We start from the raw sequence: 45251 nt of genomic DNA, 5'->3' as shown, positions 1-45251 counted from the left end.
GACCGGCTGCCGCGCCGGCGGCGCGACCGTGGGCCGGGCAGCGACCGGGCGGCGCCGGGCGGCGCGCTCGCGCTTGACCATGAGCCGGCAAGCCACCAGCCAGGCGATCAGGACGGCTACCGGAGCGGCGACCCACCACCAGCCGATGCGGTGGGTGGCGGCGACGGCGACGACGGCCAGACCCGCGACCAGGATGGCGAGCAGCACGATCCGGCGACGCCGGGCGGCAACGGCGGCGGCCGAGCGTCGTACCGGCCGAGGCTGCTGCGGGCGCGGAGCCTGCTCCGCCGAGACCGGCTCCGGCGTGGGCTTCACGACCGTCTTCTTGGCCGCCTGCCTCGTCTCACCGGGCTTGACCAGCCGGGTCTTGCGACCGCTGACGGGCTCGCGGCGCGCGAGGACGCGCAGGGTGTGGGAGAACCGGTCGACGGTACGGCTGACCGAGCCCGCCTCGTGGTGCTCGAGCGCCTTCTGGATGCCGTAGATCGCCCACGCAAGGAAGACGGCGACGAAGATCAGCGAGCTCGGGTCCACGCCTCAGAACCTTAGGAGGGCTAGGAGCCCCTCCGGCGAATGTCAATAGGTGTGTCGCGATTTACTCATGTGACTGGCGTGATTGCGACCTAGGTGACCTGGCCGATCAGGCCGCCGGCCGGCTGCTCCTCGGCCGTGACGGCGTAGAGCCGGTGGTCGCGCCAGGCGCCGTCGATGTGGAGGTAGTAGGGGGCGTAGCCGACCTCACGGAGACCCAGCTTCTCGACCACCCGCAGCGAGTTGGAGTTCTCCGGACGGATGGCGACCTCGATGCGGTGCAGCCCGACCGCGAAGCAGTAGTCGATGACCAGCGCGACCGCGCGGGGCATGATGTTCCGGCCGGCGTAGGCGACGTCGATCCAGTAGCCGACCGAGGCGAACAGCGCCGAGCCACGCACCACATTGGAGACCGTCACCTGGCCGACGAAGTGGCCGTCGACCTCGATGGCGAAGGGGTACGACGTCCCCTGCCGGGCGGCCCGGCGCAGCTTGCGGACCAGCGCGGCGAAGGTGGTCGGCCGGGCGTCGCCGCCCGGCGGCACCGTAGCGTCCCAGGGCCGCAGCCAGGCGGCGCTGCGACGGCGTGCCTCGCGCCACTCGCCGGCGTCACGACGAGACAGCGGCCGGACGATGATCTCGTCCGAGATGAGCGTCACCGGCCAGATGGGGCTAATGGTCGCCTCCCGGAGTCGGCCACCGGCGCATCAGTGGTCACTCCCCAGGGCCTGCTCCACGGCGTGCTCGAGCACCGGCCGGAGCACCTCGACCGCGTCCCTGACGCCACCGCTGGATCCGGGCAGGTTGATCACCAGGCAGCTGCCGGCCAGGCCGGCCAGGCCGCGGGAGAGCATCGCGGTCGCCACGCCCTTGGCGAGGCCGGCGGCCCGGATCGCCTCGGCGATGCCCGGCACCTCGCGGTCGAGCAGCGGCCGGGTGACCTCGGGGGTCCGGTCGGTCGGGGTGAGGCCGGTGCCCCCAGTGGTGAGCACCACGCGGGCGCCGGCGGCGACCAGGGAGCCGATCGCGGCACCGACCGGCTCGCCGTCGGGAACCACCACCGGCTCGTCGGTCTCGAAGCCGAGCTCGCGCAGGAAGTCGACCAGGATCGGCCCGGTCCGGTCCTCGTAGACGCCCGCCGCGGCCCGGTTGGAGGCCACCACGACACCGGCTCTCATGGCGGTGCTCACCTCTGCCAGTCGCCGGACTTGCCGCCGGACTTGGCCTCGACGCGGACATCGGTGATGACGGCGCCCTTGTCGACGGCCTTGACCATGTCGACCACCGTCAGCGCGGCGACCGAGACCGCGGTGAGCGCCTCCATCTCGACGCCGGTCCGGTCGGTGGTCCGGACGGTGGCGGAGATCAGTACGGCGTCGTCGGCCACGCTCAGCTCGACGGTGACGCCGGAGATGGCCAGCGGGTGGCACAGCGGGATCAGGTCGGGGGTCCGCTTGGCTCCCATGATCCCGGCGATCCGGGCCACGGCCAGGGCGTCTCCCTTGGGCACGCCCTCGCCGCGCAGCAGCGCGACCACCTCGGCGGAGACCAGCACCCGACCGGACGCGGTGGCCGTCCGCGCGGTCACGTCCTTGGCGGTCACGTCGACCATCCGGGCGGCGCCGGACTCGTCGAGGTGGGTGAGGTCCATCAATCCCCCAGCAGGAGCACGTCGACGCTCGACCCGGCCGCGACGGCGTCGGCCTCGGCCGGGATGTCGACCAGGCAGTTGGCGCCGGCCAGGTCGCCGATCAGGTGAGAGGCGGCGCCGCCGACGGGAGAGACCGAGCCGTCGTCGTACCACCCTCGCAGGAACTGCCGCCGGCCCGGGAACGAGCGCACGTCGTGGGTGAGACGCGCGGTGAGGCTCGGGCGCACCTCCGGACGGATCCCCATCATCCGGCGCAGCGCGGGCAGCACGAAGACGTGGAAGGAGACATAGCAGGAGACCGGGTTGCCGGGCAGGGTGAAGATCGGGATCCGGTCCTCGCCGACCCGGCCGAACCCCTGTGGCCTGCCGGGCTGCATGGCGACCGGCCCGAACCACACCCCGGCCGGCCGCAGCGCCTCCTTCACCACGTCGTAGTCGCCCTGCGAGACGCCGCCGGAGGTGATCACGAGATCGGCGCGGACGAGCTGGTCGTGGAGGGCCTCGAGGAACTTGGGCGGCTCGTCGGGCACGATGCCGACGCGGTAGGCGATCGCGCCGGCGGCCCGCGCGGCGGCGGCGAGCAGATAGGAGTTGCCGTCGTAGATCGAGTCGTGGCCGAGCTGCTGGCCGGGGTCGCGCAGCTCCGACCCCGTGGAGAGTACGACGACCCGCGGCCGTGGCCGCGCCGCGACCGTGGCCCGGCCGATCGCCGCCAGCAGCCCCAGCTGCCGCGCCCCGAGCACGGTGCCCTCGGCCACCACCAGGTCGCCCTCGCGGACGTCGTCGCCGCGTGGCCTGACGTGCTCGCCCACCTCGCTGGGGGCCTGGGTGATGACCACCTGGGCGATGCCCCGGTCGGTCCACTCGTAGGGCACCACGGTGTCGGCGCCGGCGGGCATCGGCGCGCCGGTCATGATCTTGGCGCTGGTGCCGGGGGCGAGCGCCAGCAGGTTGGCCTGGCCGGCGCCGATCTCGCCCACCACCGGCAGGTGCACGGGGGCGTCGGCCGAGGCGGTGGCAACCTCGGCGAAGCGCACGGCGTAGCCGTCGTGGGAGGAGTTGTCGAAGCCGGGCAGCGACACCGCCGCGTGGACGTCCTCCGCGGCGGCGAGGCCGAGGGTGTCCATCAGCGGCTGCTGATAGGCGACCAGCGGCTCGATGTCCGCGAGGATCCGCTCGCGGTAGTCGTCAACGCTCAGCGATGAGTCAGGCACCGGACGACAGTACCGACCCGGGGGCGACCCGGTCCGCACCCTGAGTGCTCAACTCGACGTCGCCGATGATCTGGACGCTGTTGCCGAAGGTCCAGTCCCCGTCCACCTTGAGCGCGGCGGCCTTCTTCAGCGACGGGGAGCCGTCGGGAAAGCGCTTCTCGAACTCGCCGACGACGCGGTAGTAGCCGGCGTCGAGGTCGACGAACGGGACCTCCTCGACGGTCTGGTCGAGCACGAAGCCCGCCGACATGTCGTAGACGTCGGAGCGCAGCACCAGCAGGTCGTTGGTGGTCTTCACCGGGATGAACCGGTCGCGGCCGACCTCGACCAGCGTGGAGTCGGGGAAGACCTCGATCGCCGCCCCCATCGCGGTCTCGATCTGGACGACCTCCGGCGAGCTCGGGTCGGCCGGGTCGACGGTCTTGACATTGCGGATCAGCGGCAGGCCGAGGATGCCGCCGCGGGCGTCGAGCGCGTCGCGCATGGCACGCAGGTCGAACCAGAGGTTGTTGGTCGACATATAGCGGTGCCGGTCGAGGTCCTGCAGCGCGTCCTGGTCCTCGGGCAGGGTCTGCGCGGTCTCGCGCAGGATCAGCCGGCCGTCGCTCTTGCGGCGGGCGAAGTGGCCGCCCTTGCGGTCGGAGGGGGTACGGCGGACCGCCTCGATCGCGAACGGCGCGCCACCGGCGGCGAACCAGCCCGCCACGGTCGGGGTCGGCACCGCGCCGAGGTTGTCGGAGTTGGAGACGAAGGCGCGGTCGTAGCCCTGCTCGATCAGCTGGTCGAGCAGCCCCGAGCCGCGCAGCGCGGTGTAGATGTCGCCGTGGCCGGGCGGACACCACTCCTGATCGGGGTCCCTCTCCCAGCTCACCGGGGTGAGGCCGGCCAGCAACAGCTTCGGCTCACGGTTCTGGAGGAACTCCAGCGGCAGACCGGCGACCGGCAGCTCCTGGTAGCGGGCCAGCGCGGCGAGGCTGTCGCCGGAGGTGCGGAAAGAGTTCATGAGCAGCAGCGGCAGCGGGGCGTCGTACTCCTTGCGGAGGTGGATGATCTGCCGCGCGATGATGTCGAGGAAGGACAGCCCCTTGCGCACGCACAGCAGCGACTTGGCGCGGTCCATGCCCATCGAGGTGCCCAGGCCGCCGTTGAGCTTGATGACGACGGTCTTGCGCAGCGCCTCGACGGCGGCGTCGGGATCGACCTCGACGTCGGCGAGCCGCGGCATGTCGACCGGGTCGATGACGCTCTCGGGGATCATCCCCGTCTCGCCGTGTTCGATGAGTCGGTAGTAGTGGGCGAAGGTCTCGATCGCCACCTCGTCCACGTCCGCCGCTCGCATCTTCGCGACGGCGGCTTGCAGCCCTGCGCTAGCCATAGGGTCGATCGTAGGCTGACCGGATGGCCGACCCGCAATCCTCCCTCGCGAAGCTCGCGGCCCGCGACCAGTTGCTGGCCGCTCGGCGGCGGCGAGGCCTGGCGGAGGTGGGCGAGGCGGCCACCGCCATCGCCACCCAGCTGCTGGCCACACCGGAGGTACGCCGGGCCGCGACCGTGGCGGCGTACGTCTCCGTCGGCAACGAGCCGGGGACCTCCGCGCTGCTCGACGGGCTCCGGGCCCAGGGCAAGCGGGTCATCCTGCCGGTGCTGCTGCCGTCGAACGACCTGGACTGGGCGGTCTACGACGGCTCGCTGGTCGGCGCGCGGCGGGGGCTGCTGGAGCCGGCGGGCCCGACCCTGGGAGTCGACGCGATCGCCACCGCCGACCTGGTGCTGGTGCCCGGGCTCGCGGTCTCGGCGGCCGGGGCGCGGCTGGGGCGCGGCGGCGGCTCCTACGACCGGGCGCTGGCCCGGGTGCCACCGGGCACACCAGTATGGGTGCTGCTCTACACCGCCGAGGTGGGGGTCGAGGTGCCGGTCGAGCCGCACGACCGACCGGTCACCGGGGCGGTCAGCCCGGGGGGAATCGCGCGATTCGCGTAGGCGTTGGCTAGGATTAGCAGTCGCAAACGTCGAGTGCTAAAAGGTTGCGCGAGACCTACTGGCGCAACCGCTAACGCCAGAGGAGTGATCGTGCCGACCTACCAGTACGCCTGCACCGAGTGCGGCCACGCCTTCGAGCAGTTCCAGAGCTTCTCCGAGGACGCTCTGACCGTCTGTCCCGAGTGCCAGGGCAAGCTGCGCAAGGTCTACAACGCCGTCGGCGTCGTCTTCAAGGGCTCGGGCTTCTACCGCACCGACAGCCGTGGCTCCACGGACACCGCGTCCACGACCTCCGCCGGATCCACCACGTCGTCCTCCTCGTCCTCGGAGTCCTCCGGCTCGTCCGGCTCGTCCGGCTCCTCCTCCTCGTCCTCGGAGTCCTCCGGCTCCTCGGCCACCTCCACGGCCGCCGCCTCCTCCGCCGACTGACCCGGGAGCGGCCTGTGGATGAGCAGGTGCGGCGACCCGGGATCCGTCCTACCGTCGTGGGGTGCTCTCTCGGGTCCTCCTTCGCATCCGCCGGCGGCTGCTCTCGCATCGGCGGGTGTTGGCCGCGCTGCTGACCGGTCTCGCCGTGCTCGCCGCGCTGCGAGCGCTCTCGCCGGGCGCGCCGGCGAGCGTCGAGCTGACCGTGGCGGCGCGGGATCTGCCGGCCGGGGTCACGCTCGGCGCCGGCGACCTGACCACCGTTTCGGTGCCGGCGTCGCTGGTGCCCGACGGCGCCACCGCCGAGCCTGCCGGTGAGACGCTGGCGGCCCCGCTACGGCGCGGCGAGCCGGTGACCGACGCCCGGCTGGTCGGCGCCGCGCTGGCGGCTGAGCCCGGGCAGGTCGCGGTGCCGGTCAGGCTGCCCGACGCCGAGATGGCGGCGCTGCTCGACCCCGGCGACCGGATCGACCTGCTGGCCGTCGACCCGTCCGCAAACGGCCCCGCCGGGGCAGCACAGGTCGCCACCGGCGTGCTCGTGCTCGCCGTGCCCGACTCAGCTCACAGCGAAACTGCCGTCACGTCCGGGCTCCAGGGCCGTTTAGTGATCATCGGAGTCGCCGAGGAATTGGTCGACGACGTGACGAACGCGGCGGTGCGGTCCTTCCTCACCTTCGCCTTCGCTCGATAGTGTCAGAACGTCTCGGTGGGACCCTCCGGCGGATTCCACAACGGAAAACAGGAGTGAGTAATGGACGGATTCAAGAAGTTTCTGCTCCGCGGCAACCTGGTCGACATCGCCGTCGGTCTGATCATGGCCACGGCGTTCGCCAAGGTCGTCGACACCTTCGTCAACTGGCTGACCGCGCAGCTGCCCGACTCGGCCCAAGAAGTCTTCGGCAACGTTCAGAACAGTTTCGGCGCGTTCCTCAACGCGATCGTCTCGTTCGTGATCATCGCGGCGGTCGTCTACTTCCTGATCGTGACGCCCTACACCAAGGCGAAGGAGCGGTACTTCCCCGACCCCGAGCCCGGCGCCACCGAGCTCGACGTGCTCAAGGAGATCCGCGACTCGCTGGCCACCAAGGCCTGACCGACTCGACCCAATAGCGCCGGCTCACCCCAAGGTGGGTCGGCGCTGTTGCCTTCGCGGGTTGTGACGGATGCGTGGTGCCAGAGGTCACTCTCTGGTCACGAGGCCGGCCTCAGGAGCCGTGGTGTGGCGGCACCTGAGCCCTGAGCCAGGCATCACCGCCCCGATCCTCCGATCGCGTCTCGTCGCGGTCGTCGCCGGTCGACTCGGGCAGTACGTCGCCGAAGATCCGTGCCAGCCGGCGCTTGCGCTGCCAGTCGGGCTCGGCTCCCGGCGAGGTCATGCGCACAGCCCGGCGTACTCCAAGGCGGCCTGCTCCTCCTCGGAGTAGCCGCTGGCCCCCTCCGACGGGGTCGCGGCCGCGGTGCCCGACTCGCTCTCCGACGGGGTGGCGCTCTCCGACGGGGTCGCGGTGGCGGAACTGCTCACACCCGGCACATTGCCGGCGTTGATGGCGTTCTCGGTGAGCTCCTCGGAGAGCGGCTGGTCGTTGAGGATCTTCTTCCACACGACCGCCGCGTCGGAGGTCCACTCGACGCGGCCAGGCTGACTCGTGGAGCCCACGGACGGGATGGTGAAGAACTGGATGTTGTCCAGGCCGATGTTCTTCAGCTGCAGCGCGATGCCGGCCATGGCATCGGCGTCGAACCCCTCGTTGGTGGTCAGCGACTTGGTGGCGGCGTTGAGGAACTTCCAGACCTTCACCGGGTTGGTGAGCGTGCTCGCGGACATGACCTGGCTGATCATCGCGCTGACGAACGCCTGCTGCCGCTTGATCCGCTGGGTGTCGGAGTTGTCGCTGACGCCGTGGCGGACGCGGACGTAGGCGAGCGCCTGCTTGCCGCTGAGCTTGCGGGTGCCGGCCTTGAGGTAGATGCCGTACTCGGTGGAGTCGATGTCCTCGGGGATGCAGACCTCGACGCCGCCGATCGCGTCGACCATGCTCTTGAAGCTGGCGAAGTTGACCACGACGAAGTCGTCGACCGGGATGTCGGTGTTCTGCTCGAACTGGGCGATGGTGCAGGCCGCACCGCCCACGGAGTACGCCGCGTTCCACATCGCCAGCGAGCTGCCGGCGTGGGTCTCGCCGTCGTCGTCGATGCACTCGGGCCGCGAGACCAGCGAGTCGCGCGGGATGGAGATGCCGTAGGCCCGGGTCCGGTCGGCCGAGATGTGGATCAGGATCGTGGTGTCGGAGCCGCCCGCGCCGCTGATGCCGTCGATATTGCAGCCGTCGCAGTCGCGGCCGTCGTAGCCCATGACGAGGATGTTGAGGGCGCCGTCGGGCCCGGCCGGCACGACGTGCTTGGGTCGGGTGATGGTGATCTGCTCGGTGACGTCGATCTGGGTGATGTTGTTGTTGAGGTGGCGGTAGCCGTAGACCACCGACAGCCCCGAGAGGATCGCCAGCACGCCCAGAGTGGAGAGCAGCACCTTCGCGACGGTGTGCCGCTTGCGCGTCTTGGCGCGGCGACGACCGCCCCGCGGAGGCCGGGGCTCGGCACGCCGTACGACGCCGGACTCCGCTGCCGACGGCGCGCCGACGCGGGCAGGGGTCTGCTCGACGTCTGTCATGGGGTGCCTCGTGTGCTCGGGTGTCGGATCTGCCGGGGAAATGTAGCCGGACACGACAAGTGTCGACGCCGTTGCTGTGAACCCCAAAATGACCGCACCCGCGTCGCGGTGCCAAGATGGGCCGTCCGCCCCGGTAGCTCAGTGGATAGAGCAGCCGCCTCCTAAGCGAAAGGTCGCGAGTTCGACTCTCGCCCGGGGCACCACACCAGCAGAGCAGCCGACTCCCCCCACGGCGAAAGGTCGCGAGTTCGACTCTCGCCCGGGGCACCACACTCCCCCGGCGGGCGGGATAGCCTCAGCGCACCTCGAACCGCAGCCCCGCCTCCTGCAGCCGGGCCAGCAGGCTCTCGCCCATCGCCGTCGCGGTGGTGACCTGACCGCTGGTCGGCGGGTTGTCGTCGAAGGCCAGGCACATCGCCGACTCGCCGAGCATCCTCGCGGTCTCGGTGTAGCCCGGGTCGCCGCCGGAGACCCGGGTACGCACCGTCCGCGAGCCGGTGGTGGCAAGGAAGTCGACGGTGAACCACGACCTGGCGCGGCGCTCCTCCGAGGGCCCCTCACCCGGTGTCAGCCGTCGGCCGATCCGCTCCCGCAGCGGACCCACCTGGGCGGCGACCGCCACCGCGCCGACCAGACCAGCCCCGCCCACGGCGTACCTCAGCGTCTTGGTGCCGGCGAAGTGGGAGTAGCTGAACGAGGGCCCGTACGACGCCAGCGCGGCCCCGCTGCGCGCCACCACCGCCGGGTCGATGGTGGGCAGCGGCAGCAGCCAGTAGCCGAGCTCGGCGTCACGACCGGGCCGGCCGGCCACCGCCCGCGACCGACGCCCGGCAGGCGTGGGCTCCAGCCGGCGGCGGGCGCGGGCGGCCTCGGCGAGCTGACGCCCCCGGGAGAGCTGACCGAGCGCGGAGTGGAGGGTGCCGCCGGAGAAGCTGCCGCCGACCCGGACCACGCCGCGGATGGCGAGCGGCTCGGTGACCGGCTCGAGCTGCTTGACGGTGAAGTAGGCGCCGAGATCGTGCGGGACCGAGTCGAAGCCGCAGGCGTGGACCAGCCGGGCGCCGCTGCGCACCGCTGTCGCGTGGTGGGCGACGTACATCCGGTCGACGAACTCCGGCTCGCCGGTCAGGTCGAGGTAGTCGGTGCCGGCGTCGGCACAGGCGCGCACCACCGGCTCGCCGTAGGCCAGGTAGGGCCCGACGGTGGAGACCAGCACTCGGGTGCGGGCGGCGAGGTCGGCCAGCGAGCCGGCGTCGGTGATGTCGGCGGCCAGCACCGGGGCGTCGAGGCCCAGTGCCGCCAACCGCTCCGGGGAGCGGCCCGCCACGGCCCACCGGGCGCCGGCAGGAAGGTGAGTCGCGAGGTAGTCGGCGGTGAGCGAGCCGGTGAACCCGGTGGCGCCGAGCAGCACGATGTCGAAGTCGCGGTCGTTCGTCATGGGGCAAATCTGCCATTCCGCTGCGCGCCGACACTCGATGCCACCAGAATCCTCGCTCGTGGGAGAGGGAGCCTCTATCCGGGTGTTCCTGGTCGACGACCACGAGATCGTCCGTACCGGTGTGAAGGCGTTGCTGGAGGCCGAGGACGACATCGAGGTCGTCGGCGAGGCCGGCACCGCCAGCGACGCCGTGGCGCGGATCCTCGAGGTCCGGCCGGATGTCTGCGTGCTCGACGTCAGCCTGCCCGACGGCTCCGGCATCGACGTGTGCCGCGAGGTGCGGGCGGCCGACCCGGGCATCAAGGCGCTGATCCTGACGACGTACGACGACGACAGCGCCATCTCGCAGGCGATCCTGGCCGGCGCCTCCGGCTACGTCCTCAAGCAGATCGAGTCCGGCTCGCTGGTCAGCGGGGTGCGGCTGATCGCCAGCGGCCACAGCCTCATCGACCCCACCGTGACCGCCCGTGTCGTGGAGCAGGTGCAGTTCCACCGCCGGGCGGCCGACCTGATCAGCGACCTCACGCCACGACAGTCCCGGATCCTCTACCTGATCGCCGAGGGGATGACCAACCGGGAGATCGCCGAGGAGCTCGTCGTGGCGGAGAAGACGGTGAAGAACCACATCACCGGCCTGCTCGCACGGCTCGGCGTGCAGCACCGGACGCAGGCCGCCGTACTCGCTCTCAAGCTGCGCGGGGACGTCGACGACATGGCCGTGCCGACACCCCGCACCAGCACCTCGACGGGTCCCGCGAGCCGCTGACCGGGCCCGGTCCGGATCACCGGGAGACGCCGCCGCAACCGACGGCGCCGTACCATGCCCCACGTGTCGAGCATTCCGGCCGATGAGGTCCTTCCGGAGAAGCTGCCGGATGGGACCCCCGACGGGCCTGTGGAGCGCGCCCGGGCACGATACGGCTTCGTCGCCGGCATCTGGCTGCTGGTGCTGGCCTTCGCGGCGGTGGCGGTCGTGTGGTCCCAGCACGTCGACGTCGGCTTCAAGGACCCCGGCGGCCGGATGCTGCGCGGCAAGCTCGCCACCGCGGCGGTCGGGCTGGTCATCGCGTTGGCGATCGACGTGGCCTGGCGGAGCTGGCGGACCGGCAGCCTGCGGGCGACGCTGCGGCAACGGCTCTGCGTCGAGCGGCTCACGCTGCTGGTGACCGGGCTGCTGGCCTACCACCTGGTCTACTTCTGCTACCGCAACCTCAAGAGCTGGGACGCCTTCAACACCCCCCGCGACGACTGGCTGCTGCGGCTGGACCGCGACCTGTTCGGGCAGAGCCCGGCGGTGCTGCTGCACGACCTACTCGGACGGGACGAGGCGGCCTACGTCCTGATGGTCGTCTACAAGTCCTTCACCTACCTGGTGCCGATCTCGCTGATCGGCGCGCTGGTCCTCTCCGACACCATCAAGCGCGGCTATGTCTTCCTGGCGGCGGCGATGTGGACCTGGGTGCTCGGCACCGCCAGCTACTACCTGATCCCCAGCCTGGGGCCGTTCGCGAGCGCACCGGAGGAGTTCGCCGGGCTGCCGCACACCCCGATCACCGACACCTGGGCGGAGTACCTCCAGCAGCGCCAGGACTTCCTCGCCGACCCGCAGGCGCCCGACTCCTTCGTCAGCATCTCGGCCTTCGCCAGCCTGCACACCGGCTTCACCTGCCTGGTGGTGCTGATGGCGTTCTACTACGGCCACCGGCGGCTCGGCACGGTGCTGGCGCTCTACCTGGTCGCCATCATGGTCTCCACCGTCTACTGGGGCTGGCACTTCACCCTCGACGACGTCGGCGGCATCGTCCTCGCGGCCGCCGCGGTCGGCCTCGGCCACCTCACCGTCCGCCGGCTGCGATGACGGCGGTGCTGCAGGAGGCCCGGCCCACGACCGAGTCGCGGGTCCGGCTGCTGCGGCCGGTCCTCACCACCCTGCTGGTGGCCGGCGCGCTCCACGTCGGCTGGGTGCTGCTGCTCGCCAACAGCGGCGGGGATATCGCGGCGCAGGACGCCTGGGCGGAGTTCGCCCGGACGCATCCGGGCAGCGCCTACAACTTCTCCTGGTACGGCGGAATGCACACCGCCTCCTACAGCCTGGTCAGCCCCTTCGTGATGGCCGCCATCGGGGTGCGCACCACGATGGTGCTGGCCGGCACGCTCTCGGCGGGGCTGCTGTCGCTGCTGCTGGTGCGCACCGGCGCGGTCTCGCGGCCGATGGTGGCGAGCCTGGTCGGCGCGGTCTCGCTGCTGGGCAACGCCGTCTCGGGGCGGGTCACCTTCGGGCTCGGGCTGGCCTTCGGCCTCGGCGCCCTCGCCGTCGTCTTCGCCTGGCCCGACCGCCTCCGCGCCGCCGAGCCGCGCTACCGGCTGCCACGTGGGGCGCTGGCAGCGCTGCTGGCGGCACTGGCGACCGCCAGCTCGCCGGTGGCGGGCCTCTTCCTCGGCATCGCGGCGGCCGGGCTGTGGCTGGGGCACCGGCACTCGGCGGCGTACGCTCTCGGGCTGCCGCCGGTCGCCGTGGTCGGGCTCAGCACGCTGGCCTTCCCGTTCTCCGGCCACCAGCCGATCCACTGGAACTCGGTGGTGCTGCCGGTGCTGCTCGGCGTCGTCGTGGCGCTGACCGCGCCCCGGGCCTGGCGGACGGTGCGGCTCGGCGCGGTGGTGTACGCCGCCGGCGTGGTGCTCACCTGGCTGGTGCCGTCCCCGATCGGCACCAATGTCGGCCGGCTGGCACTGATCTTCGGCGGCGTGCTGCTGGTCGCCATCCTCACCTCCGGCGGCCGGCGCCGCACCCGGGCGGTCACGCTCGTGCTGGCGCTGCTGACCTCCGGCAGCTGGCAGGTCGCCACCGCCGCCCGCGACGTGGTCACCACGGCGCCGGACGCCGCCTGGTCGGCCGACCTGGGCGCGCTGGTGCGACAGCTGCGACAGCGCGACGCCGGCCAGGGCCGGGTCGAGGTGGTGCCGCCCAAGAGCCACCGCGACGCGGCCGCGCTGGCGCCGTACTTCAACCTGGCCCGAGGCTGGAACCGGCAGACCGACGCCGAGCGCAACCCGCTCTTCTACGACAGCGACGTGCCGCTCACCGCCGACTCCTACCGGACCTGGCTGGACCGCTGGGCGGTCCACTATGTGGTGCTCTCCCCCGGCAGGCCGGACGACGCCGCGGTCGAGGAGGCCGCCCTGGTCTCCGGCGGCCTGCCCTACCTGACACCGGTCTGGTCGAACGCGAGCTGGCAGCTCTACGAGGTCACCGACCCCACCCCGATCGTCGCGCCACCGGCCCGGGTGCTCACCCTCGGCGACGACGAGGTCACCCTCGAGATCCCGAGCGCCGGCTCGGTGCTGGTCCGGATCCCCGCCTCGCCGTGGCTGACCCTCGTCGACGCCGCCGGCGACCCGCTCCCCATCGAGCGCGGCTGTCTCTCGGTCCGGGCCGATCCCGGCCCGCCCGAGGACGACTGGGTGGTGGTCGTCGCCCCCAGCGCCGGCGTCTACCGGATCACCGCCCCCTACTCGCTGCGTCGGGGCACGCCCTGCCCCGACGACGGCTGACCACGATAGGGTCTGCCGCGAGCCGTTGGGACTGGTTGGATTCTGGGTCGCCGCAGGTCAGCCCGCTGGTGCTCCGAGGGCCGGGAACGCGATCTGGCCGAATCGGGAACGTGGTCGTGTTCTTCGTGATCGCGTCCTTCGTGCGGAGACCGCGAACACCGGGAGACGGCGCTCGCACCGAGCCTCGCCAGCCAGAACGCATCCACGAAAGCGTGTGCCCGTACGGGAACACACCGCGATACACTGGGGTCATGCTCAACAAATTCCTCGCCACCACCGAGGCCGTAGCCGAGACGGTGCAGACACAGCGTCTGGCCAACGGCTGGTCCCAGGCTGAACTGGCAGCGAAGGCCGGAGTTGGGCGCCGGTTCGTGGTCGACCTGGAGGCAGGTCACCCGCGAGCCGAGTTGGCCAAGGTGCTCTCCGTTCTCGACGCACTCGGCGTCCACGCCCTCGCGCTTCCCTCCGAGCCGGTCCCGCATGACCTCGACGCCGTAGACCTCGACGCCGTGGTGGAGCGCTTTGCGTGACCTGTACGCGTTCGTCGGCCGCGACCTGCTCGGCGTCTTCCACGAGACCGCCGACGGTGCGGTGTTCGAGTACACCGACTCGTCCCGGACGACCCCGCTCTCGCTGTCGCTCCCGCGTGGCCGCGCTTCGAGCCCTCAGGCGGGCATCAACTACCTCGACAACCTGCTGCCCGACCGGGCCGACGTCCGCGCACGGTGGGCACGCGACCGAAGCCTGACCTCCTCCGACACGTTCACACTGGCTTCCGCCTACGGCGAGGACGTCGCCGGCGCGGTGACCCTCACACCCGACCCGGACCGCCCTCGAACGACCACCGGGCCGCTCATCGAGGCGACCGAGGACGACATCGCCTCACGGATCGCTTCGATCCGCCAAGACGACACCAGTTGGATCGACCCCCGGGTCAAGCCGCGTATGTCCCTGGCAGGCGCGCAAGGGAAGTTCTCCCTCTCCCGGATCGGCGACCGCTGGTACTGGCCCAGCTACGACCGGCCCTCCACCCACATTCTCAAACCGCCCTCACCCAAGCACCGCAACATCGAGACCTTCGAGGTCCTCGGCCTCGAACTCGCCCGCCGCGTCGGAGTCGAAGCCGCCACCTCGCACCGCATGACCTGGCTCGGGCAATCCTGCTTCGTGGTCGAGCGATTCGACCGCGACGCGAACGGGCAGCGCATCCCCGCCGAGGACATCAACCAGGCGCTCGGCCGACCGGTCGCTGCGAAGTATGCAGCCACAGCACCCGAGGTCGGTCGGCTCATGGCCGCCCACGGCAGCGAGCGGCGGTTCGTGCGCCAACTGGCGTTCAACGTCGCGTTGGGCAACGGCGACGCCCACGCGAAGAACTACTCGTTCCTCCTCGCAGGAGACCGTGCGGTCCTCGCGCCCATCTACGACACCGTGCCGACGATCCTGTACCCGACATACAACAGCGACTTCTCGATGCCGATCGGCAACGCCTGCCGCCCCGGCGACCTGAACGAGAGGAACTGGCGCCGGTTCGCCGACGACGCCGGACTCGACCCCGACATGGTGTGCGAGGAAGCGTTCGCGATCACGACCAAGGTCGCCGAACGCTACGAGAACCTGTTCAGCAAGGCCGGGCTCGACCCGTCCCGGATGAAGACCATCCAGACGCACGTGCGGGTGCTGCGCCGCAGCCTCCCCTCGCCAACGGCCACGGGCCCGTCGTCGACCAGTCTCGTCGCTCCAAGCGGGAACCCGTACAACTCGGTCCGATCCACTACCCGCAGACGCACTGCAAGCGGAGATGAGTGCGGCCGCCCGACCGCCAGTGGCGGCGCATGCCGACGACGCGGACACTGCCCCTACCACCGGTAGGAGCGTCAGGTTGACGGGCTCAATGCCGGTGGCCGCGCAGGGCTCTCCGGTGAGCCGAACATGAAGCCATCCTCGGTCACCTACTACGCAGCGGCACGCGTCTTCGCGGCCACCGGCCGCATCGAAGCCGCCGCACGAGCCATCGGCTTCACCTCACTCGAGTCCGCCGACGCGGCTACAGGCGCGCTCCGATAATCTGCACGCTACCGGGCACTGACCAGCCCGGTGGGTCTGAACGAGCAGTCACGGCGTCATCTCAGAGCGGTCATCGGCATCGCTCCGGGTTTCATCCAACTTCTCCACCAGTCCCCGGGCCGTTAGCTCAGTTGGCAGAGCACCGGACTTTTAATCCGAGGGTCGTCGGTTCGAGCCCGACACGGCCTACCACGAGCGGTGGCTTCGCGACTGAGAACGCGGCTGTCGGCAAAGGGCCAGCCTGTGGGAGGAGGTCTCGCTGGCGGACACCGGGGCGGGCCGGTCCGGATAGTCCCGGGGTCCTATCCCGGCTCACCCGATCGGATGATCGACAGGTGGGTCCTGGGTCCCTACCGTTCTGGCTATGACCGGAGCTCCGGGGTCCGGCGCGGATGGCCCCGCTCCGGATCTCTTCGACGACTGGCTCGCGCACCGCGACGGCCCCGAGCCGGCCGAGGTGTCCAGCGTGGTCCCTCCCCGCTGGGCGCCGAAGGTGAGCGCGCCCAGTCACGTCGAGGCGCCCCTCGAGGAGGTCTCCGCCACCGAGGAGGTCCCGCCGGCCGAGGAGCCCTCCCCGGCGCCGACAGCTCTGGCGCCGACTGCCGAAGCCCCGACTGCCGAAGCCCCGGCCGCCGAGGCACCGGCCACAGTGGGACCGGTGAGCCATGGCGAGCCGCCGTACCCCCTCAAGGTGGTCTTCAAGCCGCGCACCCGGATGCGCGCCGCGATCGGCGTCGTCGCCGCCCTGGCAGTCGTCTGCGCGGCCGGCGCGAGCCTGCTCGCCTGGCACGACCGCAGCGAGACCACCCTCGGCATCGCGCTGACGATGTGGCTGCTGGCCGGCATCATCTGGGCGGTCCACTCCGGCACCAGCGTCACCCGGATGACGGTACGCGGCGGCCAGCTCGACGTGCTGTGGCATGGCACCAAGCTGACCTTCGACCTGACCAGCAGCTACACGCCGGTCGAGGTGCACGGCAGGCCCGGCCGCTCCAGCTGGAAGGTGGTCTTCCGGCGTGGCGGGATGAGCCCGTTCGTGATCGACGGCACCATGGTCGACCCGCACGAGTTCATGGAGGTGCTCCGCTACTACCGGCCCTCGATCGACGCCGCCTGATCCTCAGAACGTGTTCTCAGGCCGGGGTGTGGGCTCCGCGCTCGCCGGCGTCGGTGAGCCGAGCCTCCTCGGCGGCGGTCTCCTCCAGTTCTTTGCGGCGCGCCTCCTCGTCAGCGGCGTCGTAGGCCCCCGGCGACGAGACCAGGTTGTTGGCGCCACCCTGACGCTCCAGGGCCAGCCGGGCGAAGATCTGCTGGGTGGTCGTCGTACGCTCCGACCGGCCCCGGCCCAGGAACGAGACGAACCAGTGGAGCACCGCGGTGAGGCGGTTCTTGAAGCCGGTGATGTAGAAGAGGTGGACGGCGAGCCACATCAGCCAGGCCAGGAAACCGGACAGCTTGATGTTGCCAACGGCGGCTACGGCCTTGAAGCGGGTGATGGTCGCCATCGAGCCCTTGTCGAAGTACTTGAACGGACCCTGGGAGGGCTTGCCCTTGAGCCGGCGGTCGATCTCCTTCGCGGCGTACTTCGCGCCCTGGATGGCGACCTGCGCGACACCGGGGAGGTGGTCGAGGTTGATCATGTCGCCGACGACGAACACCTCGGGGTGTCCCGGCAGGGTGAGGTCGGGGTTGACGGCGATCCGGCCGGCCCGGTCGAGCGGGGCGCCGGTCTGCTCCGAGAGGGTCTTGGTGAGCTCGGAGGCCTGTACGCCGGCCGCCCAGATCTTGGTGACAGTCTCGACCCGCTCGACGCGGCCGTCCTTGAACTTCCACTCCAGGCCACGCTCGTCGACGTCGGTGACCAGCGCGCCGAGCACGACCTCGACGCCGAGCTTCTCCAGCGCGATCTTGGCCTTCTCCCCCAGCTTGGTGCCGAAGGGCGGCAGCACCTGCGGGGCGCCGTCGACCAGGATGATCCGGGCGTGCTCGGTCTTGATGTTCTTGAAGTCACGCTTGAGGGTGCGCTTGGCCAGCTCGGCGATCTGGCCGGCCAGCTCCACGCCGGTCGGGCCGGCGCCGACCACGACGAAGGTGAGCAGGTGGTCGACCGGGTCGCCGCGCTCGGCCGCGAGCTCGGCGAGCTCGAAGGAGCCGAAGATGCGACCGCGCAGCTCGAGGGCGTCGTCGATGCTCTTCATGCCGGGCGCGAACTCGGCGAACTGGTCGTTGCCGAAGTAGGACTGGCCGGCGCCGGCGGCGACGATGAGCGAGTCGTAGCCGAGCGTCGTGGGCCGGCCGAGGAGCTGGGAGGTGACCAGTCGCCTCTCCAGGTCGATCTCGGTGACCTCGCCCATCAGCACGGTGGCGTTCTCCTGCTTGTGCAGGATCTCGCGGGTCGGCGGCGCGATCTCGCCCTGGGACAGGATGCCGGTGGCGACCTGGTAGAGCAGCGGCTGGAACAGGTGGTGTGTCGTCTTGGCCACCATGGTGACGTCGACGTCCGCGTGGCGGAGCGCCTTGGTCCCGAACAGTCCTCCGAAGCCTGAGCCGATCACCACGACCCGATGCCGCTGCGTCATTACGCCGCACCTCTCCCTGTTGCCCAAGAACCCACTCTTGGAACGTTCAACCTATTGTCGCCCCCGGCTGCCGCTCGCCTCAACGTGGGTCATCGTCGCTCTCCTCACATCACCCGGGCCTCACCACCACCAGGCTTGGTTTAGGGGTCGGTACCCTGGGGTATAACCCGTCGGAACGCCCCGTCACCAATGCCCATCCGGAGTTCGACAGTGCCGCTCAGCAGGCCGGCCCTCACCCTCGGTCTCGGTCCGAGGGGGGTGCAGGACGCCCGACGCTGGGTCGTCCGCATCTGCCGCGAGATCGGCCGCGAGGATCTGAGCGAGTGCGCCGAGCTGGGCGTCTCGGAGCTGGTCTCCAATGCGCTGCTGCACGGTGCCGACCCGATCCAGGTGCGGGTGCGGGGCACCCGCGAGCACCCGCGTGTCGAGGTGCGCGACGCCTCGGTGGAGCAGCCACTGCTGCCGGCGCCGCTGGCGATGGACCACGACGACGAGCTGCTGCTGACCTTCGGGCGGGGCCTGTCGATCGTCTCGCGGGCGGCCGCGGCCTGGGGCGCCGAGATCGAGGCCGACGGCAAGGTGGTGTGGTTCGAGCCTGCGCTCGACATCACCGACGACGGCGTGCCCGGCATCCTCACCGTGCTCGCTCCCGTCGAGGAGCACGAGATCGACGACCCCGTCGACGTGGTGATCCTCGGGGTGCCCTTGCAGCTCTACGTCGGCTTCCAGTCGCACTTCCGCGAGCTGCGTCGCGAGGTGCGGCTGCTCGCCCTGGCGCACGCCGCCGACTACCCCCTGGCCGACGACCTCTCCGATCTGTTCACCGCCCTGGAGCTGGAGCTGCGCGACGGCATCGGCCTGACCGAGTTCGTCGAGGCGCCGCTGGAGGGGTCGACCACCGCCGACTTCACGGTGCGGATGCCGCGCCACGCCGCCGCCACGCTGCAGCACTTCCTGGAGCTGCTCGACCTCGCCGACGAGTTCTGCCGCGACGAGCGGCTGCTCTCACTGGCGCGCACCCCGGAGCAGCGCGACTTCCAGCGGTGGTTCCTCGGGGAGTACATCCGCCAGGCCGCCGGCCAGGAGCCGATGCGCTGGACCGGCCGCGGGTCGGTCCGCGACAAGCTCGCCTGACCTCACCCCCAGCCGAGCTGATGCAGCTTGGCCTCGTCGATGCCGAAGTGGTGGGCCAGCTCGTGGACCACGGTGATCCGGACCTCGTCGACGAGTTGCTCCTCGGTCTCGCAGAAGTCGAGCAGCGGGCCGCGGAAGACGAGAATCCGGGCTGGCAGGTCGCCGCCGTACATGTCGTGGACCAGTCCCCGGCCGTCGTACAGGCCGAGCAGGTCGTCGGGCTCCCCCGCCGGCGGCTCCTCCTCGACCAGTACGACGAGGTTGCTGACCAGTCGCGCGAGCTCGTCGGGGATCGCGTCGAGGGCGTCGTCGACGAGCTCGTCGAACCGCTCGGGCGAGACGTCGATCGGCACGGGCCCAGCCTACGGACCTACGGCAGCCGGTTGCCCTCCGCGATGCCCGCTCCGATGCCGAAAGTCGTCATGCCGCAACCACCCATCGCGCCGGCCGGTCGATTCCCACAGCGCGCCCGCCGCTCCCCGCAGAACAAGGAAGGCGAGGTGGCTCACCTTGGTGAACCGCCTCGTCTCTCGCCTCCGGCGACCCCGACGGGACTCGAACCCGCGGCCTCCGCCGTGACAGGGCGGCGCGCTAACCAACTGCGCTACGGGGCCATCTCGCTCCAGTTGCCCGGAGCGAGGGAACTCTAGCCCAACCGCTCACCGGAATCCCAATCCGCGCCGCCGCCGGTGCGCTCGACTCATGACTCGGGTGGATGACGCAAGCACGGATCAATCACCTGTCACGCTCCGAAGAGTGACTCCGTGCCGACCAGCAGGACATCTACCCCGTACCCCCAACGCGACAGTTCTCAAACCCTCCGCAGGTACTCCATGCGGTGCATTCACGCAGGTCATGGGCCTATTCGCGTGCGACGCGGCTGCCCTCCGAGGGGCCAGGAAACCCTCCTCCCGGCAGGCTCGTGCGCGAAATCGGGACAATTCAAACCCGGCTGACACTTGCCCAAGTCGACGACCTGCTCGCTCGCCACTCAGCGGGAGAGAGCAAGGACGAGTTGGCCGACCGCTTCGGCATCCACCCCGCGACAGTCAACAAGCACCTGCGCCGCAGGTTGGGCCCACGGAGAACCGTGCTGACACCAACTCAAGTAGCTCAGGCCCAGCGCCTCGACTCGGGCGGCTTGGCGAAAACCGAGATCGCCCGGCGGCTGGGTGTCAGTCCTCGAACGATCGGTAGGGCCCTCGCGTCCTAGGCTGGCCGCCCGGAGAGGGCGCCGACGACGCCTCGCCTTCACCCCCGAATCCCCTTCGACAACAACGCCGCCGAGCGCGAGATCCGGATGAGAATGCTCCGCCAGAAAATATCGGGGACCATGCGGACCGTGACCGGGCCGAACACGGACTCACCCACTTCGACGCCCCTCACCAAACTCGCCGCCGGCAGCCCTTGGCTGCCCGAACACATCATCGCGTTCTGCCGAGCCTGCTGACCAGTTACGTGCGGGCTAGATCCGTCTCGGTCGCAGACTCCTCGACCTTGATTCCGCTCGGCAACAGATCCCCGTACTGCTCGCGGATGTGGCTTAGTCCTTCTTCGAGGCTCGGGTCGTGTTCCAGGTTGCTGGTCATGAAGCGCAGCCGTCCGCGGTTCTCGTCGATGATGTCACGCCACTTCCGAACGTAGACCCGGACGCGAGGCCGTCCGTTCTTGGCTTCGGGTGACAGCACGAGTCCTTCGGCTCGGGTGCCCTCGCTGAAGCGATTCTCGACCACTTGATCGTAGCCCGTGCCGACGAGGATGAAGTCCCAGGTCGCCTTCTCCGAGGCGAAGGCGGCGTTCTGTAGCACCGTGTTGGCGTAGTCCTCAACCTGATCCAGTTCCTTTCGCCCGAGCGTGATCTCGGGCGCTTTGAGTTCGACCACCAGGTGTCTCGTGATGTCGAACTCCTGCATCTTCACTGCGAGGTGCAGGTCGAGTCGGCCACCCTTGCCGTCCCATCGGGTGACGGGCTCAACGCCTTTGGTCGGGAGTCCTTCGAGCTTGAGGTGGGTGCGCAGCATCTCGGTCAGGCCACGCTCGCTGCTCATGAGGTGGTACGCCTCGCCGAACACCCACAGTTCGCGTTCGAGCATCGGGTGAAGGTGGTCGCGCTCTTTGATGGTGTCCGCGCCCTCGGGCGGGAAGATGAGGCGCTCCAACCCTGCCAGGAACTTGTTGCGGCTGGTCACCACATTTGCCGCCTTGATAATCGCGGGCAGCGTCGTCTCGCCGAGCAGCTTGGTCAGGGTGTCGCGGTCGGTCTGGTTGAGTGCTGCTACCTCGTGGAAGATCGTGGCGAGGTTCTCCGGGTCTTGCCGGACGGCAGTCTGCAACAGGTTCAGCACAACCTTGGTGGAGTCCTTACTCCGGCCGGTGAGCTGACCAGCCAGCGCGCCAGAGACAATGTCGAAGACGGCGCGTTCCGCCTTTTCCGTCTCGGTGGCGGCTTCTCCCTCGTAGGGATAGACCTTGTCCTTCTTCCACTTGTCGAGTTGCTCCTTGCGGCGCTCACGGCGGCGGTTCGTGAAGTGCTGGTGGATGCCCTCGCGGGCCGCAGTCCACAGGGCGCCGACAGCGCCGCCTGCCATGTCGCCCAGACCTATGACGGACAGCGCATCGTGGTCCAGGCCGTCCCATGTCACATAGGCGGAGTACTGGAACTGCGGCTCAACGTCCTTGGCTGACTCCTCATGAACGAAGTGCTCGGCGTCCTGGCCGTAGTAGATGGCGCGGTGCTTGCCACCCTTCCACTCGATGATCTGGAGGCTCGCCTGGTGCGTGCCTCCGTCCTCGTCGGTGAACGGCAGGTCGACCGTGTCACTGCGCACGATTTGGTCGTCTGGATCGAGCGTGCTGCCGTTGTACGAGATCGACAGGCCTGACTCGTTGAGGAGTGCGGGTGCGAAGTGCGACAGCAGGACGGCCAGCGAGCCCTCGGCCTCAAGGGCACCGAGCGACTTCTGGCTCTCGTTGAGGGCGTTGACGACTGTGCCGGTAGCATGATCCGACGTTGGCTGAGCGTCCCATTGGAAGACATGCCGGTGGTCGGTGCTGCCTTTGACCTCGATGCGCTGCAGGACACCGGCTGTGTCCACGCTGTGGCTGACCCAGGAGACGCGGTTACCGAGCGCGAAGGCACGGAGACGTCCCTCGCCACGCTCACCGTGGAGCCCGCGCTTGCCGTTCTTGGTCTTAGATGCCAGGCGCTTCCAGGAACCGCCGATGCGTCCGAAGGTGGACTCCAACTCATCGCGGTCGATGCCGTGGCCATCGTCGGTGACGACGGTCTTCGTGATCGCGTCGAACTCGTCGTGTTCCAGTTCGACGGTCACTGTCGTTGCCTCAGCGTCGATAGCGTTCCAGATGAGTTCGACCACGGCCCGCACCGGGTCGTTCTCATGGGCGAGCCGTTCAACGTGATCGTCGTCAGCGGTCAGGTGCAACTCGGCCATAGAGCGACTCTAGGGGGAGGGTCCGACGAAGCTGTTCAGGCCCGGCTTAGAACGGCGGTTCCTCTGTCGTGCCCCACGAACTGGCAAGCGGAGCCGGCAGGGCCGCGTCGGGCAGCGGCAGGCTGGCGACCACATAGAGGTTCAGGATGTCGTCGCGATCCATGAACATGATCTGGCTGCGCTTGGTGGCGTCGAGGGCGTTGCCGAGCCAGTTCCGCGCTGCCTTCGTTATCTCCCCGCCGGCCACGATGAAGGCGTGATCGACGAGGACACGGCGGTTCGTCTCGGGATCGAAGATCTCGTGCGCCAACATCATGAGCGCCTGGTTGTGAATCTCGGCCATATTGGCATTGCCCGCCTTGGTGACGCCCGAGGCGTCGAGCTTGCCCTTCTTCGCCTGGATGCCGAAGTAGAGAATGTGCTGGGTCGGCAAGGTGTAGCGCATCCAGATGTCCTTGCCATACTCCAACGCCTTGTCCTTGTGCCCGGCTGCCGTGATGCGGTGGTACCCGAGTTGCCGGAAGAGCGGCAGCAGCACTTCCTCGATGAGTTCGTCCTCGCTGCACCGGTCGAGGTAGGCAGCCAGGAGATGTCGTCGCTCGAGTTCTTGCTTACTGAACGGTCGGTGCGGGTTGGCAGCCAGCACCGTCACGGTCTGGGTGCCAACGTGGCGGAGGTAGCAGTGGTTGTCCTCGCCGTAGAACGCCTCGAAGCCTTCGCGTCCGAGCACCTCGTTGAGCTGCGCCAGCGCACGGGGACGGTCCGGTCCTTCGTTGAGCCGGTCGGCGGGGCTCATGAGCTGGTCGATGAGGCGACAGAAGACCTCCGGTGGGTGGTTCGGGCCGTCGTGAGGCTCGGCCAGCATCTCATCCAGGACATCGGCAACCCAGCGGTGTCGGGTGGAGCCGTCATGCTGGTAGTCGGTCTCCAGTTCCTGGAAGAACTCCGTGATGTACATGCTGGAGCGATACGCGAAGTACCGCGCCTCGTCGTGGTTCGCAGGGTCATCTCGACCCACGTTGCCCACGACGAGTTCCGCCAGGGCTTCGAGGTTGCGGCGCTTGAACTTCACGCATCTATTGTCGCAAGTGGGGCCGACATTCTCGGCGTGCTACTTGCGCTTGGAGCGCCTCGTGCGTCGGTCGCGAAGCTGCTCCCAGACCTGTCGGAGCGCGGTCACTTCGTCTTCGCTGAAGCCGAGCGCTTCGACCAATACGACCTGGTCGACGAGGTCGAGTGCATCATCGAAGCGACGTTCCCGCACCAGTTCGTCGACCTTCTGGTGCAGGGTGTCGGGCACCAGCGCCGGATCGGGTACGGGAAGGTGTCCCGACTCGCTCGGCTCTAATTCAAGGATGCCGCCGCCGTAGCTGCGCCCGAGTACCTCTGCCAGCGCGAACGTCACCGAGTTGAAGGCGCCGACCGCCAGGCGCTCCATGTCTACACTCGGGGCAACTCGAACGCGGTGCACGGTGTCAGTGCTGGTCGCTCCCGCCTTGTTCGCGATGAGTCGCGGATGCGTGCTGATCTGCCGCAGCATGAAGCCGTCGGGGACCCAGGTGGACGGGACTTCCCACCAGTTTCGGCGGATGCGGCACTTGTAGCCGTCGGGTACCCCCTCGGCCTCGCCCTCTGCCAGGTAGCGGGTCAGTGGCGCTGCGCGCTTGAGGTTGACGTCTGACGGCACGCTGAGCAGCCGAGTCCGCGCCTCGGTGGTGTCTTGCTCTACCAGGTCTGACGCCGTGAAGCTCAGCGCCGGGACCTGCATGCTCCGGGCGACGAGCGGCATGGTGAAGCGTTCGACCTTCCGAGCTGCCGCTTCGGCGGCCGTGAGGCAGAAGAACGAGTTGCGCCCGGTGACGACCCCCACGTCAACCTCGGCGAAGCGTTCCAGCGGCAGGAGTCGACCATCGGTGCGGACCGTCCGGAGTAGCGCGATGGCATCGGTGTCCAGGTAGTACTTGGTCCACTTCTCCGACTCATGGAGGTGTGCCCGAGCAGCGGGCTTCTTCGAGGCGTGGAAGTCATCGAGGTGGGACGCATCCGGGACTTCAACTGTTCGGATTTCGGCGGGCCCGTCGCCGCGCTCGGCAAGGAGCAGGACAACCTCCTGCAGGATGCCGGGGAAGACCAACCGCTGGAACGACACGATGGTGACTGAGGAGCAGTTGTCCACGAGGTACGAGCGGAGCGCGGCGGCGTAGCCAACCTGCAGCAGTTCCGCTGGGAGGACCAGCGCAACTCGGCCACCGGGACGCACCGCGAGTACGGAGGCAACGACGAAGGGCACCCAGGCGTTGGTGAGCTTCGTCGGGCGCATCCCGACGCTCCGCATCAGGTCGAGTGCGGGCTCGCGCGAGGATTCGTCCCAAGAGCCGAAACGGATGTACGGCGGATTGCCGGCTACAGCATCGAAGGAACCTCGTCGGTCAGGCGTGAACCAGCCGAAGAAGTCCGAGACCTCGACCGCCGCCCCGGAGGCTTCCTCGGCCTTAGCCGCCTCGCCTAGGATAAGCTCGACGGCGGTCACATCGCCGGTGCCGAGGACACTCGTCAACTCCCGCAGAATGGCTCCGTCACCACAGGACGGCTCGAGAACGTGGGGGCCTGCCTGGGTCGCCCACTCGGCAACGAACTGAGCGATGGGTTGCGGTGTGTAGTAGCCCCCTCGGAGCTTGTCACCCTCAGGTGCTGCCTTCGCCGCGAACTTCACCATGCGCTCTATCTTCGCTCAGAGGCCCGACAAGATCGGACAACGGGGCCGTAGGGCGCGTCTATGAAGGGACTGTCGGGACGCTTCCCTAGGGTTGGGGCGTGCCGTTCGTCCGCTACACCAAAGAAGAAGCCCGCCTCGCGATGGCGGTGTTCGTCGTGGACTATCAGCGGCACGCAGCCGACCTGGAAGCGCATGGGTCGCCTTACACCGAACTCGAGGCCCGGAGCGAGTGGATCGACCGCTTCCTCCGCATCCTCGGGTGGGACGTCAGCAACGAGGACAGCCAGCCTCAGGTGCTCCGTGACGTCGTGCTGGAGCGGGAGCTGAACGAGAGCGACGAAGGAGGTCGCCCCGACTACCGGCTGCGGCAGAACGGTCGCGACCGACTCCCAGTCGAGGCGAAGAAGCCGTCGGTCAGGCTGTCGACTGCGGCTGGCCCTGCCCGCCAGGCGCGGACCTACGGCTGGTCGCTGTCGCTTCCGGCAGCCGTGCTCACCAACGTCGCACAGACGGTGGTGTTCGACGCCACGATCGCGCCGCAGGACGGCGATGGTCCTGATGTTGCGGTTGTGCCGGGCGGACGTTTCACTGTGGAGGAGTACGTCAGTCGCTTCGATGACCTCTGGGAGCGCGTCTCCTATGAGTCAGTGACCTCCCCGCGCTATTACGACCTCTACTCCTACACAGAGCCGCCGCGTGGGACGTCACCGTTCGACCAGTCGTTCCTGGCACAGTTCAAGAAGTGGCGGCTGTGGCTGGCCAGCGACATCGCCGCGCAGAATGTGGGTCTGTCGGCCGCCGAAGTGGGGCGCCGCACCCAGCGGTTACTGAACGCCCTGCTGTTCCTTCGTGTCTGCGAGGACCGCAATATCGGGCAGTACGAGGCGCTCTTGAAGTCGGCCGAGGACGACAAGCTCCTCGACGCCTTCCGGGATGCCGACCGCGCCTTCAACGCAGGGCTGTTCGACGTGCTCACGACGACCACGCTCTCGTCCACCGTGCTCCGCTCTGTGGTGCGCGAGATGTACTGGCCCCGGAGCCAGTTCGCCTTCGGCGTCCTGCGGCCGGACATCCTGGCGGAGGTCTACGAGCAGTACCTCGCTGAACGGGTCGAGGTGGACGGTTCTCGGCGAGTGGTGCTCACGCCCAAGCCGGAACTGACCCACGCAGGTGGCATCGTGGCAACACCCGGATGGGTCGTGGCCTCACTGACCACCGGTGGTCTGGATCCGCAGCTCGGTCCTGGGCAGCCGGTTCCCGTGGACTTCAAGGCGCTCGATTTGTCGATGGGTTCCGGTCCCTTCCTCATCGAGATTCTTGACCGACTCATCGAGGCAGAGGAACGTGCCGGTCGAACAGTCGGGCTCGCTGAGCGGGCTGCGCTCGTCAGGAACCACCTCTATGGCGTCGACATTGACGGTGCGGCGGTTGAGGTCGCCAAGCTCAGCCTGCTGCTGGCCGTGCTGGGCGATGAGGTGGTAGATACCAACCGCGCCCGGAACCTGCTGCCAGACCTGTCGAGCAACCTGCTGGTCGGCAACTCGCTGGTGGAGCCGGACTTCGACACCGTGGTTCCGGTTGCGGCAGCCATCCCTGAGCGGAGAGCCGCCGCAGCACCGCTCGACCTGCGGGCGTCGTTCGCTTCCGTTCTGCGGGCCGGTGGCTTCAGCCTCATCGTGGGCAACCCGCCGTATGTGCGCATCCAAGTGCTGGCAGAGTTCATGCCCGACCAACTCGCGTACTTCCAGGACGCTCGGAGCCACTACGAGTCGGCTCAGTCCCACAACTTCGATGTCTACCAGTTGTTCGTCGAGCGGGCGTTCCAGTTCTTGTCCGACGCCGGCCACCTCGCCTACATCGTGCCCAACCGATTCACCAACCTGCTCCCAGCGAGCACCATGCGGCGAGTGCTCGGTCCACGCCTCCGCCGCCTGGTGCACTTCGGGGAGCAGCAGGTCTTTGAGGGACGTCAAACCTACACCGCGTTGGTCTTCGCAGGACCTGCCGTGGCCGATCCGGCGGAGTTCGAGATCGTGGGTGACCTTGAAGGCTGGCACGATACGAGCGCATCGTCGGTGGTCCAGGTGGAACGCTCCGCTCTGACGGGTGATCCGTGGCCGATTGCTGACGAGGCCAGGACGAAGGTCTTCGAGAAGATGGAACAAGCCGGGATCGCCAAGCTTGGTGATGCCGGCTGGGTGAACATCTTTGTTGGTGTCCAGACCTCAGCCGATGACGTTTTCTTCGTGAAGCCAGACCCCAACAGGTCTGACAGCCAGATCGCGCGCTTCACGGATCGCAGTGGCGTGCTCCGTGAGGTGGAGCAGGCCATCTTGCGGCCTGCGGTTCGTGACCGGACCTTCGAGCCTTATGGCCGTGATCCGGTGCCTGACGCCTACGCGATCTTCCCGTATGACGTGCAGCCGCCTGCTGCTGGTCGCACACGCGGCACCGCCACGGTGTACGACGAAGCGACGATGCGAGCGCGGTTCCCGAAGGCGCTCGACTACCTGACGGCACATCGCGGTGCACTCCAAGGCCGATCCGTGACTCCTGATCCGGGTGCCAGATTCTGGGCATATGGGCGGTCACAGTCACTGACGAAGCTCGATGACCCGAAGCTGATCGTGAGGGTGCTGTCGCTCGCACCGCAGTACATGCTGGACACCGAGGGGCTGGTTACTCCTGGTGGTGGTGACGGTGGTCCGTATTACTTGGTGCGACCAGATGCTGCCTGTCCGTACTCCATCTCCGTTGTCCAGGCGATCCTGTCGCATCCCGCCGTCGATGCATTCGTGGCGTCCCGAGGACGGCTGTACCGAGGCTCCTACGTCGTCCATCGCAAGGCGTTCATGGCAGCCGTTCCGGTGCCTGATCTGGACGCTGCCGCGCAGAGTGAGATCGAGGCGGCAGTGACCGAGATGCAGAACATCGTGGTGCAACTCCGCACCGAGCAAGACGCAGCGATACACACCACGCTCACCGGCCGCGTCCAGGTGCTTCGCGGCAAGGTCAACGAGGTGATCTCGGCGGCCTACGGCCTGGATGCGGATGACATGGTCGCGATAGTCGGCGACTGAGCGCTATTCCGCCGATCGCGGCTTCCTGCGTCGCTGGCTCGGAGACCGGAAGGTCATCCCCTACCGCTTGAGTGCGTTGTAAGTCGCTTCGGGGCCTCGGCGTGCATGCTCCAGATGACGGTGAAGTCCGACAATGGCGCCGCCATCATGAGCAGTGTGCGCGTGTAGGACGGGACCAGGACGTTCGCATCCAAATGGACCAGAGTCATCCGATCTCTTAGAAGTCGTCAGCGAGGGCGCTGGCCAGTTCGTCGAGGTAGGCGGCGCGGAATCGCTCGAACTCAGGCAGAGGGATCCGGTTCCGGTTGCCGACCTTGACGGCCTTCAGGTCGCCGGCCTTGATGCGACGGGAGATGGTCGGGCGCGAGAGGCCGAGCTGCTTCGCCATTTCCTCTGGCGTCAAGAACGGCGCCTCTGCCGACAGCTTGACCGACGCTCCCACCTTCTCTGCCTCTCGCAGGAACGCGAGGACAGACTTGGTGGCGCTCTTGCGATCAGCCAAGTCGGCCGGGGTGAGGCGAAGCGCGAGGTTCATGCACCCACCATACCGCGACAAGTGAACACTTAGAAATCTATCTGTTCATACTCGAACGGGCGGGGCCGCCAGGCCGGGAGTGTCACGGACGACCGGTTTGCATCCGACTCAGATGCAAACCGGTGCAACGTGACACCACTGGCGCTCTACGGCGACCGAGACCACATAAGAAGAAGGCGCCCCCAGACCGAAGTCTGGGGGTTGGCTCAATATCCGTGCGGAGTACCACGTCCCCGCTTCTGGCGTGAGTCTCGCGAGACCTCCGCAATCTACGGGCCGACGGGTAGGTGCACCCCGGACTCTCGGAATCGTTCTCAGGATGTCTATCCCGAGCGTCAACGAGTCCCTGTCCCCGCTACGCGCAGTCTCCTACCTGCGGGTCTCGACCAACCGGCAAGCCCAAGTGGGAGGCGAGCCGGAAGGGCTGTCGATCCCGGCTCAACGGGAGGCGTGCCGACGGCGGGCGATGGAGATGGGCGCGCTCGTGGCGGCAGAGTTCGTCGAGCGCGGCCGGTCAGGAAGATCATTGGAGCGACCTGAGTTGAAGCGGATGCTGGACTACATCGAGAGCAGCCCGGTGAACTTCGTGATCGTCCACAAGATCGACAGGCTCGCGCGCAACCGGGCCGACGACGCCGCACTGACCAACCAGATCCTGGCAACCGGTGCGCACCTGGTGTCGACGACCGAGGCGATCAGCAGCAGCCCGTCGGGGCGGTTGCTGCATGGGATCATGGCTTCGATCGCTGAGTTCTACTCACAGAACCTGGCCACCGAGGTGATGAAAGGGATGCGACAGAAGGCCATCCAGGGAGGAACCCCCGGCCGTGCGCCGCTGGGGTATCTCAACCAGCAGTTCCGCGATCACGACGGCCGCGAGGTCCGCACCATCGTCATCGACCCTGAACGTGGTCCACATGTCGCCTGGGCGTTCGAGGCGTACGCCACCGCCGAGTGGAGCATCAACCAGATCGCCGCCGAACTCAACGAGCGCGGCGTCACCACGAGACCCGGCCCGAACACTCCGTCAGGACCGCTGACCTTGCGTGCCGTGCACTATCTGCTCCGCAACCCGTACTACGTCGGGGTCGTCACCCTCGCCGGAGCCAAGCATGCTGGCTCCCACGAACCGCTCGTCGACGAGGCGACCTGGACCGCCGTACAAGATGTGCTCGCCACGCGGCGCAACGGGGAACGCTCTCGCACCCACGACCACTACCTCAAGGGCACCGTCTACTGCATCGAATGCGGGCGCCGACTGATCGAGCAGCACAGTCGCGGCAGGAACGGCACCGTCTACGACTACTTCGTCTGCCACCGTGGCGGCAACAACGACTGCGCCCAACGCAAGGCGCTCCCGATCGCCCAGGTTGAGCAACGCGTCTCCGACTGCTACCGCGCCATCGCCCTGAGCACGGAGCAGCGTAAGGGGATCGAGCAGATCGCGCTCGCAAGACAGCGTCGAGAAGAAGCGCAAGCCGCAGAACGAGTCGACCAACTCGACGCGGAGGCCAGCAGCATCGAGAAGCAGCAGGTCCGGCTACTGGATGCCTACCACGCCGAAGCGATTCCCAGGACTCTGTTCGAGAAGGATCAGCAGCGACTCAAGACCGAGCGTGCCCGCAACGACCGTGAGCGGGGGACCGCCGCGACCAGACTCGCGGATCTTGAGCAGCAGATGCGCGAGGCGCTCGATCTGCTCCAAGACGTCCACGAGACCTACCAGCAGGCTGCCCCGATGCTCCGCAGACAACTCAACCAGGCTCTCTTCGCGCGAGTCCTGCTTGGCGCCGAGTCGACGCAGGTCAGGATCGAGCTCAACGAGCCCTACAACTCGCTGGCCAGCGGAAACTCACCAAGAAGCAACTGAGCACAGCGTTAGTGCCGCTTTTAATAGCGACACCTCTGTACCCCCTACCGGATTCGAACCGGCGCTACCGCCGTGAAAGGGCGGGGTCCTGGGCCGCTAGACGAAGGGGGCCTCAAGCTGGATCAGTCTAGGGGTGGCCGCGTGCCTCGCCCAAAGCGGTTCTGGAGTCTGAGGCGTACCTGGCGCGCCTCACACTCCACGCTCTGCCTCGATTCGTGGGCGTGGCCCGGATTCCGGTAGTCTCTCCCCTCGGCCCGGCCAGGTAGCTCAGTTGGTACGAGCGACCGACTGAAAATCGGTAGGTCGGCGGTTCGACCCCGCCCCTGGCCACCGCCACGAGAGCCCCCGGCAGTTCGCCCGGGGGCTTCTCGCATCTCAGCCGAACTCGCGGGCGTGCGCGGCCAGCCAGTGGCCGCCCTCGGTTCGGGCGAAGCACGGGTCGAGAGCACAGCTGCCGTCGAGGGGCTGGAGGTCGACGGCGAGGCCGGTCTGGTGCTCGCTGTAGCCGGGCCGGGCGGAGACAGCGCCGGCTGGTCGCGCGAGACCATGCTGCGGTTCCTCGCGAGCGTGCATGTCGGCTCGGCCGCCGAGCCGAGTGTCGGCTGAGCGCGGGTCAGCGGGAGGCCGGGATCAGCCAGGCCAGGCTGGTGCCCCGGGGGTGGGCGGGGCCGAGCCGCATGACGCCACCGAGCTTGTCGGCGCGGTGGCGGGCGTTGGCCAGCCCGCTGCCATGGCCGAGGGCCGTCGGCAGGCCGGTGCCGTCGTCGACGACCCGGAGCATGAACCACTCCCGGGACGCGGTGAGCTCGATCCGGGCGCTGCCGGCACCGGCGTGGCGGGCGATATTGGAGAGCGCCTCCCGCAGGGTCAGCAGCACCTGCCCGGCGGCCTCGGCGCTCAGCGCGGCGTCGACCGGGCCGGTGTGACGCAGCGACGGCACGAAGCCGAGCACGCCGGCGTACTCCCCGACCAGGGCGCGAACCTCCTCACGCAGCGACAGCCCGCCGCCATGGCCGAGCTCGAAGATGGTGGCGCGCAGGTCGCGGATCACCTGGTCGAGCTCGGTGACGGCGCTCCCGACGACGTCGTCGAGCCGGGCCGGGTCGCGGCGGGCGCCCTGCAACCTCATCCCGACCGCGTAGAGCCGCTGCACGACCAGGTCGTGCAGGTCGCGGGCGATCCGGTCCCGCTCGCCGGCGAGGACCCGCCCCTCGCGTGCAGCGGCGGTCCGGGCTCGGTCGAGGGCGGCGCCGACCTGACCGGCGAACGAGACGAGCAGCTCCCGCTCCAGGCCGCGCAGCACCGCCCAGGAGCCGGCCCGCTGCAGCAGGAGTACGCCGACGGGTGCCCGCTCGGTCGGCAGCGGCACGATCAGCGTGGCGCTGTCTCCTTGCGCCACCCGGACGATGCCGGCGACGGCCGCAAGCCGCTCGGTGAGGTCGAGGGCCGGATCGGTGCCGGCCACCGCGAGCTCGGCGTGACTGTCGCGGTGCAGCGCGGCCACCCGGCCGGCGCCGGTCACCTGGTGCAGGGTGGCGACCAAAGCGTCGAGGGCGTCGGCCAGGTCGCGCGCCGGCGCGAGCGCGGTCGTGACGGCAGCGGTGGCCTGCTGCCAGGCACGCCGCCGCTCGCTGAGGTCGAGTGCGCGGGCGCGGTCGACCACCGGGGCGACCGCAGTGGCGAGCCGGGCGAGGAGCTCGGCGTCGTCCGGCGCGGGGCCGACGTGGATCCGGCCGACCAGGTGGCCGTCGTACTCCAGCGGCACGGTCAGCCGGGCGGGCCCGGTCGGTCCGCCGCGCGGTGCCGGCAGATCGTCGGGCGGGTCGCCATGGCTGACCAGGTCCGCGACCGCGTCGTCGTCGAGCGTGGTGACGACGGCGTACTCCGCCCGCAGCAGTCGGCAGGCGGTCGCGGCCACCCGGCGCAGCACGGTGTCGAGGTCGTCCCCGGCGGCGATGTCGGTGACCGCGGCGAGCAGGGTCGAGGAGTCTCGTTCGACCCTGCGATGCGCTGCCTCCACGATCAAGCAGGCTAGGCGGCGGCGCGGGCCATCCCAAGGGTCGGCGGGAGGGTGCGGCCGACCGGCGGCGGACATGACCCGAACGGGCCATGCCGGGACTCTCCGAAGGGTCGGTCAGCGGGCGTAGCGGGCCTCGGCGCGAGGGAGGCGGCGCCTCCTGGCCTTGGCCGCCTCGACCTCGCGGCTCTTCGGTGGGGCGGTGGTGACCAGGTCGTCGAGGAGGTGCTGGGTGATGTGCGCGATCTCGGCGACGGCGCGGTCGAAGGCGGCCTGGTTGGCCAGCGACGGCTTGGTAGTGCCGCTGACCTTGCGGACGTATTGCAGCGCGGCGGCGGCCACCTCCTCAGAGGTCGCCGGCGGCTCGAAGTTGTTGAGTGGGCGGATGTTCCGGCACATGCGGCGACTTCCTTGAGGAGCTGGTCAGAGCAGTCGCTTGACGAAGATGTGCTCGGCCGCGTCGAGGTAGATCTCGGCGGTCTCGCCGCCGGAGCCGAGCAGCACGCCCTCGTCGGTCGCGACCACCGAGATGGTCTTGTCCGGTCGGGCGCCGACGCGGCGCAGCGCGCTCATCAGCGCCTCGTCCTTCTGCATCTCTTCGGAGATCCGCCGGACCAGCACCTCGCCCTTGACGGCCGTCGCGACCTTGGACAGCGGCTCGACGCCGTCCATGAAGTCCTCGCCGATCTCCTCGGAGCCGAGCTCGTCGAGGCCGGGGATCGGGTTGCCGTACGGCGACTCAACGGGGTTGCCGAGCAGGGCCAGCAGCCGCTTCTCGACGGTCTCGGACATGACGTGCTCCCAGCGGCACGCCTCCTCGTGGACGAGCTCCCAGTCGAGCCCGATCACGTCGGTGAGCAGCCGCTCCGCGAGCCGGTGCTTGCGCATCACCCTGGTGGCCAGTGCCAGGCCCTGATCGGTCAGCTGCAGGTGGCGGTCGCCCTCGACAGTCACCAGCCCGTCGCGCTCCATCCGGGCCACGGTCTGCGAGACCGTCGGGCCGCTCTGGTGCAGGCGCTCGGCGATCCGGGCGCGCAGCGGGGTGATGCCCTCCTCGACCAGCTCGTAGATGGTCCGGAGGTACATCTCGGTGGTGTCGATCAGGTCGCTCACGGGACCATCCTAAGGCGTGTCGCCCAAGTCGGCGCCGTCGCGAGGACCTGGGCGACACGCCCTTAGGCTGAGCGCGTGAATGCCGAGTCGTCCGCGCCTTGGTGGCGCCACGCCGTCGTCTATCAGGTCTACCCTCGCAGCTTCTCCGACGCCAATGGCGACGGCATCGGCGACCTGCCCGGCATCACCTCGCGGCTCACCCATCTGCGCGATCTCGGCGTGGACGCCCTGTGGATCTCGCCGTTCTACACCTCGCCGCAGCACGACCACGGGTACGACGTCGCCGACTATCGCGACATCGACCCGCTGTTCGGCACCCTGGCCGACGCCGACGAGCTGATCGCCCGGTCCCACCAGCTCGGGCTGCGGGTGATCGTCGACCTGGTGCCCAACCACACCTCGGACCAGCACGACTGGTTCCAGGCGGCGCTGGCGGCCGCGCCGGGCTCCCCCGAGCGGGCACGTTACGTCTTCCGCGACGGCCGCGGCCCGAACGGCGAGGAGCCGCCGAACAACTGGAGCTCGGTCTTCGGCGGGCCGGCGTGGGAACGCGTTCCCGACGGCCAGTGGTATCTCCACCTCTTCGACCGCACCCAGCCCGACCTGGACTGGCGCAACCCCGAGGTCGGCGACATGTTCGAGGACGTGCTGCGGTTCTGGCTCGACCGCGGCGTCGACGGGTTCCGGGTCGACGTCGCCCACGGCCTGCTCAAGGAGGAGTCGCTGCGCGACCAGATCCTCGCCGAGGGCGAGGAGCCGACCAGCGGCGCCTCGGCCGGGGAGTCCATGATGGGCGGCCTGCCCCGTGACGAGCCGATGTGGGACCAGCCCGAGGTGCACGACGTCTACCGGCGCTGGCGGCGGGTGCTCTCGGAGTACGACGGCGATCGCATGTTGGTGGCCGAGGCGTGGACCCAGACGGCGGCCTCGCTCGCCCGCTACGTCCGCCCCGACGAGATGCACCAGGCGTTCAACTTCGCCTGGCTGCTGGCGCCGTGGTCGGCCGAGGCCTTCGCCGGAGTCGTCACCAGCACCCTGCAGGCGCTCGACGACGCGGCACCGACCTGGGTGCTCAGCAACCACGACGTGGTCCGTCACGTCACCCGGTACGGCGGCGGGCCGGTCGGCCTGGCTCGCGCCCGGGCCGCCACGGTGACGATGCTGGCGCTGCCCGGCTCGGCCTATCTCTACCAAGGTGAGGAGCTGGGACTGGAGGAGGTCGACGTGGCGCCCGAGCACCGGCAGGACCCCGCCTGGGTGCGCACCGGCCGCTCCAGCCGCGACGGCTGCCGGGTCCCGATCCCGTGGAGCGGCGACCGGCCGCCCTACGGCTTCGGCCCGGGGACCGGCCAGCCGTGGCTGCCGCAGCCCTCCGACTGGGCGAGGAGGACCGTGGCCGCCGAGGACGGCGTGGCCGGCTCGACGCTGGAGCTCTACCGCGAGGCGCTCGCCGCCCGTCGCAAGCTTGCCGCCGCCGAGCCCGACGCCGTCGAGCTGCTCGACCTCGGCGCCGAGGTGCTGGCGTTCCGGCGTGGCGCCCTCACCGTGGTCCTCAACTGCGGCGAGGCGCCGGTGCCGATGCCGGCCGGCGAGGTCGTCCTCGCCAGCGGGCCGGTCGCCGACACGCTGCCCGCCGACACCGCGGTCTGGCTGCGCTGACCTCTCGCACGGCCCTCACGGCGGCTCGCGCACGGGAGGTCAGCTGCCGAGGGAGTCGTTGTAGCGGCGCAGCTGCGCCGCCAGCGACAGCAGCTCCTCGGCGGTCCAGTCGGCCAGTCTCCGGTCGAGCAGCACCCGCCGCTCGGCGGCGACGGCCGCGAGCCGGCGTACCGCCTCCTCGCTGATGGAGAGCAGCGCGGCCCGGCCGTCCTCGGGGTCGGGCTCCCGGTCCACCAGCCCCAGCTCCTGCAGGTGCTGGAGCTGGCGGCTGAGCGAGCCCTTGTCCACCTCGAACGCCTCCGCGACGGCCGAGGCCCGGACCGGGCCGTGCTCGGCGAGCCAGGTGAGCACGACGTACGACGCCCGCTGCAGCTCCGGGTGGACCGCCCGGGCCCGCTCGCCGATCACTCGCTTGACGCGCCGGATGACGACCCACATCTCGTCCTCGATGCTCTGCAGCGCCTCCGGGCGGCCCACCGCGCTCACTGTCGTCACGCGGGGCCCCGCGACGTTGTCCGCGGGAGGAGCGAGGAACGTAGCGGGCTCCTCACAGCGACGCCCCTCGCTCCGCTCGTGGCCGCTGTGGCGCCATCGGTTCGCTCGCAAGCTCGCTCACAGCGACGCCCCTCGCTCCGCTCGTGGCCGCTGTGGCGCCATCGGTTCGCTCGCAAGCTCGCTCACAGCTTCTCGCCCACCCCGAGCTCGGCGGCCAGCTCCAGGTCGAGCTCCGGCTCCTCGATCTTGTCCAGGGTGGTGCGCAGCCTCGTCTCCTTGATCAGCGCGACGACGACGAGCGCCAGCACCGCGCACGGGATGCCGAACAGGAAGATGTGACCGGTCGCGTCGCCGAAGGCGCCCTCGTAGAGCTCGCGCAGCGCGTCGGGCAGCGAGGCCACCGCCGGCACGTCACCGTGCCCGAGGGCGCCGGCCTGCGCCGCGGTGATCTGGCCGCTCTGGATCAGCCCCGGGATGCCGTCCTCGACGTGGCTGGCGACCTGGTGGGAGAGGACGGCGCCGAAGGCGCTGACGCCGATCGCACCACCGAGGGTCCGGAAGAAGTTGACCACCGAGCTGGCGGCGCCGATGTTGGCCTGGTCGACGTTGTTCTGCACCGACAGGATGAGGTTCTGCTGGGTGGCGCCCAGGCCGAGGCCGAGGATGAACATGTAGAGGCCGATCAGCCACAGCGACGTGGTGTGGTCGATGGTCGAGAGCAGCACGGTGCCGACCGCCAGGTCGGCCATGCCGGCGACCAGCCAGATCTTCCAACGGCCGGTGGCACTGATCAGTCGGCCGGAGACGATGCTGGTGCCCATCAGGCCGACGACCATCGTCAACGACATCAGGCCGGCGTGGGTCGGGCTCATCCCGCGCGCGGTCTGGAAGAACTCCGAGAGGAAGGTCGTGCCGGCGAGCAGGACGACGCCGACCAGGATCGCCGCGATCGTGGCCAGGCTGATGGTGCGGTCCTTGAAGAGCTCCAGCGGGATGATCGGCTGGGCCGCGACCCTGGCCTCGACGAAGACCGCCGCGGCGAGCACGGCGAGGCCGCCGATGACCATCCAGGCGGTGGTGGCGGAGACCCAGTCGAACTGCTGGCCGGCCAGCGAGACCCAGATGAGCAGCAGGCTGACGCCGCCCATGATCAGGGTGGCGCCGAGATAGTCGATCTTGACCTCGCGCTTGACGGTCGGCAGGTGCAGCTTGGTCTGCAGCACCGCGAAGGCGGCGATGGCGAACGGCAGGCCGACGTAGAAGCAGCCGCGCCAGCCGAGCGGGCTGTCGACGATGACGCCGCCGACGAGCGGGCCGGCGAGGGTGGCCAGGCCGAAGGAGGCGCCGATATAGCCGGAGTAGCGGCCGCGCTCACGCGGCGACACCATCGAGCCGATGATGATCTGGATCAGTGCCATCACGCCGCCGACGCCGAGGCCGGTGACGACCCGGGCGCCGATCAGCCAGGACATCGACTGCGCGAGTCCGGCGAGCGCCGAGCCGGCGACGTAGACCACCAGTGCGATCTGCACCAGCAGCTTCTTGGAGAAGAGGTCGGCCAGCTTGCCCCAGATCGGGGTGGTCGCCGTCATGGCGAGCATGGTGGCGACGAGCACCCAGGTGTAGCCGGTCTGGGTGCCGTGCAGGTCGGCGACGATGCGCGGCAGCGCATTGGTCACGACGGTGCTGGAGAGGATCGCGACGAACATCGCGATGAGGAGACCCGAGAGTGCCTCGAGGATCTCCTTGTGTGTCATAGGGGCTGAGTCAGCCACCGAGACGTCCTGGGTCACAGAGTGCTCACTTCGTTTGGGTTCGGACGAGGTACATCCAGGTAAATGTTTGCTTAGGGCAACTATATTCCCGGTCGGTCCACGTGCCCAAATGTGAGCGGTGACCAGCCCGGATGACGCGCTGAGGGAACCCAGCAGCATCATGGCCACGTCATAGGGTCGTGGACCTCACAGCCGAGGCGGAGTACGCCGCCTATGTCGAGTCGCGGTGGCAGACGCTGGTGCGCGCCGCGGTCTTCCTCGGCGCGTCCCCGCACGACGCCGAGGACATCGCGCAGACCACCCTGGTGCGCTGCTACGCCGGCTGGGAGAAGGTGGCCGGGGCCGACAACCGCGACGCCTACGTCTACCGGATGCTGCTCAACTGCCTGCGGGACACCCGACGGCAGTCGTGGTGGAGGCGGCGGGCCGACCTGCCCGTCGCCGACTCCCCGGTCGCCGACCGCACCGAGGCGGTGGCGACCGCCGACGCCGTGCACCGCGCCCTCGACGGCCTCACCAAGCCCAACCGCGATGTCGTCGTACTGCGCTACTTCGTCCAGCTCAGCGAGGCGCAGACCGCCGCCGCGCTCGGCATCTCCCCCGGCACCGTCAAGAGCCGGCTGTCCCGCTCGCTGGCCCGGCTCGCCGCCGACCGCCACCTCCTCGACCTCACCGGAGACGTGTCATGACCAAGCTCGAACGGCTCTGGGACGACCTCCCGGCCGGCCCCGCTCCCACCCAGGAGATCCTGCGCGCGGGGCGCCGCGCCGTCGCCGACCGGCGGCGGGTGGTGCTGCGGCCGCTGCTCACCGCCGGCGGGGTCGCGGCGATCGCCGGCGCGTTCGTGGCGGGGACGCTGGTCGCCGGTCCCGGCTCGCCGACCGCCTCCCCCGGCACGTCCGACGCCGGCACGTCCGACGCCGGCGGATCCGATGCCGGCGGATCCGATGCCGGTGTCCCGGCCGGCGACGCCAGCCCGGTGGCGTTCACGACCGGGCTCACCGCGGCGGGCTCGTGCGAGGAACTGCGACAGTCCTACGTCGACCGCTCCCTCGGGCATGTCACCGCCTGGGGCTGGGACGTCGGTGGGTCAGGGTCGGTCCCGCTGGCCTCGGGGTCGCTCGACTCCGGATTCGCGGCCGTGCGCCCGCAGGCCGGAGCGGCAGGTCCAGCCGGGCCGACGACCAGCCGGGTGACCGCCAGCGACACCGGCACCAACGTCCAGGAGGCCGGCGTCGACGAGCCCGACACGGTCAAGACCGACGGCTCGCTGCTGGTCCGGGTGCGGCGTGGTGACCTGGTGCTCTACGACGTCACCGGCCCCGAGCCCGCGCAGCTGGCGAGACTCGACCTGCCGCGCATCACCGACCCCGAGCTGCTGCTCGACGGCGACACCGTGGTCGCCCTCGGCGGCGACGCCACCGGCGCCAACCACGGCAACGGCCCGACCGGCACCCGGGTGCTGACCATCGACATCGCCGACCCGGCCGCGCCGTCGGTCACCGCCGACGTCGCCTACTCCAGCGACCTGCTGGCGGCACGTCAGCACGGCGACGTGGTCCGGCTGACCCTCTCCGCCGGCCTGCCCGACCTCGACTTCGTGCAGCCTGCCGAGGAGACCGGGGAGAAGACCGCGCTGGAGACCAACCGGCGCAAGGTCGAGGACTCCAGCGTCGAGGACTGGCTGCCGACCTACGACGACGGCAGCGGACCCCAGCAGCTGCTCGACTGCGACCGGGTCGCGACCCCCGACGACGACCTCGGCGTCGACACCGTCAGCGTGGTCGGCTTCGACGTCTCCGCGCCGGCGAGGCCTTCCGCGATCGGGCTGGCCGCCGCCACCACCATCGCCTACGAGAGCACCGATCAGCTCTTCCTGGCCGCCAGCCCCAGCACCATCTGGCTGGACTGCTGGGGCTGTGCCGGAAGCTCCCAGGTGACCGGGACGTCGTACCTCTTCGACTTCGCGCTCGACGGCCTCGACGCCACCCATGTCGCCAGCGGGCAGGTCGACGGCACCATCGCCGACCGCTGGTCGATGGACTACGCCGACGGCACGCTGCGGGCGGCGCTCGGACCGTCGACGCGGACCGGCAACGACAACGCCGTCGTCACCTTCCGCCGCGACGGCGACGAACTGGTCGAGGCTGGCCGGGTCGACGGCCTCGGCAAGAACGAGCAGATCCAGTCCGTGCGCTGGTTCGACGACCTCGCGATCCTGGTGACCTATCGGCAGATGGACCCGCTGTACGCCGTCTCGCTGACCGATCCCGCCCACCCGACGCTGCTCTCGGAGCTGAAGATCCCCGGCTTCTCCTCCTACCTGCACCCGCTCGGTCCGGACCGCCTCGTGGGCGTCGGCCAGGCCGACTGGAGCCGCGGCCAGCTGGGTCTCTTCGACGTCACCGACCTGTCCGACGTCAAGCAGCTCGACGTACTCGACTACGGGAAGCAGTCCACCACGCTGGCCGGCCAGGACCCCCGGGCGTTCACCTGGCTGCCGGCGCACCGGGCGGTGCTGACCGTGGTCCAGCGCGGCAACGCCGGCTACCTCTCGATCGTCACCATCGCCCACGGCAAGCTGACCAACCGCGAGGTCGAGGTCGGCCATGGCATCGACGTGAGCGAGGTCCGCACCCTCGGCCTCCCCGACGACCGGGTCGTGCTCGTCACCGGCGACGACGTGAGCTTCCTGGAGCTGTGACCTGCCCGGGCACCTGACGTTCTGCACGCGACACGCCGATGAAACCGTGCAGAACGTCAGGTGCCCGCCGCTCAGGCGGCCGACTCCTCGGGCGCGGCGAACTGGCTCTCGTAGAGCCGGGCGTAGGGGCCCTCGGCGGCGAGCAGCTCGTCGTGGGTGCCCTGCTCGACGATCGCGCCCTCCTCCATCACCAGGATCAGGTCGGCGTCGCGGATGGTGGAGAGCCGGTGGGCGATGACGAACGAGGTCCGGTCCGTGCGCAACGCCGCCATGGCGTGCTGGAGCAGCAGCTCGGTGCGGGTGTCGACCGACGACGTGGCCTCGTCGAGGATCAGCAGCGCCGGCTGGGCGATGAAGGCCCGGCAGATGGTGAGCAGCTGCCGCTCGCCGGCCGAGAGCGAGCCGCCCTCGGCGTCGACGACGGTGTCGTAGCCGTCGGGCAGCGAGTGCACGAACCGGTCCACGAAGGTCGCCCGGGCGGCCGCCAGCAGCTCCTCCTCGGTCGCGTCGGGACGGCCGTAGAGGATGTTGTCGCGGATGGTCCCCTCGAAGAGCCAGGTGTCCTGCAGCACCATGCCGGTCTGCGCCCGCAGCTGGGCGCGCGGCACCGAGGCGATGTCGACGCCGTCGAGCATGATGCGGCCGCCGTCGAGCTCGTAGAACCGCATGATCAGGTTGACCAGGGTCGTCTTGCCGGCGCCCGTCGGCCCCACGATCGCCACCGTCTGGCCCGGCCGGGCCAGCAGCGACAGGTCGGAGATGAGCGGCCGTTTCTTGTCGTAGGAGAACGAGACGTGCTCGAAGCGCACCTCGCCACTGCGCCCGCCCTGAGGCACGGCGGGCAGCGAGCCATGCGCGTCGGGCACCTGCTCCGGCGCATCGAGCAGCTCGAAGACCCGCTCTGCGGACGCGACCCCGGACTGCAGCAGGGTGAGCATCGAGGCGATCTGGGTGATGGGCATGTTGAACTGCCGGCTGTACTGGATGAACGCCTGCACCTCGCCGATGGTCAGCGCGCCGTGGGCAACCCGCAGGCCGCCGACGACCGCGACCAGGATGAAGTTGATATTGCCGATGAACATCATGATCGGCATCACCAGCCCGGAGGCGAACTGCGCCTTGAAGCCGGCCCGGAACAGCGCCTCGTTGTGCTCGGCGAAGGTCTCCTCGACCTCCCGCTGCCGGCCGAAGACCCGCACCAGGTCGTGGCCCGAGAAGGTCTCCTCGATATGGGCGTTGAGCTGGCCGGTACGACGCCATTGCGCCACGAACTGGCCCTGCGACCGCTTCATCACCAGGTTGGCGACGGTCATCGAGATCGGCACCGAGACGATCGCGATGAGGGCGAGCAGCGGGCTGATCCACAGCATCATCACCAGGATCGAGACGACGGTGACGACCGCGGTCAGCAGCTGGCTCATGGTCTGCTGCAGCGACTGGCTGATGTTGTCGATGTCGTTGGTGACGCGGCTGAGGATCTCGCCGCGCGGCTGGGCGTCGAAGTACTCCAACGGCAGCCGGTCGATCTTCGCCTCGACGTCGGCGCGCAGGTCGCGGACGGTGCCGTTGACCAGCCGGTTGAGCAACTGGCCCTGCACCCACGCGAAGAGGTTGGCCACGACGTAGAGCGCCAGCACGATGCCGAGGAGCTGGCCCACGGCGCCGAAGTCGACGCCCTGGCCCGGGATCAGGTGGTCCATGCCGGCGACGACGTCGGCGAGCCGGTCCTGTCCCTGATCGCGCAGTCCCTGCACCACCTGATCCACCGTCGAGCCGGCCGGCAGGGTGCGGCCGAGGGCGCCGCTGAAGACCCGGTCGGTGGCATGGCCGAGGAACCGCGGCCCGAGCGAGTTGAGGACGACGCTGACGAGAGCGAAGCCGACCACCGCCAGCGCCGTCAGCCGCCGTGGCGTGAGCCGGCCGAGCAGCCTGCGGGCGGACGGCCCGAACTGCATCGGCTTGCTGCCGACCATGCCGCCCATCGCGCCAGGCCCCATCGGGCGCTGGATGCGCTCGGTGGCCTTCAAGTTTCCCTTGGGTGTCGTGTCGCTCATGCTGCCGCCTCGTCCGCGCTCAGCTGAGACGTGACGATCTCCTGGTACGTCGGGTTGTCGGCCAGCAACTCCTCGTGGGTGCCACGGCCGACGACCCGGCCGTCCTCGAGCACCAGGATCAAGTCGGCATCGCGGATGGTGGAGACGCGCTGGGCCACGATGACCACGAGCGCGTCCCGGGTCTCCGGTCTCAGCGCCGCTCTCAGCCGGGCGTCGGTCGCCAGGTCGAGCGCGGAGAAGGAGTCGTCGAAGAGGTAGATCTCGGGGCGTCGTACCAGCGCGCGGGCGATGGCCAGACGCTGCCGCTGGCCGCCGGAGAAGTTGGTACCGCCCTGCACCACCGGGGCGTCCAGGCCGCTCTGCCCGTCTTCCTGGCCGAGGGCCGACACGAAGTCGCGGGCCTGCGCCACCTCCAGGGCGTGCCAGATCTCCTCGTCGGTCGCGTCCGGGCGGCCGTGCTTCATGTTGGAGCGGATCGTGCCGGAGAACAGGAACGCCCGCTGCGGCACCAGGCCGAGCCGGACGCCGAGCCCGTCGGGATCCCAGTCGCGGACGTCGACGCCGTCGACCCGCACCACCCCGTCGGTGGCGTCGAAGAGCCGGGGCACCAGGTTGACCAGGGTGGACTTGCCGGCGCCGGTAGAGCCGATCACGGCCAGCGTCTGGCCGGCATGGGCGGCGAAGTCGAGGCCGGTGAGCACCGGCTGCTCGGCGCCGGGATAGGTGAAGTCGACGCCGTCGAACTCCAGCAGGCCGCGCTGCTCCGAGGCGGTGACGCCCGCAGTCGGCGGCACCACCGTCGGCTCGGTGTCGAGCACCTCGGCGATGCGGTCGGCGCAGACGCTGGCGCGGGGCACCATCATCAGCATGAAGGTGCCCATCATCACCGCCATCATCACCTGCATCAGATAGGACAGGAATGCGGTGAGCGGGCCGACCTCCATCAGGCCCTGGTCGACCCGGTGGCCGCCGAACCAGATCACGCCGACGCTGGCGACGTTGACGACGATCATCATCACCGGGAACAGCGTGGCCATCCACCGGCCGGCCTTCAGCGAGACGTCGGTGAGCTCGTCGTTGGCCTTCTCGAAGCGGGCTCGCTCCTGCGGCTCGCGGACGAACGCCCGGACCACCCGGATGCCCTGGATCTGCTCGCGCAGCACCTGGTTGACCCGGTCGAGGCGGCGCTGCACCAGCCGGAAGCTGGGCACCATCCGGCTCACGATCAGGCCGACGGCGAGGAAGAGCGCGGGGATGACGGCGGCGAAGAGCCACGACATCTGCGCGTCCTGGTGCAGCGCCATCAGCACCGAGCCGACCATCATGATCGGGATGGTGACCGCCATGGTGCAGGACATGTAGGCGAGCATCTGCACCTGCTGCACGTCGTTGGTGGTGCGGGTGATCAGGCTCGGCGCCCCGAACTTACCCACCTCGTAGGCACTGAACGAGCCGACCTTGTGGAACAGCGCGGCGCGCAGGTCGCGGCCGAACGACATCGACGAGCGCGACGAGAGCCACACCGCGCAGACCGAGCACAGCGACTGGGCCAGGGTGACGCCCAGCATCAGCGCGCCGGTCCGCACGATGTAGCCGGTGTCGCCGGCGGCGATGCCGCCGTCGATGATGTCGGCGTTGAGCGCCGGCAGGTAGAGCATCGCTGCAGCGCTGACGAACTGCAGCGCGACGATGCCGGCCAGCAGGCCCTTGTAGGGGGCCAGGAAGGTCCGCAGGACCCTGATGAGCATGGGCGAGCCCTCTATATCTTCTGTACGCCGTTGAGGAGAGTGTCGACGATCTGCTCGGGGGTGAGCAGCTGACCGTCGGCGATCTGCTCGTTGCTGCCCGCGAAGGTCAGCATCCGCAGCATGTGGACGAGCATCTCGGGGGTCACCGACAGTCGCCACGCGTCGGCGGCGATCAGCGCGACCATGGCGGCGCGGGTCTGCTCGACCGCGGCCCGCCCGTCCTCGTCGAGGAGATGCTTGGGCGGCCCCATCTGGCCGAGGGTGCGCATCAGCCCGAAGATGGCCCGGAACCGCTGTTGCAGGATCGCCGCCAGCTTGAGCAGCTTCTCCCGCAGCGGCGCCTCGGGGTCGATCTCCTCGATCCGAGCCAGCATCTCGCCCGGCGCGAACGCCCGCTCGACGGCCGCGTCGATGAGCTCGTCCTTGGAGTCGAAGACCCGGAAGATGGTGCCCTCGGCGACCCCCGCCGTCTCGGCGATCAGCTTGGTGGTGATCGCACGGCCGTGGGCGTAGAGCAGCGGCAGGGTGGCGTCGATCAGCGCCTCACGCCGCTCCTGCGGGGTCAGCGGCCGGGCGCGCACTCGTCGTCGGTCCATGTCAGCCACATTAAATGAGTGAGCACTCACTCACAAGTGGCGACGAGGTCGGCGGTCCGGGTCACGACCACGCTAGTGGTCGTCTCTGGAAGTTCGTGGGGGGTATGCGTGGATCCAGGTGCGCGCAGCGCAAGGCGGCGTCGCGACGGCATACCGGGCGTCTTCCGAGCGGCGCCAACGCCGCGATGGGTGTGCCT

At 69.5% G+C, this 45251-nt stretch carries 41 protein-coding genes and 5 tRNA genes; 21 read left to right on the top strand and 25 right to left on the bottom strand.

Annotated features, from left to right (window positions below; all coding sequences use genetic code 11):
• From QM595_RS18000 to QM595_RS17975, 6 genes are all read right to left on the bottom strand, one after another.
• A partial coding sequence (locus tag QM595_RS18000; RefSeq protein ID WP_415172953.1) for a hypothetical protein occupies positions 1-534 on the bottom strand: 534 nt, incomplete at its 3' end.
• An 89-nt stretch (positions 535-623) separates the two neighbouring features.
• Positions 624-1190, bottom strand: a complete 567-nt coding sequence (locus QM595_RS17995; protein ID WP_415172952.1) for a GNAT family N-acetyltransferase — start codon at positions 1188-1190, stop codon at positions 624-626.
• 48 nt (positions 1191-1238) lie between these two features.
• Positions 1239-1709, bottom strand: a complete 471-nt coding sequence (locus QM595_RS17990; protein ID WP_415172951.1) for a MogA/MoaB family molybdenum cofactor biosynthesis protein — start codon at positions 1707-1709, stop codon at positions 1239-1241.
• Between the two features lie 8 nt (positions 1710-1717).
• Entirely contained in the window at positions 1718-2182 is a 465-nt protein-coding gene (gene moaC / locus QM595_RS17985; RefSeq protein WP_415172950.1) for a cyclic pyranopterin monophosphate synthase MoaC, read from the bottom strand.
• A complete protein-coding gene (glp, locus tag QM595_RS17980) occupies positions 2182-3396 on the bottom strand; it encodes a gephyrin-like molybdotransferase Glp (protein WP_415172949.1) in 1215 nt (404 codons plus the stop codon). Before glp ends, moaC begins: the two co-directional genes overlap by 1 nt.
• Complete coding sequence (locus tag QM595_RS17975) at positions 3389-4771, bottom strand: UTP--glucose-1-phosphate uridylyltransferase (RefSeq protein ID WP_415172948.1); 1383 nt, start codon at positions 4769-4771, stop codon at positions 3389-3391. Before QM595_RS17975 ends, glp begins: the two co-directional genes overlap by 8 nt.
• 23 nt (positions 4772-4794) lie before the next feature.
• Here QM595_RS17975 and QM595_RS17970 point away from each other — a divergent pair, with 23 nt between their 5' ends.
• The 4 genes from QM595_RS17970 (at position 4795) to QM595_RS17955 (ending at position 6895) form a co-directional block, all read left to right on the top strand.
• Complete coding sequence (locus tag QM595_RS17970; protein WP_415172947.1) at positions 4795-5376, top strand: 5-formyltetrahydrofolate cyclo-ligase; 582 nt, start codon at positions 4795-4797, stop codon at positions 5374-5376.
• A gap of 90 nt (positions 5377-5466) precedes the next feature.
• The gene (locus tag QM595_RS17965; protein WP_415172946.1) at positions 5467-5805 is read left to right on the top strand and encodes an FmdB family zinc ribbon protein; all 339 of its coding nucleotides are present in this window, start codon (positions 5467-5469) and stop codon (positions 5803-5805) included.
• 61 nt (positions 5806-5866) lie between these two features.
• Positions 5867-6493: an SAF domain-containing protein gene (locus QM595_RS17960; protein ID WP_415172945.1), complete on the top strand. Its 627-nt coding sequence runs from the start codon at positions 5867-5869 to the stop codon at positions 6491-6493.
• 60 nt (positions 6494-6553) lie between these two features.
• Positions 6554-6895, top strand: a complete 342-nt coding sequence (locus tag QM595_RS17955; protein WP_415172944.1) for an MscL family protein — start codon at positions 6554-6556, stop codon at positions 6893-6895.
• A 112-nt stretch (positions 6896-7007) separates the two neighbouring features.
• Here QM595_RS17955 and QM595_RS17950 read toward each other — a convergent pair whose 3' ends face one another.
• Both QM595_RS17950 and QM595_RS17945 read right to left on the bottom strand, forming a co-directional pair.
• A complete protein-coding gene (locus tag QM595_RS17950; RefSeq protein WP_415172943.1) occupies positions 7008-7178 on the bottom strand; it encodes a hypothetical protein in 171 nt (56 codons plus the stop codon).
• Positions 7175-8470, bottom strand: a complete 1296-nt coding sequence (locus QM595_RS17945) for an LCP family protein (protein ID WP_415172942.1) — start codon at positions 8468-8470, stop codon at positions 7175-7177. The genes QM595_RS17950 and QM595_RS17945 overlap by 4 nt, the downstream gene beginning before the upstream one ends.
• Before the next feature lie 127 nt (positions 8471-8597).
• Here QM595_RS17945 and QM595_RS17940 point away from each other — a divergent pair.
• Positions 8598-8673, top strand: a tRNA-Arg gene (locus tag QM595_RS17940).
• A gap of 92 nt (positions 8674-8765) precedes the next feature.
• Here the strand turns inward: QM595_RS17940 and QM595_RS17935 are convergent.
• Positions 8766-9908, bottom strand: a complete 1143-nt coding sequence (locus QM595_RS17935; RefSeq protein ID WP_415172941.1) for a saccharopine dehydrogenase family protein — start codon at positions 9906-9908, stop codon at positions 8766-8768.
• A 58-nt stretch (positions 9909-9966) separates the two neighbouring features.
• On the opposite strand from QM595_RS17935, the gene QM595_RS17930 reads away from it, so the two are divergent.
• The 7 genes from QM595_RS17930 to QM595_RS17900 all read left to right on the top strand — a co-directional run bounded on the left by QM595_RS17930 (position 9967) and on the right by QM595_RS17900 (position 16644).
• On the top strand, positions 9967-10674 hold the full coding sequence (locus QM595_RS17930; protein WP_415172940.1) for a response regulator: 708 nt from the start codon (positions 9967-9969) through the stop codon (positions 10672-10674).
• A gap of 63 nt (positions 10675-10737) precedes the next feature.
• Positions 10738-11766 (top strand): phosphatase PAP2 family protein, encoded by a 1029-nt coding sequence (locus tag QM595_RS17925; protein WP_415172939.1) that lies wholly within the window; start codon positions 10738-10740, stop codon positions 11764-11766.
• A complete protein-coding gene (locus tag QM595_RS17920) occupies positions 11763-13460 on the top strand; it encodes an MFS transporter (protein ID WP_415172938.1) in 1698 nt (565 codons plus the stop codon). Before QM595_RS17925 ends, QM595_RS17920 begins: the two co-directional genes overlap by 4 nt.
• 251 nt (positions 13461-13711) lie before the next feature.
• Positions 13712-13990, top strand: coding sequence for a helix-turn-helix domain-containing protein (locus QM595_RS17915; protein WP_415172937.1), 279 nt, complete (start codon positions 13712-13714; stop codon positions 13988-13990).
• A complete protein-coding gene (locus tag QM595_RS17910) occupies positions 13983-15332 on the top strand; it encodes a HipA domain-containing protein (RefSeq protein WP_415172936.1) in 1350 nt (449 codons plus the stop codon). The genes QM595_RS17915 and QM595_RS17910 overlap by 8 nt, the downstream gene beginning before the upstream one ends.
• A 311-nt stretch (positions 15333-15643) precedes the next feature.
• Positions 15644-15719: transfer RNA gene (locus tag QM595_RS17905), tRNA-Lys, on the top strand.
• 172 nt (positions 15720-15891) lie between these two features.
• On the top strand, positions 15892-16644 hold the full coding sequence (locus QM595_RS17900) for a hypothetical protein (protein ID WP_415172935.1): 753 nt from the start codon (positions 15892-15894) through the stop codon (positions 16642-16644).
• A gap of 16 nt (positions 16645-16660) precedes the next feature.
• On the opposite strand, the gene QM595_RS17895 is transcribed toward QM595_RS17900, so the two are convergent.
• Positions 16661-18106 (bottom strand): NAD(P)/FAD-dependent oxidoreductase, encoded by a 1446-nt coding sequence (locus tag QM595_RS17895; RefSeq protein WP_415172934.1) that lies wholly within the window; start codon positions 18104-18106, stop codon positions 16661-16663.
• Between the two features lie 210 nt (positions 18107-18316).
• On the opposite strand from QM595_RS17895, the gene QM595_RS17890 reads away from it, so the two are divergent.
• Entirely contained in the window at positions 18317-19240 is a 924-nt protein-coding gene (locus QM595_RS17890) for an ATP-binding protein (RefSeq protein WP_415172933.1), read from the top strand.
• Positions 19241-19242: 2 nt separating this feature from the next.
• Here QM595_RS17890 and QM595_RS17885 read toward each other — a convergent pair whose 3' ends face one another.
• Together QM595_RS17885 and QM595_RS17880 are read right to left on the bottom strand one after the other, a co-directional pair.
• Positions 19243-19593 carry a metallopeptidase family protein gene (locus QM595_RS17885; RefSeq protein WP_415172932.1) on the bottom strand — a complete coding sequence of 117 codons (351 nt, stop codon included), beginning with the start codon at positions 19591-19593 and terminating at the stop codon, positions 19243-19245.
• 187 nt (positions 19594-19780) lie between these two features.
• A tRNA-Asp gene (locus tag QM595_RS17880) sits at positions 19781-19854 on the bottom strand.
• 647 nt (positions 19855-20501) lie between these two features.
• Between QM595_RS17880 and QM595_RS17875 the strand changes: the two genes are divergently transcribed.
• The gene (locus tag QM595_RS17875) at positions 20502-20690 is read left to right on the top strand and encodes an IS66 family transposase (protein ID WP_415172955.1); all 189 of its coding nucleotides are present in this window, start codon (positions 20502-20504) and stop codon (positions 20688-20690) included.
• A gap of 4 nt (positions 20691-20694) precedes the next feature.
• Here QM595_RS17875 and QM595_RS17870 read toward each other — a convergent pair whose 3' ends face one another.
• Positions 20695-22692, bottom strand: coding sequence for an ATP-binding protein (locus tag QM595_RS17870; protein WP_415172931.1), 1998 nt, complete (start codon positions 22690-22692; stop codon positions 20695-20697).
• A 68-nt stretch (positions 22693-22760) separates the two neighbouring features.
• On the opposite strand from QM595_RS17870, the gene QM595_RS17865 reads away from it, so the two are divergent.
• The gene (locus QM595_RS17865; protein ID WP_415172954.1) at positions 22761-22829 is read left to right on the top strand and encodes a hypothetical protein; all 69 of its coding nucleotides are present in this window, start codon (positions 22761-22763) and stop codon (positions 22827-22829) included.
• Positions 22830-23803: 974 nt separating this feature from the next.
• Here QM595_RS17865 and QM595_RS17860 read toward each other — a convergent pair.
• Positions 23804-25408, bottom strand: a complete 1605-nt coding sequence (locus QM595_RS17860; protein WP_415172930.1) for an N-6 DNA methylase — start codon at positions 25406-25408, stop codon at positions 23804-23806.
• A gap of 98 nt (positions 25409-25506) precedes the next feature.
• On the opposite strand from QM595_RS17860, the gene QM595_RS17855 reads away from it, so the two are divergent.
• Positions 25507-28488: an Eco57I restriction-modification methylase domain-containing protein gene (locus QM595_RS17855; RefSeq protein ID WP_415172929.1), complete on the top strand. Its 2982-nt coding sequence runs from the start codon at positions 25507-25509 to the stop codon at positions 28486-28488.
• A gap of 217 nt (positions 28489-28705) precedes the next feature.
• On the opposite strand, the gene QM595_RS17850 is transcribed toward QM595_RS17855, so the two are convergent.
• Positions 28706-29023, bottom strand: a complete 318-nt coding sequence (locus QM595_RS17850; RefSeq protein WP_415172928.1) for a helix-turn-helix domain-containing protein — start codon at positions 29021-29023, stop codon at positions 28706-28708.
• A gap of 319 nt (positions 29024-29342) precedes the next feature.
• Between QM595_RS17850 and QM595_RS17845 the strand changes: the two genes are divergently transcribed.
• A complete protein-coding gene (locus tag QM595_RS17845) occupies positions 29343-30893 on the top strand; it encodes a recombinase family protein (protein WP_415172927.1) in 1551 nt (516 codons plus the stop codon).
• Between the two features lie 38 nt (positions 30894-30931).
• Here QM595_RS17845 and QM595_RS17840 read toward each other — a convergent pair.
• Positions 30932-31004 (bottom strand) — tRNA-Glu (locus tag QM595_RS17840).
• 145 nt (positions 31005-31149) lie between these two features.
• Between QM595_RS17840 and QM595_RS17835 the strand changes: the two genes are divergently transcribed.
• Positions 31150-31223: transfer RNA gene (locus tag QM595_RS17835), tRNA-Phe, on the top strand.
• 45 nt (positions 31224-31268) lie between these two features.
• Here QM595_RS17835 and QM595_RS17830 read toward each other — a convergent pair.
• The 4 genes from QM595_RS17830 to QM595_RS17815 form a co-directional block, all read right to left on the bottom strand.
• Positions 31269-31466 carry a D-alanyl-D-alanine carboxypeptidase family protein gene (locus QM595_RS17830; protein WP_415172926.1) on the bottom strand — a complete coding sequence of 66 codons (198 nt, stop codon included), beginning with the start codon at positions 31464-31466 and terminating at the stop codon, positions 31269-31271.
• A gap of 40 nt (positions 31467-31506) precedes the next feature.
• On the bottom strand, positions 31507-32913 hold the full coding sequence (locus QM595_RS17825; RefSeq protein ID WP_415172925.1) for a GAF domain-containing sensor histidine kinase: 1407 nt from the start codon (positions 32911-32913) through the stop codon (positions 31507-31509).
• Positions 32914-33027: 114 nt separating this feature from the next.
• Positions 33028-33309 carry a DUF2277 domain-containing protein gene (locus tag QM595_RS17820; protein WP_415172924.1) on the bottom strand — a complete coding sequence of 94 codons (282 nt, stop codon included), beginning with the start codon at positions 33307-33309 and terminating at the stop codon, positions 33028-33030.
• 24 nt (positions 33310-33333) lie between these two features.
• On the bottom strand, positions 33334-34023 hold the full coding sequence (locus QM595_RS17815) for a metal-dependent transcriptional regulator (RefSeq protein ID WP_415172923.1): 690 nt from the start codon (positions 34021-34023) through the stop codon (positions 33334-33336).
• Positions 34024-34098: 75 nt separating this feature from the next.
• Between QM595_RS17815 and QM595_RS17810 the strand changes: the two genes are divergently transcribed.
• Positions 34099-35682, top strand: coding sequence for a glycoside hydrolase family 13 protein (locus QM595_RS17810; protein WP_415172922.1), 1584 nt, complete (start codon positions 34099-34101; stop codon positions 35680-35682).
• A 39-nt stretch (positions 35683-35721) separates the two neighbouring features.
• Here QM595_RS17810 and QM595_RS17805 read toward each other — a convergent pair whose 3' ends face one another.
• Both QM595_RS17805 and QM595_RS17800 read right to left on the bottom strand, forming a co-directional pair.
• Positions 35722-36177, bottom strand: coding sequence for a MarR family winged helix-turn-helix transcriptional regulator (locus tag QM595_RS17805; RefSeq protein ID WP_415172921.1), 456 nt, complete (start codon positions 36175-36177; stop codon positions 35722-35724).
• A gap of 182 nt (positions 36178-36359) precedes the next feature.
• Positions 36360-37934, bottom strand: a complete 1575-nt coding sequence (locus QM595_RS17800) for an MDR family MFS transporter (protein WP_415172920.1) — start codon at positions 37932-37934, stop codon at positions 36360-36362.
• A gap of 197 nt (positions 37935-38131) precedes the next feature.
• Between QM595_RS17800 and QM595_RS17795 the strand changes: the two genes are divergently transcribed.
• On the top strand, positions 38132-38641 hold the full coding sequence (locus tag QM595_RS17795) for a SigE family RNA polymerase sigma factor (protein WP_415172919.1): 510 nt from the start codon (positions 38132-38134) through the stop codon (positions 38639-38641).
• The gene (locus QM595_RS17790; RefSeq protein WP_415172918.1) at positions 38638-40656 is read left to right on the top strand and encodes a beta-propeller domain-containing protein; all 2019 of its coding nucleotides are present in this window, start codon (positions 38638-38640) and stop codon (positions 40654-40656) included. The genes QM595_RS17795 and QM595_RS17790 overlap by 4 nt, the downstream gene beginning before the upstream one ends.
• Positions 40657-40727: 71 nt before the next feature.
• Here the strand turns inward: QM595_RS17790 and QM595_RS17785 are convergent, their stop codons facing one another.
• Genes QM595_RS17785 through QM595_RS17775 form a run of 3 tightly spaced genes read right to left on the bottom strand, consistent with a single transcriptional unit; the run spans position 40728 to position 45054 of the window.
• Entirely contained in the window at positions 40728-42710 is a 1983-nt protein-coding gene (locus tag QM595_RS17785) for an ABC transporter ATP-binding protein (protein ID WP_415172917.1), read from the bottom strand.
• Complete coding sequence (locus QM595_RS17780) at positions 42707-44458, bottom strand: ABC transporter ATP-binding protein (RefSeq protein ID WP_415172916.1); 1752 nt, start codon at positions 44456-44458, stop codon at positions 42707-42709. Before QM595_RS17780 ends, QM595_RS17785 begins: the two co-directional genes overlap by 4 nt.
• Positions 44459-44469: 11 nt before the next feature.
• Complete coding sequence (locus QM595_RS17775; protein ID WP_415172915.1) at positions 44470-45054, bottom strand: TetR/AcrR family transcriptional regulator; 585 nt, start codon at positions 45052-45054, stop codon at positions 44470-44472.
• Positions 45055-45251: the final 197 nt, after the last annotated feature.

It is taken from the genome of Nocardioides sp. (genome assembly GCF_047607185.1).
Lineage (GTDB): Bacteria > Actinomycetota > Actinomycetes > Propionibacteriales > Nocardioidaceae > Nocardioides.
Note: the sequence above shows the minus strand (reverse complement) of the source record. Positions and strands in the feature narration are given on the sequence as shown.

Coding starts and splice junctions, on each gene's coding strand:
- QM595_RS17990 (WP_415172951.1), bottom strand. CDS start 1,709: ATGAGAGCCGGTGTCGTGGTGGCCTCCAACCGGGCCGCGGCGGGCGTC.
- moaC (WP_415172950.1), bottom strand. CDS start 2,182: ATGGACCTCACCCACCTCGACGAGTCCGGCGCCGCCCGGATGGTCGAC.
- QM595_RS17975 (WP_415172948.1), bottom strand. CDS start 4,771: ATGGCTAGCGCAGGGCTGCAAGCCGCCGTCGCGAAGATGCGAGCGGCG.
- QM595_RS17970 (WP_415172947.1), top strand. CDS start 4,795: ATGGCCGACCCGCAATCCTCCCTCGCGAAGCTCGCGGCCCGCGACCAG.
- QM595_RS17955 (WP_415172944.1), top strand. CDS start 6,554: ATGGACGGATTCAAGAAGTTTCTGCTCCGCGGCAACCTGGTCGACATC.
- QM595_RS17950 (WP_415172943.1), bottom strand. CDS start 7,178: ATGACCTCGCCGGGAGCCGAGCCCGACTGGCAGCGCAAGCGCCGGCTG.
- QM595_RS17945 (WP_415172942.1), bottom strand. CDS start 8,470: ATGACAGACGTCGAGCAGACCCCTGCCCGCGTCGGCGCGCCGTCGGCA.
- QM595_RS17935 (WP_415172941.1), bottom strand. CDS start 9,908: ATGACGAACGACCGCGACTTCGACATCGTGCTGCTCGGCGCCACCGGG.
- QM595_RS17920 (WP_415172938.1), top strand. CDS start 11,763: ATGACGGCGGTGCTGCAGGAGGCCCGGCCCACGACCGAGTCGCGGGTC.
- QM595_RS17915 (WP_415172937.1), top strand. CDS start 13,712: ATGCTCAACAAATTCCTCGCCACCACCGAGGCCGTAGCCGAGACGGTG.
- QM595_RS17900 (WP_415172935.1), top strand. CDS start 15,892: ATGACCGGAGCTCCGGGGTCCGGCGCGGATGGCCCCGCTCCGGATCTC.
- QM595_RS17895 (WP_415172934.1), bottom strand. CDS start 18,106: ATGACGCAGCGGCATCGGGTCGTGGTGATCGGCTCAGGCTTCGGAGGA.
- QM595_RS17870 (WP_415172931.1), bottom strand. CDS start 22,692: ATGGCCGAGTTGCACCTGACCGCTGACGACGATCACGTTGAACGGCTC.
- QM595_RS17860 (WP_415172930.1), bottom strand. CDS start 25,408: ATGGTGAAGTTCGCGGCGAAGGCAGCACCTGAGGGTGACAAGCTCCGA.
- QM595_RS17850 (WP_415172928.1), bottom strand. CDS start 29,023: ATGAACCTCGCGCTTCGCCTCACCCCGGCCGACTTGGCTGATCGCAAG.
- QM595_RS17845 (WP_415172927.1), top strand. CDS start 29,343: ATGTCTATCCCGAGCGTCAACGAGTCCCTGTCCCCGCTACGCGCAGTC.
- QM595_RS17830 (WP_415172926.1), bottom strand. CDS start 31,466: ATGCACGCTCGCGAGGAACCGCAGCATGGTCTCGCGCGACCAGCCGGC.
- QM595_RS17820 (WP_415172924.1), bottom strand. CDS start 33,309: ATGTGCCGGAACATCCGCCCACTCAACAACTTCGAGCCGCCGGCGACC.
- QM595_RS17800 (WP_415172920.1), bottom strand. CDS start 37,934: ATGACACACAAGGAGATCCTCGAGGCACTCTCGGGTCTCCTCATCGCG.
- QM595_RS17790 (WP_415172918.1), top strand. CDS start 38,638: ATGACCAAGCTCGAACGGCTCTGGGACGACCTCCCGGCCGGCCCCGCT.
- QM595_RS17785 (WP_415172917.1), bottom strand. CDS start 42,710: ATGAGCGACACGACACCCAAGGGAAACTTGAAGGCCACCGAGCGCATC.
- QM595_RS17780 (WP_415172916.1), bottom strand. CDS start 44,458: ATGCTCATCAGGGTCCTGCGGACCTTCCTGGCCCCCTACAAGGGCCTG.
- QM595_RS17775 (WP_415172915.1), bottom strand. CDS start 45,054: ATGGACCGACGACGAGTGCGCGCCCGGCCGCTGACCCCGCAGGAGCGG.